Annotated in this window: 53 protein-coding genes, 1 tRNA gene and 3 rRNA genes (1 of these 57 running past the window's edge); 32 read left to right on the top strand and 25 right to left on the bottom strand. The window is 49.2% G+C overall.

Annotated features, from left to right (window positions below):
• Positions 1-287 precede the first annotated feature (287 nt).
• On the top strand, positions 288-542 hold the full coding sequence (locus B9T62_RS32135; protein WP_042123095.1) for an AbrB/MazE/SpoVT family DNA-binding domain-containing protein: 255 nt from the start codon (positions 288-290) through the stop codon (positions 540-542).
• 207 nt (positions 543-749) lie between these two features.
• Here the strand turns inward: B9T62_RS32135 and rsmI are convergent, their stop codons facing one another.
• From rsmI to B9T62_RS32085, 10 genes are all read right to left on the bottom strand, one after another.
• Entirely contained in the window at positions 750-1,661 is a 912-nt protein-coding gene (gene rsmI / locus B9T62_RS32130; protein ID WP_087918984.1) for a 16S rRNA (cytidine(1402)-2'-O)-methyltransferase, read from the bottom strand.
• Positions 1,658-2,425, bottom strand: a complete 768-nt coding sequence (locus tag B9T62_RS32125; protein ID WP_087918983.1) for a tRNA1(Val) (adenine(37)-N6)-methyltransferase — start codon at positions 2,423-2,425, stop codon at positions 1,658-1,660. Before B9T62_RS32125 ends, rsmI begins: the two co-directional genes overlap by 4 nt.
• A 93-nt stretch (positions 2,426-2,518) precedes the next feature.
• A complete protein-coding gene (gene yabA, locus B9T62_RS32120; RefSeq protein WP_087918982.1) occupies positions 2,519-2,884 on the bottom strand; it encodes a DNA replication initiation control protein YabA in 366 nt (121 codons plus the stop codon).
• 30 nt (positions 2,885-2,914) lie between these two features.
• The gene (locus tag B9T62_RS32115; RefSeq protein ID WP_087918981.1) at positions 2,915-3,715 is read right to left on the bottom strand and encodes a PSP1 domain-containing protein; all 801 of its coding nucleotides are present in this window, start codon (positions 3,713-3,715) and stop codon (positions 2,915-2,917) included.
• Positions 3,716-3,850: 135 nt separating this feature from the next.
• Complete coding sequence (gene holB / locus B9T62_RS32110) at positions 3,851-4,825, bottom strand: DNA polymerase III subunit delta' (RefSeq protein ID WP_087918980.1); 975 nt, start codon at positions 4,823-4,825, stop codon at positions 3,851-3,853.
• A gap of 17 nt (positions 4,826-4,842) precedes the next feature.
• A complete protein-coding gene (locus B9T62_RS32105) occupies positions 4,843-5,286 on the bottom strand; it encodes a YaaR family protein (protein ID WP_087918979.1) in 444 nt (147 codons plus the stop codon).
• 54 nt (positions 5,287-5,340) lie between these two features.
• Positions 5,341-5,670, bottom strand: coding sequence for a cyclic-di-AMP receptor (locus B9T62_RS32100; protein ID WP_087918978.1), 330 nt, complete (start codon positions 5,668-5,670; stop codon positions 5,341-5,343).
• A 119-nt stretch (positions 5,671-5,789) separates the two neighbouring features.
• Positions 5,790-6,431, bottom strand: coding sequence for a dTMP kinase (gene tmk / locus B9T62_RS32095; RefSeq protein WP_087918977.1), 642 nt, complete (start codon positions 6,429-6,431; stop codon positions 5,790-5,792).
• An 18-nt stretch (positions 6,432-6,449) separates the two neighbouring features.
• Positions 6,450-8,126: an aminotransferase class I/II-fold pyridoxal phosphate-dependent enzyme gene (locus tag B9T62_RS32090; RefSeq protein WP_087918976.1), complete on the bottom strand. Its 1,677-nt coding sequence runs from the start codon at positions 8,124-8,126 to the stop codon at positions 6,450-6,452.
• A 223-nt stretch (positions 8,127-8,349) separates the two neighbouring features.
• The gene (locus B9T62_RS32085) at positions 8,350-8,535 is read right to left on the bottom strand and encodes a sigma factor G inhibitor Gin (protein WP_087918975.1); all 186 of its coding nucleotides are present in this window, start codon (positions 8,533-8,535) and stop codon (positions 8,350-8,352) included.
• 209 nt (positions 8,536-8,744) lie between these two features.
• On the opposite strand from B9T62_RS32085, the gene B9T62_RS32080 reads away from it, so the two are divergent.
• Positions 8,745-9,269, top strand: coding sequence for a hypothetical protein (locus B9T62_RS32080; protein ID WP_087918974.1), 525 nt, complete (start codon positions 8,745-8,747; stop codon positions 9,267-9,269).
• Positions 9,270-9,339: 70 nt separating this feature from the next.
• Here B9T62_RS32080 and B9T62_RS32075 read toward each other — a convergent pair whose 3' ends face one another.
• From B9T62_RS32075 to gyrA, 6 genes are all read right to left on the bottom strand, one after another.
• Positions 9,340-9,759 carry a hypothetical protein gene (locus B9T62_RS32075; protein ID WP_087918973.1) on the bottom strand — a complete coding sequence of 140 codons (420 nt, stop codon included), beginning with the start codon at positions 9,757-9,759 and terminating at the stop codon, positions 9,340-9,342.
• 303 nt (positions 9,760-10,062) lie between these two features.
• Positions 10,063-10,179, bottom strand: a 5S ribosomal RNA gene (rrf, locus tag B9T62_RS32070).
• Between the two features lie 135 nt (positions 10,180-10,314).
• A 23S ribosomal RNA gene (locus tag B9T62_RS32065) occupies positions 10,315-13,362 on the bottom strand.
• A gap of 378 nt (positions 13,363-13,740) precedes the next feature.
• Positions 13,741-15,298: ribosomal RNA gene (locus tag B9T62_RS32060) — 16S ribosomal RNA — on the bottom strand.
• The 16S, 23S and 5S rRNA genes sit together here, the layout of an rRNA operon.
• Before the next feature lie 481 nt (positions 15,299-15,779).
• Positions 15,780-16,877: an HD-GYP domain-containing protein gene (locus tag B9T62_RS32055; RefSeq protein ID WP_087918972.1), complete on the bottom strand. Its 1,098-nt coding sequence runs from the start codon at positions 16,875-16,877 to the stop codon at positions 15,780-15,782.
• Between the two features lie 180 nt (positions 16,878-17,057).
• Complete coding sequence (gene gyrA / locus B9T62_RS32050) at positions 17,058-19,610, bottom strand: DNA gyrase subunit A (protein WP_087918971.1); 2,553 nt, start codon at positions 19,608-19,610, stop codon at positions 17,058-17,060.
• 274 nt (positions 19,611-19,884) lie between these two features.
• Here gyrA and B9T62_RS32045 point away from each other — a divergent pair, with 274 nt between their 5' ends.
• Positions 19,885-20,751, top strand: coding sequence for a YheC/YheD family protein (locus B9T62_RS32045; RefSeq protein ID WP_087918970.1), 867 nt, complete (start codon positions 19,885-19,887; stop codon positions 20,749-20,751).
• Positions 20,752-20,849: 98 nt separating this feature from the next.
• Here the strand turns inward: B9T62_RS32045 and gyrB are convergent, their stop codons facing one another.
• The 6 genes from gyrB to dnaA all read right to left on the bottom strand — a co-directional run bounded on the left by gyrB (position 20,850) and on the right by dnaA (position 27,177).
• Positions 20,850-22,760 (bottom strand): DNA topoisomerase (ATP-hydrolyzing) subunit B, encoded by a 1,911-nt coding sequence (gyrB, locus tag B9T62_RS32040; RefSeq protein ID WP_087918969.1) that lies wholly within the window; start codon positions 22,758-22,760, stop codon positions 20,850-20,852.
• 48 nt (positions 22,761-22,808) lie between these two features.
• Positions 22,809-23,057 carry an extracellular matrix regulator RemB gene (gene remB, locus B9T62_RS32035; protein WP_087918968.1) on the bottom strand — a complete coding sequence of 83 codons (249 nt, stop codon included), beginning with the start codon at positions 23,055-23,057 and terminating at the stop codon, positions 22,809-22,811.
• A gap of 16 nt (positions 23,058-23,073) precedes the next feature.
• Positions 23,074-24,192 carry a DNA replication/repair protein RecF gene (gene recF, locus B9T62_RS32030; RefSeq protein WP_087918967.1) on the bottom strand — a complete coding sequence of 373 codons (1,119 nt, stop codon included), beginning with the start codon at positions 24,190-24,192 and terminating at the stop codon, positions 23,074-23,076.
• Positions 24,193-24,216: 24 nt separating this feature from the next.
• Positions 24,217-24,444 carry a S4 domain-containing protein YaaA gene (yaaA, locus tag B9T62_RS32025; protein ID WP_087918966.1) on the bottom strand — a complete coding sequence of 76 codons (228 nt, stop codon included), beginning with the start codon at positions 24,442-24,444 and terminating at the stop codon, positions 24,217-24,219.
• 46 nt (positions 24,445-24,490) lie between these two features.
• Positions 24,491-25,633 carry a DNA polymerase III subunit beta gene (gene dnaN / locus B9T62_RS32020; protein WP_087918965.1) on the bottom strand — a complete coding sequence of 381 codons (1,143 nt, stop codon included), beginning with the start codon at positions 25,631-25,633 and terminating at the stop codon, positions 24,491-24,493.
• Between the two features lie 197 nt (positions 25,634-25,830).
• Entirely contained in the window at positions 25,831-27,177 is a 1,347-nt protein-coding gene (gene dnaA / locus B9T62_RS32015; RefSeq protein WP_087918964.1) for a chromosomal replication initiator protein DnaA, read from the bottom strand.
• A 675-nt stretch (positions 27,178-27,852) separates the two neighbouring features.
• Between dnaA and rpmH the strand changes: the two genes are divergently transcribed.
• From rpmH to B9T62_RS31955, 12 genes are all read left to right on the top strand, one after another.
• Positions 27,853-27,987, top strand: a complete 135-nt coding sequence (rpmH, locus tag B9T62_RS32010; RefSeq protein WP_087918963.1) for a 50S ribosomal protein L34 — start codon at positions 27,853-27,855, stop codon at positions 27,985-27,987.
• Positions 27,988-28,346: 359 nt separating this feature from the next.
• On the top strand, positions 28,347-28,697 hold the full coding sequence (gene rnpA, locus B9T62_RS32005; protein ID WP_087918962.1) for a ribonuclease P protein component: 351 nt from the start codon (positions 28,347-28,349) through the stop codon (positions 28,695-28,697).
• An 86-nt stretch (positions 28,698-28,783) separates the two neighbouring features.
• Positions 28,784-29,668, top strand: a complete 885-nt coding sequence (yidC, locus tag B9T62_RS32000; RefSeq protein WP_087920502.1) for a membrane protein insertase YidC — start codon at positions 28,784-28,786, stop codon at positions 29,666-29,668.
• Positions 29,669-29,670: 2 nt separating this feature from the next.
• Positions 29,671-30,405: an RNA-binding cell elongation regulator Jag/EloR gene (jag, locus tag B9T62_RS31995; protein ID WP_087918961.1), complete on the top strand. Its 735-nt coding sequence runs from the start codon at positions 29,671-29,673 to the stop codon at positions 30,403-30,405.
• Positions 30,406-30,503: 98 nt separating this feature from the next.
• Positions 30,504-31,880 (top strand): tRNA uridine-5-carboxymethylaminomethyl(34) synthesis GTPase MnmE, encoded by a 1,377-nt coding sequence (gene mnmE / locus B9T62_RS31990; RefSeq protein WP_087918960.1) that lies wholly within the window; start codon positions 30,504-30,506, stop codon positions 31,878-31,880.
• 20 nt (positions 31,881-31,900) lie between these two features.
• Complete coding sequence (mnmG, locus tag B9T62_RS31985) at positions 31,901-33,787, top strand: tRNA uridine-5-carboxymethylaminomethyl(34) synthesis enzyme MnmG (RefSeq protein WP_087918959.1); 1,887 nt, start codon at positions 31,901-31,903, stop codon at positions 33,785-33,787.
• 3 nt (positions 33,788-33,790) lie between these two features.
• Positions 33,791-34,510 carry a 16S rRNA (guanine(527)-N(7))-methyltransferase RsmG gene (rsmG, locus tag B9T62_RS31980; protein WP_087918958.1) on the top strand — a complete coding sequence of 240 codons (720 nt, stop codon included), beginning with the start codon at positions 33,791-33,793 and terminating at the stop codon, positions 34,508-34,510.
• Between the two features lie 358 nt (positions 34,511-34,868).
• Positions 34,869-35,690, top strand: coding sequence for a nucleoid occlusion protein (noc, locus tag B9T62_RS31975; RefSeq protein ID WP_087918957.1), 822 nt, complete (start codon positions 34,869-34,871; stop codon positions 35,688-35,690).
• Positions 35,691-35,866: 176 nt separating this feature from the next.
• Entirely contained in the window at positions 35,867-36,628 is a 762-nt protein-coding gene (locus tag B9T62_RS31970; RefSeq protein WP_087918956.1) for a ParA family protein, read from the top strand.
• On the top strand, positions 36,621-37,466 hold the full coding sequence (locus tag B9T62_RS31965; protein ID WP_087918955.1) for a ParB/RepB/Spo0J family partition protein: 846 nt from the start codon (positions 36,621-36,623) through the stop codon (positions 37,464-37,466). Before B9T62_RS31970 ends, B9T62_RS31965 begins: the two co-directional genes overlap by 8 nt.
• A 124-nt stretch (positions 37,467-37,590) precedes the next feature.
• The gene (locus B9T62_RS31960; RefSeq protein ID WP_087918954.1) at positions 37,591-38,754 is read left to right on the top strand and encodes an aminotransferase class V-fold PLP-dependent enzyme; all 1,164 of its coding nucleotides are present in this window, start codon (positions 37,591-37,593) and stop codon (positions 38,752-38,754) included.
• Positions 38,755-38,774: 20 nt separating this feature from the next.
• On the top strand, positions 38,775-39,275 hold the full coding sequence (locus tag B9T62_RS31955; protein ID WP_087918953.1) for a DUF4446 family protein: 501 nt from the start codon (positions 38,775-38,777) through the stop codon (positions 39,273-39,275).
• Here the strand turns inward: B9T62_RS31955 and yyaC are convergent.
• Positions 39,247-39,855 (bottom strand): spore protease YyaC, encoded by a 609-nt coding sequence (gene yyaC, locus B9T62_RS31950; RefSeq protein ID WP_087918952.1) that lies wholly within the window; start codon positions 39,853-39,855, stop codon positions 39,247-39,249. The genes B9T62_RS31955 and yyaC overlap by 29 nt on opposite strands.
• Positions 39,856-39,973: 118 nt before the next feature.
• Between yyaC and B9T62_RS31945 the strand changes: the two genes are divergently transcribed.
• The 4 genes from B9T62_RS31945 (at position 39,974) to B9T62_RS31930 (ending at position 41,607) form a co-directional block, all read left to right on the top strand.
• Positions 39,974-40,240: a putative Se/S carrier protein gene (locus B9T62_RS31945; protein ID WP_087918951.1), complete on the top strand. Its 267-nt coding sequence runs from the start codon at positions 39,974-39,976 to the stop codon at positions 40,238-40,240.
• A gap of 2 nt (positions 40,241-40,242) precedes the next feature.
• Entirely contained in the window at positions 40,243-41,271 is a 1,029-nt protein-coding gene (locus B9T62_RS31940) for a mechanosensitive ion channel family protein (RefSeq protein WP_087918950.1), read from the top strand.
• Entirely contained in the window at positions 41,271-41,477 is a 207-nt protein-coding gene (locus B9T62_RS31935; protein ID WP_087918949.1) for a DUF951 domain-containing protein, read from the top strand. Before B9T62_RS31940 ends, B9T62_RS31935 begins: the two co-directional genes overlap by 1 nt.
• 42 nt (positions 41,478-41,519) lie before the next feature.
• Positions 41,520-41,607 (top strand) — tRNA-Ser (locus B9T62_RS31930).
• A 640-nt stretch (positions 41,608-42,247) separates the two neighbouring features.
• On the opposite strand, the gene dinD is transcribed toward B9T62_RS31930, so the two are convergent.
• Positions 42,248-42,847, bottom strand: a complete 600-nt coding sequence (dinD, locus tag B9T62_RS31925) for a DNA damage-inducible protein D (protein WP_211296373.1) — start codon at positions 42,845-42,847, stop codon at positions 42,248-42,250.
• A 684-nt stretch (positions 42,848-43,531) separates the two neighbouring features.
• On the bottom strand, positions 43,532-43,729 hold the full coding sequence (locus B9T62_RS31920) for a YjzC family protein (protein WP_087918948.1): 198 nt from the start codon (positions 43,727-43,729) through the stop codon (positions 43,532-43,534).
• Between the two features lie 218 nt (positions 43,730-43,947).
• Between B9T62_RS31920 and rpsF the strand changes: the two genes are divergently transcribed.
• From rpsF to dnaB, 13 genes are all read left to right on the top strand, one after another.
• Entirely contained in the window at positions 43,948-44,232 is a 285-nt protein-coding gene (gene rpsF, locus B9T62_RS31915) for a 30S ribosomal protein S6 (protein ID WP_025706808.1), read from the top strand.
• A 47-nt stretch (positions 44,233-44,279) separates the two neighbouring features.
• The gene (gene ssb / locus B9T62_RS31910; RefSeq protein WP_087918947.1) at positions 44,280-44,780 is read left to right on the top strand and encodes a single-stranded DNA-binding protein; all 501 of its coding nucleotides are present in this window, start codon (positions 44,280-44,282) and stop codon (positions 44,778-44,780) included.
• Between the two features lie 20 nt (positions 44,781-44,800).
• Positions 44,801-45,073, top strand: a complete 273-nt coding sequence (rpsR, locus tag B9T62_RS31905; protein WP_087918946.1) for a 30S ribosomal protein S18 — start codon at positions 44,801-44,803, stop codon at positions 45,071-45,073.
• Positions 45,074-45,569: 496 nt separating this feature from the next.
• Positions 45,570-47,516, top strand: coding sequence for an endonuclease MutS2 (locus tag B9T62_RS31900; protein ID WP_087918945.1), 1,947 nt, complete (start codon positions 45,570-45,572; stop codon positions 47,514-47,516).
• Between the two features lie 255 nt (positions 47,517-47,771).
• The gene (gene opp4A / locus B9T62_RS31895) at positions 47,772-49,496 is read left to right on the top strand and encodes an oligopeptide ABC transporter substrate-binding protein (protein ID WP_245864186.1); all 1,725 of its coding nucleotides are present in this window, start codon (positions 47,772-47,774) and stop codon (positions 49,494-49,496) included.
• A 78-nt stretch (positions 49,497-49,574) separates the two neighbouring features.
• Positions 49,575-50,549 (top strand): D-alanyl-D-alanine carboxypeptidase family protein, encoded by a 975-nt coding sequence (locus B9T62_RS31890; RefSeq protein WP_087918944.1) that lies wholly within the window; start codon positions 49,575-49,577, stop codon positions 50,547-50,549.
• 298 nt (positions 50,550-50,847) lie between these two features.
• Complete coding sequence (locus tag B9T62_RS31885) at positions 50,848-51,876, top strand: LCP family protein (protein WP_087918943.1); 1,029 nt, start codon at positions 50,848-50,850, stop codon at positions 51,874-51,876.
• A gap of 196 nt (positions 51,877-52,072) precedes the next feature.
• Positions 52,073-52,498 carry a CBS domain-containing protein gene (locus B9T62_RS31880; RefSeq protein WP_087918942.1) on the top strand — a complete coding sequence of 142 codons (426 nt, stop codon included), beginning with the start codon at positions 52,073-52,075 and terminating at the stop codon, positions 52,496-52,498.
• Positions 52,499-52,640: 142 nt separating this feature from the next.
• Positions 52,641-52,952, top strand: coding sequence for a MazG-like family protein (locus B9T62_RS31875; protein WP_087918941.1), 312 nt, complete (start codon positions 52,641-52,643; stop codon positions 52,950-52,952).
• 6 nt (positions 52,953-52,958) lie between these two features.
• Positions 52,959-53,876, top strand: coding sequence for a DUF2232 domain-containing protein (locus B9T62_RS31870; RefSeq protein WP_087918940.1), 918 nt, complete (start codon positions 52,959-52,961; stop codon positions 53,874-53,876).
• 11 nt (positions 53,877-53,887) lie between these two features.
• Entirely contained in the window at positions 53,888-55,891 is a 2,004-nt protein-coding gene (locus B9T62_RS31865; RefSeq protein ID WP_087918939.1) for a DHH family phosphoesterase, read from the top strand.
• Complete coding sequence (gene rplI, locus B9T62_RS31860; protein WP_087918938.1) at positions 55,888-56,334, top strand: 50S ribosomal protein L9; 447 nt, start codon at positions 55,888-55,890, stop codon at positions 56,332-56,334. The genes B9T62_RS31865 and rplI overlap by 4 nt, the downstream gene beginning before the upstream one ends.
• A 1-nt stretch (position 56,335) precedes the next feature.
• Positions 56,336-57,671, top strand: the 5' portion of a protein-coding gene (dnaB, locus tag B9T62_RS31855) for a replicative DNA helicase (protein WP_087918937.1). Its footprint extends 26 nt past the window's final position; the window shows 1,336 of its 1,362 coding nt (coding positions 1-1,336); it begins with the start codon at positions 56,336-56,338; its stop codon lies off the right edge, out of view.

Raw genomic sequence — 57,671 nt, 5'->3', positions numbered from 1 at the left:
CTCCTTTTGAATATTTTGTTACACAGCAAACATATTTTGATATATAATAAAAGACGTTGTCGTATAATGTCGAATATTGCTGAATTCATTCTCTGTAAATCGACATTATCCCAGGACAGTCTAATGATTCTTATATTGGCCTTTTATTGCAAGAAATCAAAATTTCTCTTTAATCTGTTACGAAAAAGGTTGACTGTTTTGGGAATCGTTGGTATTATAAAAAACATAAAACAGTGAACAATGTCGAATAATGACGTTTTTGATCATTGAGAGGAGTAACGATAGCTATGATGAAATCAACAGGTATTGTGAGAAAAGTAGACGAGCTGGGACGGGTTGTTATTCCGATTGAATTGCGCCGCACTTTGGGTATCGGTGAAAAAGATGCGCTCGAAATTTACGTGGACGGTGAGCGGATCATGCTGAAAAAGTACGAGCCTGCTTGCATATTCTGCGGCAATGCCGAGAACGTGACCTACTTCAAAGGTAAAATTGTTTGTCATGAATGTATTTCTACTATCCCTACCCCTGTGACAAACTAAAATAAATAGTATATAATAGGAACTAATCAAATTGTTAATTCTAACCTTATTATATCTCCTTGGCCCCCCGCTCCCGCGGGGGGTATTTTTTTTAAATATAAGAATTTATATGTTTCACGCTACCCATTCTCCTTCTATTTCTCGCAGAAACGGATACCGCCTCTTTCAGAGGGCGGCGAAGAGCCGTTTCTACTTGGGTAACCAATATTATGAATTACTTTTATCAAGCAGCGCGTTATAGACATCCCGCTTCGCCAGCCCGCGGTCGGCGGCTGTTTTCTTCATCGCCTCTTTACGGGACAGCGCTGCGTTCTCATAATGGGCCACATGCTCCTCCAGGCTCAGTTTCTGCCACCAGGCTGACTCTGCCTTCGCCGCTTCTTCCTTGCTCTCTCCCTCTACCACAATCACATATTCGCCAAGTGGCGGATGCTCCTCCAGCCAGGCAATGCATTCCTCAATGGTTCCGCGCAGAAATTCCTCATACCGCTTGGTCAGCTCACGGGCCAACACCACCCGCCGGTTGCCAAAAGCCTCCTGCAGATGCTGCAGCGTCTTGCCAACGCGATGGGGAGACTCATAGAACAGCAAGCTTCCCTGAGATGCCCGCAGCGTAGCTAGAACAGCACGGATATCTTTGCGCTCGCGGGGAAGAAATCCGGCAAAGGTGAAGCTGGCCGTAGGCAATCCGGAAGCGATTAGAGCTGACAGGGCTGCGTTAGCTCCCGGTATCGGAATCACAGCAATACCGTGCTCAATAGCCAGAGCGACAAGATCGGCACCAGGATCGGAGATGGCCGGAAGACCGGCGTCGCTAACTAGCGCAAGATTTTTACCTTCTATTATATAACGTATCAACTCAGGTCCGCTGGCAGCCTTATTATGCTCATGATAACTGAACAACAGCGAAGGTGTGATTTCGAAGTGGCTGAGCAGCTTACGGGTCTGTCTGGTATCTTCGGCAGCGATGATGTCGCATTCCTGTAACGTCCTCACGCCGCGGAAGGTCATATCCTCCAGATTGCCGATAGGCGTCGCTACCAGATAGAGAGAACCTGCTCCTTCCTGCTTATGGTTGTCATTATTGCTCTGAAAGCTGCTTTGGCATGTTAATTTCATATTTTACCCTCTTTGGCTCCATAATAAATGTCCATAATCTCCTGGCAATATTGATTGTCCTCATTATATACAATTAGAGGCGGCTGTAGACGCGACTCCGGCTTGCCGTCACGGATCGCCTCGATTAACACCATGTTCGCTTCCAGATGTGCACGCGGATGTACAAAGCGAATAATCTTGGGCTCCAGCCTATATTGTCTCATCAGGCTCATAATATCAACCAGACGCTGCGGCTTATGCACCATACTTACTTTGCCTCCTGTACGTACCAGCCTTACACAGGCCTGGATGACCTCCTCCAGTGTACAGCCCAGTTCATGACGGGCCATAGCCTGATGTGTGTTCAGCTTCAGATCGCTGCCGTTCAGCGGCATATACGGCGGGTTAACCGTAATGGCATCATATACACCATGACCGGCTGTTCTATATAGCTCACGCAGATCCCCTTCATGAATAGTGATTCTATCCTCTAATTCGTTCAGCGCTACACTACGGCGTGCCATATCTGCCAGACGCGGCTGTATTTCAATGCCTTCTATAGAAGCTTTGGTGCGTGTAGTCAGCAGTATAGGGATAACCCCATTGCCGGTGCACAGATCAAGTACCCTGCCTCTCGGCGGAATACTGGCAAAGCGGGCCAGCAGCACCGCATCCATCGAGAAGCTGAACACCTCGTCACTCTGAATAATTCTTAAATCATGCGTCAGCAGATCATCCACCCGCTCCGTAGGCAGCAGGGGCTGTGAATTTATTGAATTTGTCATGGTACTCTCCTATAGTCAATTCTTGGGCCAGACTGCAAAGGTCGAAGAAATTTAAAAAAACCGTAGGCACAAATCTCCTACGGCTGGATATCCTTATTTATTGAGGAAAGAGAGGCAGAACAGACAATCACCTTCGGTCCGCAAATGTCCGAAATAGACATTGCAGATGTGAAAGCCTTCATGGTACAAGCGGGCCAGATTATCATATCCTTCACCGACCACTTCCTCCGCACCCTCGCGGGCGGCCAATAGTGCTTCTGCTTCTGCAGAATCAACCTTGGGGTCCAGGGGCGCTTCCCTCTTTAATATTTTGCGCAGTTGTTCGTTCTCTAAATTGAGCCTTTGATTGGCTTCCATCAGTTCTTTTACCGTCTGTTTCCAATCGCCAAGAGTGGCACGCATATGTTCCAATTGCGCTTCCATATCCTGCATCTGTGCAAATATATTTTTTTTCTCCAAGTTTCCACCCCGAAAGTAACCTTATATGGTTTACTTGACGACAACATCATCCATTGGAAGTTCTTTAACCTTGCCTACCTCGAACAACTGCACATGAACCGTCCGGGTACCGGCATTAATCCCTACTACCTTGCCGTCCCCCAGTGAGGTAACGACGACCTTGCCGACTGCCGGCATTTCTTCTTTGACACTTTCGTAATTGTCATGCTCAAACTTCAGACAGCACATCAGACGCCCGCATAGTCCGGATATCTTAGTTGGATTCAGCGAAAGATTCTGATCCTTGGCCATCTTGATCGATACCGGCTCGAAATCTCCAAGCCAGGAGGAGCAGCATAACACCCGTCCGCAGGGGCCCAGGCCACCCAGCATTTTGGCTTCATCACGTACGCCAATCTGGCGCAGTTCAATCCGGGTACGGAAGATGCTGGCCAGATCCTTGACCAATTCGCGGAAATCAACACGGCCTTCGGCTGTAAAATAGAAGATAATCTTGTTGCGGTCAAAAGTAAACTCTACATCAACGAGCTTCATTTTAAGACCATGATCGCGAATTTTATTTAAACAGGTGGTAAAAGCTTCTTTCGCCGCCCCTTTGTTCTCCTCAACCACACGTGCGTCTGTATCGCCGGCAATCCGCATAACTTTTTTCAGAGGCAATACAACATCGGATTCCTGAACCACTTTTTTGCCTACAACAACCTTGCCATATTCGACCCCTCGTGCTGTCTCTACAATAACACTTTGATCCCGTTCAATGGGGAAATCAAGCGGATCGAAATAATATATTTTACCCGCTTTCTTAAAGCGGACACCCACAACGCTGTACAAATATTAACCCCCTTGTTTGCCGGTGAAAGGAACCCCTAAGCAAGCCCGCTCCCTGATGATTCATGCTTGTCCTTCCTCAACACTTAAACCATACTTCCACCTTAAAGCGGAATCCGGAGGATATATATAAAATTCTTAACTTTCCAGTCGGATTAAGAACTGCTCCAGACACAGCTGAGTATTGGCATTGGACCGCAGCTTCATGCTGCTCTCCGCGGCATACCCCATATAAGCCACCCATTGCTCCGTACTCCGCTCGCGGGCATGTCTGGAAATAAAGTCTAACTGATCTATGAAAACAATACTTTCGTGCTTTTGGTACAGGAAGTGGAGCATATCTTTGAACCACAGGTGGAACATGCTGAATAGGACATCCAAATGTTCACCAAGCCCGGTCTTGAACAGCTTTTGCCCAACAGTTGCTACTGATGAGCTGCTTTTGCTCAAAGACTCCTTTGCTAATTGTAACACTAGATTTCTCATTTCTGCAAACCAATTCTGTTCCAAAAGTTCCCTGCATCCATCCAGACCCGAAGTAAGGGAGACTGCGCAGCGGGCTAGGGGCACCGGAATGCCTTCGCTGGACAAAGCCTGCAGCATGAAGTCGGGATGCAGCGGGCTGAACGGGATTCTTTGGGTTCTGGACTGAATAGTTGGCAGCAGGGAGCGGCTGTTATCCGAGATCAGAATTCCCACCGCCGGAGAAGGCGGTTCTTCCAGAAACTTCAGCAGACTATTGGCTGCCTGCACCGTCATTCGGTCCGCTCCGTCTATGATATAGACCTTCGGGTTAATCCCTTCCGAACGGTACGAGAACACACGCTGGAGATCACGAATCTGGTCAATCTTGATGCTTGCTCCATCCGGCTTCAGCAGCGTCAGATCGGGATGGTTGCCATGCTCTACCTTGCGGCATTCCAGACAGTGTCCGCAGGCATCATCCTGCAGCTCAGTACAGAATATGGCTTGGGCGAACAAGGTTGCCGTCTTGAGCTGACCGCTGCCTGAGGGTCCGGTGAACAGGTAAGCATGGCTTACGGTATCTTTGCGCAGGGCATTCTGGAGTAGCCGTTTGGCATCCTCCTGGCCCGCTATATCATGAAAAGGCATATTTTCCTCCCGTACATTTAAAAAGAAAGGTTGATCAAGAGGCCGCGGATTTCTCCCACTCTGCCCAGAAGATCAATGCGGCCTTCTTCACTGCCCAGTAAATCATCTGCCATGGACAGCAGGGCCGTGTCAATCTCCTCCAGCAGCTTATAACGCTTGCCCCGGCCACGCCGGTCCCAGCCCTTCGTCTCCTTGAGGATAACACCGCGCCGCGCCGTCTCCTCCAGAAACCGTTTGATCATCATCCGGTAGATGGTAAGCTCGCGGATGGTCATGGACTTGGAAAGGCGGTCACCCTGAGCCTGAATTTCCTTCATCTGGCGGTTCAGCTCATCCAGCGTCTTCTGCTCGCTCTGCTGCTGAAATACATCAGAGAAGGATTTCTGCTGAACGGGCTTGTTCAGGCCTTCCGAAACCGGCAATTCACTCTTTAAGGGCCTGTAGCCCGGATTAATCTTCAAAGGTTATCTACCGCCCTTTTTGGAAATAGCCTGTCACAGATGGCTATAGTATACTCAATAATGCTCAAAACGATCAACTGGAAGAACAAATACGGTAGCGCCGCCTACCTGTACTTCGACTGGAAGCGGCAAGTAGGAATCCGTAGTTCCACTCATCGGAGTTACAGGAGTTACAAGCTGCTCGCGTACCTTACAGCTGTTGCGGATCACCGTCAAGACAGCTTCAATCTGGCTATCCTCTACCCCGATCATGAAGGTGGTATTTCCTGCACGCAGAAATCCGCCTGTACTTGCCAGCTTCGTGGCACGGAAATTAGCCTTGACCAGTTCACTCGATAACCGGTTACTGTCTTTATCCTGGATAATTGCAATGATCAACTTCATCTTTGTATCCCTCCCGATTTTTTGATAGCATAAACTTCCTGGTTCAACTTCGCAAAATTAACTTCGAAAGCCTACACCTAAGTTTGTTGGAACTATTGTAGTATATTTGACAAAGTACCTCAAAAACCCTTTAATACTCTCTCTTCAAGCGTGCGTATCAGCTCCTGCTCCACTATATGAAGCGGTCGGGCCGCATCCAGCACTACCATCCGCTGCGGATTGGCATCCACAACCATACGGTATCCTTCTCTTACCTTACGGTGAAAAGCGAGGCTCTCCATATCCAGCCGGTTCACCTCACGGTTCTGATTGGCTGCAATCCGCGCCAGCCCCACCTCGGGATCAATGTCGAGATAGAATGTAAGATCAGGCATACGGTTGCCAATGGCAAACTGGTTGATGCTCCATACCTCTTCCATGCCAAGCCCTCTGGCATATCCCTGGTATACCAGGCTGCTGTCTACGAAGCGGTCACATAGTACTGTCATGCCCCTCTCCAGAGCGGGTTCAACCACCTCAGCCAGATGCTGGCTTCGCGAAGCTGCGTAGAGCAAGGCTTCGGTCCGGGCATCCATCGCCGTATGAGCCGGGTCCAGAATGATGGAGCGAATCTTCTCGGCAATCTCAATCCCGCCAGGTTCGCGGGTAATCACATAGGGTATCGACCGGTTCTGCAGATAAGCAGCTACCCGGCCCAGCACGGTTGTTTTGCCTGAGCCATCGCCCCCCTCCAAAGTAATGAAGAATCCTTGTTGTTCCACTGCTGCTTCTCCGCCCTTCTAAATGTTGTAGACCTTTATACGCTGTAGGCCCGGATCGGAACAGGCCTGGAATTTCGCGCCGCCTTGAGACAGGTCCAATAACCTTGCGCCTGTCTGTGCGGTTATAACTTCGCCGGGATATAATAACGGAATTCCCGGAGGATAAGGAATCACCATCTCAGCTGCCATCCTGCCTATGCTGTCTGCAAGCGGGATACTCTCCGTAGAAGCTGAATCAACCGGCTTCATGGTGAAGGGCACCGGCCGGGGAATCTTGGCCTGCAAATTGTTCCACGTGGAATTATTGCTGTACGTGGACTGTGGAGAGCCTGAAGATTGCACAGAACTCAGTGCCTGCGGAGAACTATGAAATTTCAGTGAGTTCGGAGAGTGCTGAGTGCTCAATGAGTCCAGAGATTGCAGCGTGCTCAGAGAGTGCGAAGAGTGCTGAGTGCCCGGAGACTCCGCCCGGGTCTCCGCATCGATCTCCCGCAGCGCTTCCACCAGCGCTGCAGCCTCTTCAGCCCGCGAGCCGAGGCTGAATAGCAGAACTACGTGCCGGTCATCGCTCATTTCCGGCACACAGCCCTTCTCTTCGAGCCTGCTGTGCAGCTCGAAGCCGCTCAGGACCCCGGCGGCGTCATAAATGACGGCCTTGAAGGGGTCCTGGGTCAGGTACGCCGCCCCGCGCTGCGGCGGCGCGCCCTTCCCGGCGGGGGCTGCGCCACCCCCGCTGGAGCGCTGCAGCGGCACAGCCGGCTGCAGCAGCCCGTAGCGCGGCAGCCTGGCGAGGCCGCGCTTCAGGACGTCCACGGCGGCAAGGCCCGCCGTGAAGGCACCGGCACCGCGGCTGTGCACCAGCCGCCGGGCTAGATCGAGCGACGCCATCACCGGGTACGATGGGCTGGAGCTCTGCACCATGGCGAGCCGCTGCCGCAGCAGGGCCCTGTCAAGCCGTGGGCCCTGCACATGCAGCATCGCGCCCATGGTGAGCGCGGGCAACATCTTGTGCGTGGACTGCACTACGCCGTCCGCGCCCTGAGCCAGTGCCCCGGCGGGCAGCGCCGGGTGCTGGCTGTAATGCGCCCCGTGCGCCTCATCCACCAGCAGCGGTACACCGCTGGCGTGGCAGGCCTGCGCGAGGGGCGCAAGCTCACTTCCCATGCCGTAGTAATTGGGCATGGTCACCAGCACCCCTGCGGCGTCCGGGTAGGCTGCCAAGGCAGCCTGCACATCTTCTGCCGCGGGAGCAACCGCCAGGCCGCTGGCGGGATCGATCAGCGGCTCCAGGAATACAGCGTGCACTCCTGCAAGCATCAGTCCATGAATAACTGACTTGTGCACATTGCGCTGAACAATCAGGATCATTCCCGGTTCCGGACAGACCGTCAGAATCAGTGCCAGATTGCCTGCTGTACTGCCGGATACAAGCAGGAAGCTCTCCTCTGCTCCAAAACAATCCGCCGCCAGCTCCTGCGCCTCCCGAATCACCCCTTCCGGATGATGCAGATCATCTGTATCCGTAATTTCCGTAACATCAACTTTCATAATCTCATCCAGGAAGCCTGCACCCCCGAATATATCATACGCAACCCCGTTTTTGTGACCGGGTACATGATATGAGATATTACCCTTTACTCTATAGTGTTCCAACATTTCATAAATAGGTGCTTGGTTCCGCTGTTCGTTATCCATAATAGTTCCTTCCCCTAGGGCTAGCTTCTATTTTAACGCAAATAGACCCAAACGCCTACATATCACTGAAGAAGCATCCTACCCGGATAACAAAACGGCTCCCTCCATCCAATTAGAGAACGGGAAAGCCGTCAAAATAAAAATACGTTATGCAGCCAACGTGACACAGATCCACCGCCCGCTTTTTTTTGTTCTTTCGATCGATTGCTGCACAGCTGTTTGCCTATGCATTTTTCTGCAGATCAATTTTCTTCATCCGGCCGATAAAAAAACGATACTTCGCATCCTCAGCCTCCGTACGCACCATCTCCGCCTCGCAATCCTCACATATAAAATGCGAGACAATCACGATGCCTTCCTCTTTCACTTGTCCGCAGATAATACAAGCCTGATCGGTTTGCTGTTCCATTTTCATCCCACCTTGACTCTTTTAAGAACAGTATGATACACCTTCTATCATTTTAAACCCTTTCATAGTTTTTTCATATCCTGCGGCTCGTATAATGTATAATATTCCGCAGTTGCCCGGCAGGTGATAATAAATCACAAAGTTTAACAAAAAGCCCATGTTAGCCGATATTAGTATCATGACATATAACGAGGAGGCCGTCCTTTTTTATGGAAGACGACATTAAAGGAGCCGCTACATTCTATCAATATAAATTAATCAGAAAAATCAATATTTCCACCTTTTTGCTGCGAGCCTATATGATATTGCCCATTATCTTTATAATATTGGAATCCGTGTTCTTGTCCCGGTGGAGCATCTTCTTCATGATCCTGGCTGCGCCTGTAGTGTTCTGGACACAATATGTGATCTCGCGTTCCGTTCTCTTGATCTCAGGCCATCCAATCGCCAAAAGGTGGCGTAATACCATCCAGCTGCCTTGGATCGGGTATATGCCGGATCAGTACATTAGCTACCGTGTCTTCCGCAAGGTGCAGCTGCATAATTTCTGGATCGGCCTTTGCATCGCCATACTTTTTGTGGTCTGGTCACCTCCAGCATTTACAGCTTCGCTGATTATCTGTCATCTGTGGCTGTTGCTGCCCCGTCTGTATACCTTGCTGCTGCTGAGAAATAAAGACAAGGGAGGTATGCTGAAATTCAACACTTCCGATGCGTCCTATTATTCACAGTGACAGCAGATCGTGCATACATAAGAATTCGCTTAAATAAATAAATCGCCGTCCTTTATGGACGGCGATTTATTTATTTGGTTTCCAGCCCCTTAATGGAGGCCTTTTTCTCCTTCGGGACCATTACTATAAAATAGTCATTATGCACGGTTAAATGCACAATCTGTTTTTCCTTCTGAAAAATGCGGGAAGCTCCTTTGTCGTCTTCCTTCTGTTCCTGCTCTTTCCAGCCCCAAGCCTGGATAGCCTCCAAATAAGGCTCCGGTATCCCTTTGGTTTCTTTCAAGCCAGGAAGAGTGTACCTTACGTAGTCCATAGCAACATTTGTAGTTGTCCGGTCCGGAGAGTCCGCTTCCTGCGGAACAGGGAAGCTTTTTTCATTAAGCGCCCCTTCAAATGTATCCCAGGTCGGTTCCTTTGCTCCGCAGCCAGCCAGCAGAAAAACAGCCATACAGAGCCATATTGTTACCCAAACCAAGCGAGTTGGTTTCATACCTTAAATCCTCCTTACCTCTACCATGCATCTAAAGACACAAGAAAATTCAAAGTTAGAATTTATCAGTAGTTCATTCGTATTAAGGATATGCTTAATATTTGCACTTTTCTATTATACTTGTATCGCCTCTAGCGTCGGTAACAAATCTGTTACACTATTGTAAACGCTTTATTCATCATATATGACTTTGCTTATCTTTTTAATCATTCAGTTACTACTATAAGATCCCAGCGAGGATCTAGCATTTACAACAAATATAACAAAAAACCACTGTTGAGTGATCAACAGTGGTCTTCATGTGCTTGGCGGCGTCCTACTCTCCCAGGACCCTTCGGTCCAAGTACCATCGGCGCTGGAGGGCTTAACGGTCGTGTTCGGGATGGGTACGCGTGGAACCCCTCCGCTATCGCCACCAAACGGGTTTTTTCCGCTCGTGCTACTCCCCCGAATTCCTTCAGGAAAATAACCGACTACAGAAAAGACATGCAGCTTAAAATCTTTCAGGCTTAATCGCCTGAAAACTGAATCCGAAACAAATCTGCGTTTTAAGATGTGGATAAGCCCTCGACCGATTAGTATTGGTCAGCTCCATGCATTGCTGCACTTCCACCTCCAACCTATCTACCTCGTCGTCTTCAAGGGGTCTTACTAGTTGGGAAATCTCATCTTGAGGGGGGCTTCACGCTTAGATGCTTTCAGCGCTTATCCCGTCCGTACGTAGCTACCCAGCCATGCTCCTGGCGGAACAACTGGTGCACCAGCGGTACGTCCATCCCGGTCCTCTCGTACTAAGGACAGCTCCTCTCAAATTTCCTGCGCCCACGACAGATAGGGACCGAACTGTCTCACGACGTTCTGAACCCAGCTCGCGTACCGCTTTAATGGGCGAACAGCCCAACCCTTGGGACCTACTTCAGCCCCAGGATGCGATGAGCCGACATCGAGGTGCCAAACCTCCCCGTCGATGTGGACTCTTGGGGGAGATAAGCCTGTTATCCCCAGGGTAGCTTTTATCCGTTGAGCGATGGCCCTTCCATGCGGTACCACCGGATCACTAAGTCCGACTTTCGTCCCTGCTCGACTTGTAGGTCTCGCAGTCAAGCTCCCTTATGCCTTTGCACTCTGCGAATGATTTCCAACCATTCTGAGGGAACCTTGGAACGCCTCCGTTACTCTTTAGGAGGCGACCGCCCCAGTCAAACTGCCCGCCTGACACGGTCCCCGTACCCGATAAGGGCACTAGGTTAGAACCTAGATACGATCAGGGTGGTATCCCAACGGCGCCTCTGCAGAAGCTTGCGCTCCTGCTTCTCAGGCTCCCACCTATCCTGTACAGATCGTACCCAAATTCAATATCAAGCTGCAGTAAAGCTCCATGGGGTCTTTCCGTCTTGTCGCGGGTAACCTGCATCTTCACAGGTATTAAAATTTCACCGGATCTCTCGTTGAGACAGCGCCCAAGTCGTTACGCCATTCGTGCGGGTCAGAATTTACCTGACAAGGAATTTCGCTACCTTAGGACCGTTATAGTTACGGCCGCCGTTTACTGGGGCTTCGGTTCACAGCTTCGGGTTACCCCTAACCGCTCCCCTTAACCTTCCAGCACCGGGCAGGCGTCAGCCCGTATACTTCGCCTTACGGCTTCGCACAGACCTGTGTTTTTGCTAAACAGTCGCTTGGGCCTTTTCACTGCGGCCCCCTCGGGCTATTCACCCTACCGAGGCACCTCTTCTCCCGAAGTTACGAGGTCATTTTGCCGAGTTCCTTAACGAGAGTTCTTCCGCGCGCCTTAGAATTCTCTTCTCGCCTACCTGTGTCGGTTTGCGGTACGGGCACCTTCTCCTGGCTAGAGGCTTTTCTTGGCAGTGTGAGATCATGACCTTCGCTACTAACATTTTCGCTCCCCATTACAGCCCAGCCTTCACGATGTGCGGATTTGCCTACACATCAGCCTCACTGCTTAGACGGACACATCCATCAGTCCGCGTCACTACCCTCCTGCGTCACCCCATCGCTCATAGCGGATTACGGTGGTACAGTAATTTCAAACTGTTGTCCTTCGACTACGCCTTTCGGCCTCGCCTTAGGTCCCGACTTACCCTGAGCGGACGAGCCTTCCTCAGGAAACCTTGGGCTTTCGGCGGATCAGATTCTCACTGATCTTTTCGTTACTCATACCGGCATTCTCACTTGTATACGCTCCAGCACTCCTCACGGTATACCTTCAACGTATATACAACGCTCCCCTACCCCAGGATCGACTTCACTCCAGCTTCGAAATGTGTTTATCCCCTGTAGAACATATAGCCTTCATCCCTTCCAGGATGATTTCAGGCATAAATGTCTATCCGATAAACACCGCTCAAAGAAGCAGTGAAGTCGATCCTAGCCATAGCTTCGGTGGTGTGTTTAGCCCCGTTACATTTTCGGCGCAGAGTCACTCGACCAGTGAGCTATTACGCACTCTTTCAATGGTGGCTGCTTCTAAGCCAACATCCTGGTTGTCTGTGCAACTCCACATCCTTTCCCACTTAACACACACTTGGGGACCTTAGCTGATGGTCTGGGCTGTTTCCCTTTCGACAATGGATCTTAGCACTCACTGTCTGACTCCCGGCAATAAATATGTGGCATTCGGAGTTTGACTGAGCTTGGTAACCCTTGCGGGCCCCGCACCCAATCAGTGCTCTACCTCCACTATTCTTATACCGAGGCTAGCCCTAAAGCTATTTCGGGGAGAACCAGCTATCTCCGAGTTCGATTGGAATTTCTCCGCTACCCCCACCTCATCCCCGCATTTTTCAACATGCGTGGGTTCGGGCCTCCAGTGCGTGTTACCGCACCTTCACCCTGGACAGGGGTAGATCACACGGTTTCGGGTCTACGCCCCCATACTCAAATCGCCCTATTCAGACTCGCTTTCGCTGCGGCTCCGGCTTCTCACCTTAACCTTGCATGGTAAACGTAACTCGCCGGTTCATTCTACAAAAGGCACGCCATCACCCCTAAAACGGGCTCTGACTTTTTGTAAGCACACGGTTTCAGGTTCTATTTCACTCCCCTTCCGGGGTGCTTTTCACCTTTCCCTCACGGTACTGTTTCACTATCGGTCGCCAGGTAGTATTTAGCCTTAGCAGATGGTCCTGCTGGATTCATACGGGGTTTCACGTGCCCCGCACTACTCGGGATCCGTCTCGGAGAGAATACAGTTTAGGCTACAGGGCTTTTACCTCTATCGCGGGCCTTTCCAGACCTCTTCGCCTACCATATTCCTTTGTAACTCCATGTGAGACGTCCCACAACCCCTAAGAGCAAGCTCTTAGGTTTAGGCTGTTCCGCGTTCGCTCGCCGCTACTGACGGAATCACTATTGTTTTCTCTTCCTCAGGGTACTTAGATGTTTCAGTTCCCCTGGTCTGCCTCTACCTCTCCTATGTATTCAGAGAGTAGTAACTGCGAATTACCACAGCTGGGTTTCCCCATTCGGACACCCCCGGATCAAAGCTTGCTTACAGCTCCCCGAGGCAGTTTCGTTGTTCGCCACGTCCTTCGTCGGCTCCTGGCGCCTAGGCATCCTCCGTGTGCTCTTATTAGCTTAACCATCGCTCCGGTGTTTGGCTTGTTTGCTCATCTTGTTTTAAACAGCGCTTCCGGAAGAATCCGTTCGCTACTCTGTTTAAAGCCAAAGGTCGCTTCACAATCCAAAACCTTCGCTTCCAGCTAATAACTAATTCACTTGTTTGCACAAGTTATAGCTAAAAGATGTTCTAAACGCAAATTCGTTTCGGTATCCAGTTTTCAAGGATCAAGTTGTAGTCTGAAACGTTTAACGACACTTTCGTGATCGTCCAAGCCTTTCAGAAACAGAGAGCTTAAACTCTCAAAACTGAGCAACGAGTGAGTGTGTTGAACCCGAAGGTTCTATAGAAGCTTACGCTTCTGTTCGAATGTTTCCGTTTCAGGAAACGATTCTCCATAGAAAGGAGGTGATCCAGCCGCACCTTCCGATACGGCTACCTTGTTACGACTTCACCCCAATTATCTACCCCACCTTCGGCGGCTGGCTCCCTTGCGGGTTACCCCACCGACTTCGGGTGTTGTAAACTCTCGTGGTGTGACGGGCGGTGTGTACAAGACCCGGGAACGTATTCACCGCGGCATGCTGATCCGCGATTACTAGCAATTCCGACTTCATGCAGGCGAGTTGCAGCCTGCAATCCGAACTGAGACCGGCTTTGTTGGGATTCGCTCCACCTCGCGGTTTCGCAGCCCTTTGTACCGGCCATTGTAGTACGTGTGTAGCCCAGGTCATAAGGGGCATGATGATTTGACGTCATCCCCACCTTCCTCCGGTTTGTCACCGGCAGTCTGCTTAGAGTGCCCACCATGATGTGCTGGCAACTAAGCATAAGGGTTGCGCTCGTTGCGGGACTTAACCCAACATCTCACGACACGAGCTGACGACAACCATGCACCACCTGTCTCCTCTGTCCCGAAGGCCGCTGCTATCTCTAGCAGATTCAGAGGGATGTCAAGACCTGGTAAGGTTCTTCGCGTTGCTTCGAATTAAACCACATACTCCACTGCTTGTGCGGGTCCCCGTCAATTCCTTTGAGTTTCAGTCTTGCGACCGTACTCCCCAGGCGGAGTGCTTACTGTGTTAACTTCGGCACCAAGGGTATCGAAACCCCTAACACCTAGCACTCATCGTTTACGGCGTGGACTACCAGGGTATCTAATCCTGTTTGCTCCCCACGCTTTCGCGCCTCAGCGTCAGTTACAGCCCAGAAAGTCGCCTTCGCCACTGGTGTTCCTCCACATATCTACGCATTTCACCGCTACACGTGGAATTCCACTTTCCTCTTCTGTACTCAAGCCACCCAGTTTCCAGTGCGACCTTAGGTTGAGCCCAAGGTTTAAACACCAGACTTAAATAGCCGCCTGCGCGCGCTTTACGCCCAATAATTCCGGACAACGCTTGCCCCCTACGTATTACCGCGGCTGCTGGCACGTAGTTAGCCGGGGCTTTCTTCTCAGGTACCGTCACTCCGGTAGCAGTTACTCTACCGGACGTTCTTCCCTGGCAACAGAGCTTTACGATCCGAAAACCTTCATCACTCACGCGGCATTGCTCCGTCAGGCTTTCGCCCATTGCGGAAGATTCCCTACTGCTGCCTCCCGTAGGAGTCTGGGCCGTGTCTCAGTCCCAGTGTGGCCGTTCACCCTCTCAGGTCGGCTACGCATCGTCGCCTTGGTGAGCCATTACCTCACCAACTAGCTAATGCGCCGCAGGCCCATCCCTTAAGGGCAGATTGCTCCGCCTTTCATCCTCGGTTCAGGAGAACCAAGGAATTATCCGGTATTAGCTACCGTTTCCGGTAGTTATCCCAGGCTAAGGGGCAGGTTGCCTACGTGTTACTCACCCGTCCGCCGCTGAATCCTGTTGAAAGCAAGCTTTCAACAGAACTCCGCTCGACTTGCATGTATTAGGCATGCCGCCAGCGTTCGTCCTGAGCCAGGATCAAACTCTCCAAATTGGTTTTATCGAGCAATCACTTCCCCGAATCACTCCGAGAAAATAACCATCCGATAAAGTATTGAAAAGAGCGATATGCTCATTTTGAAACATCTGACGAGAATTTGCATTCTCTACCGACAAGCTCCACTTGCGTGAAACTCATCTTCTTTTGGATTTTACTTTCGCAAAATCCCACTCCTCGTTGTTCAGTTTTCAAAGATCAAGTTCTCGTTGTCAGTGATGTTTGCGTCACCAGCAACTCTTATAATATATCATATCCAACCGTGTAATGCAAGCTCTTTTTTTCAAGTTCTTTTCGAGCGAAGCATTTAGCTTTCTTGGCCGGAATAAGAATATACCATGTGCAGAATTGGATTGCAAGCTTTTTTTTAATCTATTACTATTAAAGATGAACTAAAGACTATAACCACTGATTCTGCACCTCTGGATACTCTATGCAGGGGCAGAATCAGCAGTTAGCGACAATAAACAATCGTGTTCTATATGATCTCTTGTATATAGAGCTCCCGCTCAATAGCCAGATTCACGATCTTGCCCTCAACCTGGACCATGGGTCTTGTAGGATTGCTGCGGTCAGTGAATATTATCTCTCCGCGACGGCCATCGCTAAGTCGAATCCTTGTTCCGTTATACAGATCCGTCGTCTTCTGGATAAACGTCTGTACGATCACAGGATCAAGCATCCCGAAGCTTTCTTTAAGCAGCTGCTCCAACACAAGGAAAGGCGACTGTGGCTTTCGATAAGCCCTTTCCAGCGTCATGGCATGGAAAATATCCGCGACGGCTACAAGCTTGGCATAGAAATGAATCTGTGAGCCCTCCAGCCTTAACGGATATCCGGAGCCATCCACCTTCTCATGATGCTGCAATGCGGCAAGTCTAACCCCCTCATTAATAGCGGTAACGTTGCGCAGCAGCTGATAGCCGTAGGTAGTATGTCTGCGGACTTCTTCTTTCTCACTGCTGCTGAGCGAATCAGGCTTAAGCAGCAGTGCCGGATCTACTTTGGTATTGCCAATGTCATGAAGCAGTCCAGCAAAAGCAGCCTGCATCCAATCCTTTTGCGGGTATCCGCACCATCCGGCCAGCTTGTAGCAGGTTAATGCCGACAATACAGCATTATGATAGTTGTAATCCTCTTCACTGAGTACATGGGGGGTAAATTTCAGAACATGATAATCATTTAAGTGGCTGATTAACAGCTCCAGCTGGCTGCGCAGCTCATATATAGGCAACGAAGCCGCGGCAACGGAACGATAGCTGCTTTTGATCAGGACCAGCATCTTATCATACTCATCGTGCAGCGGTGAATTGCTTTTGGATAGCAGTGTCTCATTTACAATAGAGCCTGTCTTAACCGCTGCCTGCTTGGATGCCACTTTTGTCGGCTCGGCAGTTTTGTTTTCATTCTCACTGCCTTCAATCTCTACATGCTGAATCAAAAAAGCCTGCAGAATCTCTAGATCGCGTGGCAATAGTATTTTACCTTTGGCGAATAACGTGCTTCCCAGAGGTGTGATTACATCCTGGATGATTTTTGAACCTGCTTGTACTTCTGCAGCTGGTAGGCTTGGCACTAACTCAACCCCTTAAATTCTCTGGCATTACTTTCTCTGATTATAATATGGATACCCGCAAGCGACTAGTGGCAAGTAGAAACTGCTTCGGCGTCCTCTGAAAGAGAGGGCAACTTATACTTACTTATATATAAAAAAACAGGAGTCTCTATAGAAGAAACTCCTGCTCTGCATTACAACCTATTCCATATCTTCGTCTTCTGCTTCGATTTCAGATCCAGTCTCATTAAGGTCAGTCTCTGTTCCTTCCGAATCCTGTTCTGTCATCAGAGCGTCCAAGCCTTCTTCCAGCTCGGAAAGCTCATCCTCTTCATTCTTGTCCGCCCGGCACAGCGTAGCTACAGCATCATCCTCACGGATGTTGATTAGCTTAACCCCTTGTGCATAGCGACCCATTGTCGATATGCCGTCCATGCTGGTACGGATCAAGGTACCGCTGGTCGTAATAATCATCAGGTCCTCGTCTTTCTTAACGACCTTAAGACCTACTACCGGTCCATTCTTATCGGTAAGATTGATTGTCTTGATACCTTTACCGCCACGGGTCTGTGAACGATAGTCAACGGCCGGTGTACGTTTGCCGTAACCCTTAGTTGTAACAATCAATACTTCAAGCTCCTTGTCGACACAATCCATGCCAATGACATGGTCATTGCCGTCCAGCGTGATGCCTTTGACACCGGTCGCGCTGCGGCCCATAGACCGTACATCGTTCTCGGAGAACGTGATCGACATTCCGCGTGCTGTACCCATAATCAGATTCTGCTGGCCGTCGGTCAGCTTCACCTCAATGAGAGAGTCCTCTTCACGAAGATTGATGGCGATCAGTCCGCCCTTACGGATATTATTGTAATCCTCCAGCGGCGTCTTCTTCACAATCCCCTCGCGGGTAGCAAAGAACAGATATTTGTCGCTGTCGCCATCCTCTACCTGAATAACCGCACTGATCTTCTCACCCTGCTCAATCTGAATCAGATTGATTATAGGTGTTCCACGTGCCGTGCGTCCCAGCTCCGGAATCTCATAGGCTTTGATCCGGTAGACCTTGCCTTTGTCGGTGAAGAACATCAGATAGTTATGGGAGTTGCTCACGAAGAGATGCTCCACGAAATCCGTATCCTTCGTATCCATCCCGATCACACCTCGTCCGCCGCGCTTCTGGCTGCGGTAGGTGCTGACAGGCAGACGTTTGATATAACCGGTGTGAGTAATGGTAATGACAACCTCTTCTCGCGGAATGAGGTCTTCATCAAGGATACTTTCTTCACCTACGGTAATTTCGGTCCGGCGGTCGTCGGAATATTTATCACGAATTTCCTGCAGCTCGTTACTGATGATCTCAAGCACCAGATGTTCATTGGCCAGAATCTCGCGATATTCCCCAATCTTGGCCAGCAGCTCATTATATTCGTTCTCAATCTTCTCGCGTTCCAGACCTGTCAGGCGCTGCATCCGCATATCAAGGATCGCCTGGGCCTGCTCTACGCTAAGACTGAATGTGCTCATCAACCCATCACGGGCAATGTCCGTAGTTCGGGAAGCCCGAATCAAGGAAATCACTTCATCCAGATGATCGAGTGCAATCCGCAGACCTTCCAGAATATGTGCTCTGGCTTCTGCCTTCTTTAGATCAAAGATGGTACGGCGGCGAATGACTTCGATCTGATGCTGCAGATAATGATGCAGCACATCACGCAGATTCAGGATCTGCGGCTCTTTGTTTACAATAGCCAGCATATTAATCCCGAAGGTTGACTGCATGGAGGTATGCTTGTACAGGTTGTTAAGCACAACGCTAGGGTTAACGTCCCGTCTCATCTCAACCACTACACGCATACCGTTGCGGTCAGACTCATCGCGCAGATCGGTAATTCCGTCAATCCGCTTCTCGCGTACCAATTCGGCAATTTTTTCTACCAATCTTGCTTTGTTGACCTGGTATGGCAATTCGTGTACGATGATACGCGCTTTGCCGTTATTCTCCTCGATAGTCGCCTTGGCGCGCATCGTAACTGAACCCCGGCCGGTACGATAAGCCTGGCGGATGCCCTCGCGGCCAAGAATATATCCCGCTGTGGGGAAATCGGGGCCTTGAATATATTCCATTAACTCCATTGGAGTAATGTCAGGATTGCGGATCATGGCTTGTACGCCATCAATGACTTCCCCCAGATTATGCGGCGGAATATTGGTAGCCATCCCTACAGCAATACCGGATACCCCATTTACAAGCAGATTGGGATAACGGGAAGGCAGCACGACGGGCTCACTCTCTTCGCCATCATAGTTGGGTTCGAAGTCAACGGTTTCCTTGTTCAGATCGCGCAGCATTTCACCGGCGATTTTGGAAAGGCGGGCTTCGGTATAACGCATCGCTGCAGCCATGTCTCCGTCTACGGAACCAAAGTTCCCGTGACCGTCCACAAGCATGTACCGCATAGAGAAATCCTGCGCCATCCGTACCATCGTCTCGTACACGGCTGAGTCGCCGTGCGGGTGGTACTTACCAATGACCTCACCCACGATTCTTGCCGATTTCTTATGAGGCTTATCAGACGACATGCCAAGTTCCGACATCGCAAACAAAATGCGTCGGTGAACCGGCTTGAGTCCGTCCCGCACATCCGGCAAAGCCCGGCTAACAATAATGCTCATTGCGTAATCCATGAAGGATTCGCGCATTTCTTCACCAATGTCCCGATCTTTGACTTGCGGGTTATTTTGTTCAGCCATGAGTTGGTGGACCTCCTTCAGTTAAAAACCGCTACCCTTTATTATATTACTTTCACAAAAGTAGCACAATTAAACATAATAGCCTTTGATATTCTATGATTAATTTCTTTTGCCGCCATAAGGGTATATGCCCTTTCCGCAAATGCCTTTGGTACATAGACTGTAAAGACAAGAATGATGGATTTAAGCACCATTACGTCCCAGAAAGTAGAACCCCATATCCTGATATTATACCATTGTTTAGGTAGCTTGAGAACTTTTAAGGAGGAAGATAATGAGGATACAACGGGTCTCCAGCAAATGGGCCAAGACGATGGTCCTTTTACAAAACCCCTCACTTGCAATCCATATTCCCGATACCCGCAAGTATAGTCACGAGGCTCTCGAGCAACTGCTCGATTTATATGCAACCGTATATATAAAGCCTGACCGCGGAACCTATGGCAGCGGGGTAATGAGAGCCGAGAAGCGGATGGTCACCCTTATCCCTGGCGGGAAACCCGAGAAGAAGGATCCGTTGGAAGCTGCCGCTGATACTCAAATCATGTATATTTTGCGCTATGAAAAAATGGCCCGTATCTTCTCTTCCCTGCAGGAGCTGCACGAAGTGCTTCTGGAACGGCTCAAAGGCCGTACCTATCTGGCTCAGCAGGGGATCGATCTGCTCACCCGCCAGAACCGCCCCTTTGACCTGCGCGTGCTTACCCAGAAGACTCCTGCAGGTGGTTGGAAAACCACCGGAATGCTCGGCAGAGTTGCCGCTCCCCAGAAGATTGTGACGAACTATCACAGCGGAGGGGCGGTGACGGCGGTTGATGTTCTGCTGAAGGAGCACATGGACGTGGCAGAAGCTCAAAGTACCATCAGCCAGTTAAAAGTTATGGGGGTGCAGATGGCAAGGCAGCTGGAAACGGCATATCCATCCATTAAGGAGATTGGACTCGATGTAGCAGTCGACCAGCACCACGAGCTGTGGCTGCTGGAGGTAAACACCTTGCCGTCCATTATCGCCTTTAAGCAATTTCATAAGGATAAGCGGATCTACCGTAAAATACAGCGCTATGCGACTGCCTATGGCCGCTTGAAGGCTGCCAAGCCGCTGCCCACCTCGAAGCGCAAGAAAAGAAAATCCGGAAAATAATAATCAAAAGCCTCCAGCACCCTAAGCTGTTAAACCCAGGGGCTGGAGGCTCTTGATCAGATTCAGTAAGGATAAGCTCTTAGCTGGCTCTGGTTGAATTATACGTCCAGATTCTTGACATACTTGGCATGCTCTTGAATAAACTCGCGTCTTGGCTCAACATTGTCGCCCATCAGCGTATCAAACATGCCGTCAGCCAGAATTGCGTCCTCAATCGTTACCTGCAGCATCATGCGGTATTCAGGGTCCATCGTTGTATCCCACAGCTGGGTTGCGTTCATTTCTCCCAAACCTTTGTAGCGCTGGACATTCACTTTGACGTTTTCTCCGAAAGTAGCAATAATCTCATCGCGTTCCTTCTCGCTCTGCGCATACTTGATTACCTTGTTGCGCTCGATCTTGAAGAGAGGCGGCTGGGCAATATAGATATACCCCGCATCCACTAGCTTGCGCATGTAACGGTAGAAGAAGGTCAGCAGCAAAGTTCTGATATGCGCTCCATCAACGTCGGCATCGGTCATGATGACCACTTTATGGTAACGAGCTTTGGAGAGATCGAAGTCCTCACTGATGCCTGTACCCAGAGCAGTAATGATGTTGCGGATTTCGGCATTGGACAGAATACGGTCCAGACGCGCCTTCTCCACATTAAGAATCTTGCCGCGCAGCGGAAGAATCGCCTGGAAATGGCGGTCACGGCCTTGCTTGGCCGATCCGCCGGCAGAGTCACCTTCGACGATGTACAGCTCGCTGATCGAAGCATCCTTGGACGAACAGTCGGCCAGCTTGCCGGGCAACGCACTTACTTCCAGTGCACTCTTGCGGCGGGTTAGCTCACGTGCCTTGCGTGCAGCTTCGCGGGCGCGGGAAGCGGACAACGATTTGTCCAGGACACGCCGGGAAACGGCAGGATTCTCTTCCAGGAATTGCTGCAGCTTCTCCCCGAACAGGGATTCTACAATTCCGCGCACTTCGCTGTTGCCGAGTTTAGTTTTGGTCTGCCCTTCAAATTGCGGCTCAGGAATCTTAACTGAAATGATCGCTGTCAGGCCTTCACGGACATCATCCCCGGTAAGATTGGAGTTGCTGTCTTTGATGACACCTGTCTTACGGGCATAATCGTTAATGATACGCGTCAAGGCACTCTTGAAGCCGGACTCATGCGTTCCGCCTTCATGGGTGTTGATGTTATTTGCAAAAGAGTAGATGTTCTCGGTATACGAATCGTTATATTGGAGAGCGACCTCCACCTGGATCATATCGCGTGAGCCTTCCACGTAGATCGGATCCTCGTGCAGCGCTTCTTTTTTCTCATTCAGATATTTCACATACTCAACAATACCGCCTTCGTACTTAAAGTTGTTGGACACCTCCGTACGTTCATCCTCCAGCGAAATCTCAATGCCCTTGTTAAGAAAGGCCAATTCGCGGATACGGGTAAGCAGTGTTGAGTATTCAAAGGTGGTCGTTTCGGTAAAAATCTCCGGATCAGGATAAAACGTTGTTGTTGTACCCGTCTCTTCTGTATCTCCGATGATTCTGATGTCATACTGTGGTGCGCCCCGTCTATATTCCTGCTGATAGACATGTCCGTCACGTTTAACCGTAACAACGACTTTCTCGGACAAGGCATTCACTACGGAAATACCCACACCATGCAGGCCGCCTGAAACTTTATATCCACCACCGCCGAATTTACCGCCTGCATGCAGGACAGTCATAACTACTTCAAGCGTTGATTTCTTAAGTTTAACATTCTCGCCTACAGGAATTCCGCGTCCATTATCGATAACGGTCACGGCGTTGTCTGCCTGTATGATCACTTGAATCCGGTCGCAATAACCTGCCAGTGCCTCATCGATACTATTATCGACTACCTCCCATACCAAGTGATGCAGACCCTTAGCGCTAGTGGAGCCAATATACATGCCCGGACGTTTCCGGACTGCTTCCAGCCCTTCCAGTACCTGAATCTGGCTCTCATCATATGTCGGTTGATTCATTGACATGCCTTCACCTACTTCTTTCTGATTATCTCTTTGTTTCAAGTAATGCTGTTATATTTCCAATAACACTTTTGCTCTTTTTTTGAGGGTGGAGGAGGAGATGGGGGAATAATACACAGTATTCTTAGTTACCACAATAGACTTGGCTTCCTCTTCACCAATCTGCTCCAATTTCTTGCCCTGCTGGGAATGGGTAACGAACTGCTTGGATACCTTCGAAGATTTCTCAATCGAAATATCAAATATAGCGATTAATTCTGAGGATCGAATGATCTTATCTCCGCCCAAATGGATGTACATATTCTTCCTCCGCTCTTTATAACTCCACTGTTCCGTCATGAACATGATGTAGAACTGCACCCTTTAATTTATCGGCGCTTAGCCCTTCAATTCCGGTAGCGGTGATGAAGGTCTGCACCTTGCTCTGAAAGGTTTCGATAAGCTGAGTCTGGCGGTATGGATCAAGTTCGGACAGAACATCATCAAGAAGCAGCACAGGGTACTCACCGATTTCTTCATGGATCAGCTCAATTTCCGCCAGCTTCAGCGATAAGGCGGTGGTACGCTGCTGTCCTTGAGAACCGTAGACCTGAGCTTCTCTTCCGTTGATAAAAAAGGACAGGTCATCCCGATGGGGACCCGTCAGCGTCATGCCGCGCCTGATTTCCTGTTCTCTCGTTTGTGATAACTTTAACATAAAATTGTTCAATAAGACAGCTTCATCTTCCTCATCGCGCTCTCCGAAAGAAGGGACATACAGCAGTTTCAGCTCTTCTCCGCCGTTCGTAATGCCCCGGTGGATGCTTTCCGCCCATACTTGCAGCTTCTTTATGAATTGTTTCCTTTTTTTGACGATTTTAACACCATGGTCCACAAGTTGTGCATCCCAGATGTCCAGCAGCTCCTTCGCAGCTGCCTCTTTGCCCCATAATTGCTTCAGCAGATTGCCCCGTTGCAGGAGCACTTTCTGATACTGCTGCAGATGAAAAAGATAACTTGGCTGTACCTGGCCAATCTCCATATCCAGAAACCGGCGCCGGATACCCGGGGTGCCTTTGACAATCTCCAGATCCTCTGGCGCGAACATGACCACATTCAGCGATCCGACGAATTCGCTGAGCCGGCGCTGTTCCAGCCCGTTGATCTTGGCTTTTTTGCCTTGCGGTGATAACGTCAGCTCCAGCTTCAGATCACCATACTTGCGCTGTATTTCCGCGTAAATCTGTGCAGAACCTCCTGGAGCATCAAACGAGATCAGCTCGCGGTCCTTGGAGGTACGGTGACTCTTGGTCATCGCCAGCACGAACAGCGCCTCCATCAGGTTGGTTTTGCCTTGAGCGTTCTGTCCGAGAATCAGATTCACGTCGCCCAGGTTCTCCAGACGCAGCAGCCCGTAGTTCCGATAATGCTGCAGACCGATATTTTTGACAAACACGGAAAGGGTTCCTCCTCTGGCGCCTTACTCTTTAGTGCCGCCGCCTTCAACCTCAAAGGTGCCGTTGTCCACTACCTCAATTTTATCACCGGGATACAGCTTTCGGCCACGCCGTTCTTCCTTCTCCCCGTTCACAAGCACATGCCCTTCCTGCAATAAGGCCTTGGCCATCCCGCCTGTGGATACACAATCTGACAATTTCAAAAACTGGTCCAGCTTAATATATCCACTGTGGATAACTATTTTTTTCATGATTTTTGTCCTTTCAACCACTTATCCACAGCTGTGAACAGCGGTTTTAATTTGTTGTGCGGTACGGCAAAATCACATACATGCTGTTGCTTTCGTCCAGCGGTCTTAGAATAATCGGGCTCATCATCCCGGTGAAGGCAATCATCAGCTGCTCGCTTTCCACGACCTTCAGCACATCAAGCATGTATTTGGAGTTGAAAGAGATCTTCAGCGGCTCGCCTTTGAAGTCGGTTACCTCCAGCTCCTCACGAACCTTTCCCAGCTCCGACGAGCTGGAGGAGATTTCAATGCCCCCTTGCTCAAGTGTCTGCATGCGGACAATATTCGTTTTCTCTTCGCGGGACAGCAAATAAGCACGGTCGATCGATTCGCTGAGTTTTTTTGTGTCCAGAGTTAGTTCTGTTTTGTAGGCTGTCGGAATAATTCTAGAAGTATCCGGATAAATTCCGTCCAGAATCCGGGAGTAGAACAGCACTTTGTCGATTTTGAACAGAACCTGGTTGTCTGCTACGACAATATCCACCAGCATATTCTGGTCGGGGATGATTTTGCTTAATTCATTCAGCGTTTTGCCGGCAATGACAATATTCCCGAATTGCACATTATCGGTGCCTTCGAGGTGTGCTGCTCTGGTAGCCAGGCGGTGGCGGTCAGTCGCTGTAAATTTAAATTCGTTATCGGTCAGATTCCACAGTATACCTGTCAGAATCGGTGTTGTCTCTTGTGTGGAGATGGAGAAAGCCGTCTGTTTAATCATATTCTTCAGCAAATCGCCGGGAATAGAGATCGTTTCATTCTCTTCAATGCTTGGAAGCACAGGGAATTCCTCGGGATCAAGGCCTACGATCTGAATCTCGGTGGAACCGGAGGAGATATAGGTCTGGAATCCTTCCTTTACCTCCATGTGGATCTCTTTGGAGGGCAGCTTCTTAATAATCTCGACGAAGAACTTCGCAGGCAGCACTACACTGCCGGGTTGCTCCACCTTCACGATGGTATGGCTGTCATTCTCTGCAGGAATAAACGATTGAATCGAAATATCGGTATCGCTGGCGGTTAATGTAACACCCTGGTGACTGACTTCCAGCTTAATACCGGTAAGAATGGGAATCGTTGTTCTGCTTGAGATGGCCTTGGATACATGACCGATGGATTCGTTGAGTTCATTTTTAAGAATGCTAATCTTCATAATTTCACTCCTAGCTGAAAATTGGGAAATTGCAGTGAATATTTCATCTTTCGAAACCGCTGTGTATAAGATGAATTATTATAGTTATTTAATAGTATTAGTAGTAGGGGCGCCGTTTATGTGGATAACCCCCTCAAACCGCATAAAATTAAGCCTATTCACATGTGTATAGATTGTGCATAGGCTCTTTGTTCCTGTTAGGTAGGATTTTTGATTTTTTCCGAAAGATTGTTAACCACTTTGTACAACTCCTGGTCTATCTTCAATTGCTGTGTAATCTTCTCATGGGCATGAATTACCGTGGTATGGTCACGTCCGCCAAATGCTTCCCCGATCTTCGGCAGGGAATAATCCGTCAGCTCACGGGATAGATACATGGCAATCTGGCGCGGAAAAGCTACAGCTTTGGTGCGTTTACGTGCTTTGAAATCCTCAAGCCGTAAATTGTAGTATTCGCCTACCTTTTGCTGAATATCAGCCATTGTGATCATCTTCGGCCGGCTGGACGGGATGATATCCTTCAGTGCTTCGGCTGCCAGATGGGTGGTTACATCCTGATTGGTGAGTGAGGAGTAAGCCACAACCCTGATCAGCGCGCCTTCCAGCTCGCGAATATTGGTATCAATCTGGTTGGCGATGTACATCATGGCCTCATTGGGAATATCCAGGTTCTCTGCTTTGGCTTTCTTGCGCAGAATGGCAATCCGGGTCTCCAGATCCGGAGGCTGAATATCGGTGATAAGTCCCCATTCAAACCGCGAGCGCAGCCGCTCTTCCAGGGTTGGAATTTCCTTCGGCGGTCGGTCGCTGGAGATAATAATCTGCTTGCGTTCTTCGTGCAGCGCATTAAACGTATGGAAGAATTCCTCCTGAGTCGACTCTTTGCCGGCGAGGAATTGAATGTCATCAATAAGCAGAATATCAACGTTGCGGTATTTGTTGCGGAAGCTTTCTCCCCGGTTGTCACGGATGGAGTTAATAAATTCGTTCGTGAATTTCTCGGACGAGATATAGATAACCTTGTTGTTAGGGTTATGTTCCAGCACATAATGCCCGATGGCATGCATTAGATGGGTTTTGCCCAGACCTACTCCTCCATATAGAAACAAGGGGTTATATGCCTTGGCCGGCGCTTCGGCGACGGCCAGCGAGGCCGCATGTGCGAAACGGTTGCCTGAACCGATCACAAAGGTGTCGAAGGTGTATTTGGGGTTAAGCAGATGTGTTTGCGCTTCTTCACGCGACACAACAGGAGAGGGGGCGGTTTGCTGGACCACAAGCTCTGGAGGCTTGCTTTCCTCAATCACAAACTTTACATCCACCTGCTTCTCGGTGACCTCATAAACGGTTGCTCCAACCAGCTTGGTGTAACGGCTCTCCAGCCACTCTACGGCAAAAGTTGTTGGCGCCGAGATAATGAGTACCTGCGAGTTAAAGGTTACAGCCTTAGTAGCCTTAAACCAGGTATCAAAGCTCGGTTTGCTTAATTTGGTCTGAATAATCGATAAAATTTGCTGCCATAATTCGGAAGTATGGCTGTCCACAGACTGTCACTCCTTTAAATCTTCCAAATGTGGCATCAGCCATGAAGTGGAAATATCGAAGAAAATAGGTTCATGCTGAGAGTTATCCCCAGTATGCATTATTAAGAGACAAAAAAATATGGATAAATTTGAATTGTTCACAACTTTATCCACAGCTTGTTGATAATTTGGGTAACAAACAAATCTATTCACATTCAAAAGTAATACCATCATAGCAAAAGACCCCTTGTTTTTCAATGCGCTGGCCCATTTTATCCACAAATTCAAGCACTTGTGTACAAATTCTAAGCACAACACTACATATTGTTGATAATTTGTTCACCGTTCGACAACTTACGTCAATGCGTCATTTTTGTTATCCACAGGTTGTGCTCATTCGAGGGCGCGCGACATTTTATTTGGTCACAGGTGGATAAGTGCAGAAGTCTGTGGATTACTTTTCGTGCCGATTCGAGGGTGTGGATAAATACAATTTGAATTAGAGGGAAGAAGCAGGGGGACACAGGTTGACTTTTTGGCCTAAAATGTGTTTAAATATATAAAGGTGTTTTCTGTGAGGATATGTCTCCAAATTTAATTGATAATACTTGTAGATACTGTCCCTACTAAAAGAACGGCCTAGACCGTTTCTGCTTATATGGCAGTAAATAAGTTCCTGTAAGGGAGGTGCAACAGATGAGACCGACGTTCAGACCGAATGTGAGCAAACGCAAGAAGGTTCATGGTTTCCGTACAAGAATGAGCACGAAAAACGGCCGTAAAGTGCTGGCAGCTCGCCGCTTGAAAGGCCGCAAAAAGTTGAGTGCCTAGACTAAGGCCACTAAAGGACCACTGCGGTGGTCTTTTTTTAACTATAAGATAGTATAAATTTCACTTAATACTTTATCCTTCTAGTTCTCGCAGAAACGGTTGCCGTCCCTTACAGGACGACAAGGCCGTTTCTTCTTGAATTATAGGAAGAACATTACCACTGCCTCGGCATAGGGTATGGATTACGCTGCAAATAGCGTTGCTATTCCTTGCGGGGGTTTTTTAACGTTGAATTTGAACCTATATATAGAAGCTTAATTTCAGCTGCGGCCGTTTATGGGAGCTGCAGGATGACTATACTAAGTAGAAGAAAAATTCCGGAGCGATGGATTTCGGTCTTTTATGAAGGAGATTGTCCCGTGCATAAAAGCTTACGACTACGAAACCGTGCCGACTTCAGCCGCGTATACCGCCATGGGAAGTCCTTTGCCAATCACCAGTTTGTGGTGTACTGGTTCAATAAAAAAGAGGTAGAGCGCTTCAGGCTTGGGGTATCTGTGAGCAAGAAGGTTGGAAATGCGGTGGTCCGAAACCGGATGAGAAGAGTGGTCAAGGAGATTGTCCGCCTTCATCAGGAGGAAATTGTCGATGGATTGGACATGGTGTTCATTGTGAGAAAAGGGGCGCTGTCGAAGGAATATGCCGAGCTGAACAAAAGCGTGCTTCATGTGCTGCGCAAAGCCAAGCTGCTAAAGGCTTCCCGTAAATAAGTAAGCCTTAAGGGGCTTGTTTATTTGTCTTGATAATTATGGTATCATTTACGATGGAATGGAATGTTTATGAGAGGGGTTTTGAAGTGTCTGTAATGAAGACTAGACGAGGAAAATGGTTGCTCCTCATCGCTTTAATGATGTTGTCTTTAGTTGTTTTGTCAGGATGCTCTTCTTCGACTGCAGTGACTCACACGACGGAGGATTTGAAAAATGGGGGCTTCTGGCAAAGTAATGTGGTTTATTATTTTGCTATAGCTTTAGACACATTTGCCAAATGGTTCAATGGACAATATGGGTTCGCCGTTCTCGTGATGGTTATTATTGTTCGTACCTTAATTCTGCCGCTTACTATGAAGCAGGTCAAAAGCTCGCGCGCCATGCAGGCGATCCAGCCAGAGCTTAAGAAGATTCAAACCAAATACAAAGATACCCCTGAGAAAGTACAGCAGGAAACGATGCGGCTGTTCCAGGAGAACAAGGTTAACCCGATTGCCGGCTGTCTGCCGCTGATCGTCCAAATGCCGGTATTCATCGCCCTGTACAACTCGATCTATTATAACCCGGCATTGCGCGAGCATTCCTTCCTCTGGCTGCAGCTTGGCGAGCCGGACAAGTTGTTCATCCTGCCAGTCTTGGCTGCTATTACAACATTTGTCCAGACTCGGATGATGACAAAGATGAATCCGGTGCAGCAGCAAGGGCCCATGCAGTTTATGATGATGGTCTATCCTGTATTGATCTTCATTATGTCCTATAATTTCCCGGCAGCCCTGCCGCTGTACTGGGTATACAGTAATATCTACACGATTATTCAGAACTATTTCCTATACCGCAACAACGACATAGCTAAATTGGCAGTCGCAGGTGCAGGTAGCAGCAGTACAGTTTCCACCACTTCCAGGGCTAAAAATGCGCCGAATCTTAAGAAGAAGAACAACGGCAAAGCATCGAAGGGGGCAAAAAAGTAAAAATGAGCAAAATCGTCGCAACAGGGAAAACCATTGAAGAAGCTGTAGACCGGGGACTTACCGAGCTTGGAGTGCATAGGGACCGGGTTACGGTCGTTGTGCTTGAACAGCCATCAAGAGGATTCCTGGGATTGATCGGTGCGAAAGGTGCCAAGGTTGAGCTGACCTTGATTCCCGAAGCCGCACCGGCATCAGCGGCGAGTGCTCCGTCACTGCCTCAGCAGTCAGCCAGAGAGAGCAAGCAGGAGGCCGCCGGCGGTGTGCCGCGCCAAGATTCCGGACAACCGGTAGAGGAAGCTTACCAAGAGGCCGTTCGTTTCATTGTGGATGTCGCCAAGAGCATGGGGCTAGAGGTAGAAGCAGAAATCATCCATACTAAGGAATCAACCATACTGCAAATTTCCGGTCCGGACCTGGGCCTGCTGATCGGCAGAAGAGGCCAGACACTGGATGCGCTGCAGTATCTGGCTAACATCGTAGCCAACCGCTACTCGGACAGCTTCATCCGGCTGGTGCTCGATGCAGAGAATTTCCGCGAGCGCCGCAAGAAGACATTGGAGGAACTGGCTGACCGGCTGGCTGGACGGGTGATCCGTACCCGTAAAGAGGTTGTGCTGGAACCCATGTCACCGCAGGAGCGCAAGATTATTCATTCCAGACTGCAGGATCATCGGCAAGTGAATACCCTCAGCAAGGGTGAAGAACCGAACCGCCGGGTCGTTATAACATTGAAGTAATGACATAAACGCCGCAATGACTCCTTGACCACGAAAGGGGTCATTGCTTTTTTTACAATATGATAAACTTAAGACTAGTAGACAAGGAGAGCAACAGCATGTACAGTGACACCATTGCCGCCGTATCCACAGCATTAGGCGAAGGAGGCATCGCCATCATCCGGGTAAGCGGTCCGCAGGCCGTGTCCCAGGTAGCGCTGCTGTTCCGCAGCCGGATTCCCTTGACAGAAGCCGAGACCCATACGGTCCATTATGGACATATTATTGATCCCCGTGATGGGGAGAAGAAGGAAGAAGTACTGGTTACCGTAATGAAAGGTCCACGTTCATTCACAACGGAGGATGTAGTAGAGATCAGCGCCCATGGCGGTGTGATTTCGGTAAGACGGGTCATGGACCTGCTGCTTCAACAGGAGATCCGCCTGGCCGAGCCGGGGGAATTTACGAAACGCGCTTTTCTCGGGGGACGTATTGATCTGTCCCAGGCGGAAGCGGTGATTGATCTGATCCGCTCCAAATCGGACCGCGCTTTCTCCGTAGCCTTGAAGCAGGTCAGCGGCTCCTTATCGCAGAAGATTCATCTTATGCGTCACAGGCTGATTGAGATGCTGGCCCATATTGAAGTCAACATCGATTACCCAGAGCATGATGTGGAATCGGTGACGGCTGATTTCATCAAGGACAAGAGTAACGAAATTATGCAAGGCATTAATCAGCTGCTTAAGACAGCCAATGAAGGCAAGATTCTCCGTGAAGGCATTACAACGGCCATTATCGGGCGACCGAATGTCGGGAAGTCTTCTTTGCTTAATGCGCTTGCGCGCGACAATAAAGCCATTGTAACGGATATTCCGGGGACCACTCGTGATGTAATAGAAGAATATGTAACGATCAACAACATTCCGCTTAGACTGCTGGATACGGCGGGCATCCGTGAAACGATGGACGTCGTGGAGAAGATCGGAGTGGAACGCTCGAAGGCGGCTGTACTGGATGCAGACCTGATCCTGCTGGTGCTGAACAATAACGATGAGCTGCATGAAGATGAATTGGCACTAATGGAACAAATCCACGGTAGACAATGCCTGGTGATCATGAATAAAATGGACTTACCGTCCAAGCTGGACAAGCAGCAGCTGTTTTCTTTTTTTGATGAAGCGGCCGTAGTTCCGATGTCCGTTCTTGAAGAGCAAGGCCTGGATAAACTTGAGGATGCGATTTCAACACTCTTTTTCGGCGGCAAGCTGGAATCGGGCGATTTAACATATGTAAGCAATGCCAGACATATTGCACTGCTGCACAAAGCCTATAAATCACTGCAGGATGCCCATGAAGCGGCCGAACAGCTGATTCCGATTGATATGATCCAAATTGACGTTCGTCTGGCCTGGGAGCAGCTTGGTGAGATTATTGGCGATACGGCTGCCGACTCTCTGCTGGACCAGATATTTTCACAATTCTGTTTAGGCAAATGAAGGATAGGGGGAAATACAACATGAATTATAATGGAGGCAGCTATGATGTAGTTGTCATTGGAGCCGGTCATGCCGGCTGTGAAGCAGCACTAGCATCCGCACGCATGGGCTGTAGAACGCTTATGATTACAATTAACTTGGATATGGTAGCCTTTATGCCCTGCAATCCTTCAATTGGAGGGCCTGCCAAAGGCCATGTCGTCCGCGAAATAGATGCTCTGGGCGGTGAAATGGCCCGCAATATTGACAAGACCTTTATTCAGCTGCGGATGCTTAATACCGGCAAAGGACCTGCTGTCCATGCCTTGCGTGCACAAGCAGATAAATACCTGTACCAGCATGCGATGAAGGAAACGATGGAGAAGACGCCTAACCTGACAATGCGCCAGGGAATGGTGGAACGCCTGATCGTGGAGGATGGCCACTGTGTTGGGGTTGTCACTAAGACAGGGACGGAATATTTCAGCAAAGCAGTAATCCTGACCACAGGCACATATCTACGCGGCAAGGTGATTATGGGTGAGCTGGCTTATGAGAGCGGTCCTAATAATCAGCAACCATCGATTAAACTGTCAGAGCATCTTCGCGAGCTGGGCTTTGATCTGGTGCGCTTTAAGACAGGTACACCGCCTCGTGTGCACAAGGACAGCATTGATTTCTCCAAGACGGAGATTCAGCCCGGAGACAGCAAACTGAAATTTTTCTCTTTTGAAACCAAAGAATCAACGAATGAGCAGCTGCCTTGCTGGCTGACCTATACCTCGGAGGTTACCCACCAGATCATTAATGACAACCTTCATCGTGCCCCCATGTTCACGGGTATTATTGAAGGAACAGGTCCACGCTACTGCCCTTCCATAGAAGATAAGGTGGTACGGTTTAGCGATAAATCACAGCATCAGATCTTCCTGGAGCCAGAAGGTAAAAACACATCGGAATACTATGTTCAAGGCTTGTCCACCAGTCTTCCCGAGGATGTGCAATTAGCCGTTCTACGCTCGATTCCTGGGATGGAGAAGGTAGAGATGATGCGCAACGGGTATGCGATTGAATATGACGCCATGGTTCCAACCCAGCTGTGGCCATCCCTGGAAACCAAACGTCTGCCAGGACTGTTCACGGCCGGACAGATTAATGGTACCTCCGGATATGAAGAAGCGGCTGGACAAGGAGTAATGGCCGGCATTAATGCAGCACGCAAGGTACAGGACAAAGAGCCTATAGTGTTGGATCGCTCACAAGGCTATATCGGTGTTCTGATTGATGATCTGGTAACCAAGGGCACCAACGAACCCTACCGTCTGCTTACCTCGCGTGCAGAATATCGGTTGCTGTTGCGTCACGACAATGCCGATCTGCGCTTAACGCCAATTGGATATGATATTGGACTGATTCCGCAGCAGCGGTATGAGACATTCCTTGATAAGAAACAGCGGGTAGATCAAGAGATCAAACGGCTGAAAGAAACTAAGGTAAAACCTGTAGAGGTAAATGCAGTGCTTGAACAATATGAATCTGCACCTATCGTCGACGGCAGCAATCTGTTGACCCTGATGCGTCGTCCTGAGCTTGGCTACAGCCTAGTTGATCAGATTTCACCTTCTCCCGAAATGCTGGATGAGGATATGAAGGAGCAGGTTGAGATTCAGATTAAATACGCCGGGTATATTGAGAAACAGCTGCAGCATGTAGAGCGGCTGCTGAAGATGGAGCAGAAGAAGATTCCGCTTGATATTGATTACAGCACCATTCATGGTCTGGCGATGGAAGCGCGGCAGAAGCTGACCAAGATCGCTCCCATCTCCATTGGACAGGCTTCACGGATATCCGGTGTAACACCGGCGGATATTTCCATCCTGCTTGTTCATCTTGAGCATTATAACCGGGTAACGGCCGCGAAAGGATAAATTATGGATCAAGTATCGGAACAATTCCTTCAATTGCTGCAGCGCAAGGGAATCGAGCTTACTGCGGAGCAGCTGAGCCAGTTCGAGCAATATTATCAGGAGTTGGTAGCCTGGAATGAGAAGATGAATCTAACCGGGATCACGGAACGTGATCAGGTATATATGAAGCATTTTTATGATTCCATCTCACTTGCCTTCTATGTGAATATGAATAACATTACGAATATAGCTGATATTGGTTCAGGGGCGGGGTTCCCGGGAATTCCGCTGAAGATTTGTTTCCCCCACCTGAAGCTGACGATTGTAGACTCGCTGAACAAAAGAATTTCTTTTCTGCAGCACGTAAGTGATTCAATAGGATTAAAGGATGTACAGCTGATTCATGGCAGGGCAGAGGACATAGCACGTAAGTCAGAGCATCGTGACTCCTATGATCTGGTTACTGCACGTGCGGTAGCACGGCTGTCTCTGCTTAACGAATTCTGTTTGCCCTTTGCCCGCAAGGATGGAGTGTTCGCCGCAATGAAAGGCAATGATCCTGCAGAAGAGCTGGCTGAAGCGAAATTCAGTCTGAAGGAGTTGCGTGGCAAGGTAAGTAAGGTGGAGGCTTTTCAACTCCCGGTTGAAGAATCTACCCGTCATATTGTGCTTATCGCCAAAACAGCTCCAACACCTGTCAAATACCCGCGCAAGGCGGGGATTCCAGCTAAAACCCCATTATAGAAGGTGGACAGTAAGAGTTCGTCTTATTTAATTTAATTGTTTCACGTGAAACAACAGATCATTTATGTTAGATCAATCTCCTGTAACGGTGGGGGATTGATCTTTTTTTCTGAAATAATGCTCTAATGCTTGAAAAGCTCAGCCAGGCAGGAAAATTAGGTCTGTTTGTAGAATATGATTATGTGCTGAAAAGTGATAGAATAATAGAGTGGATTTCCTGCATGGCAAGCAGCGATAGCCGGATGAGGAAACCGCGGACCTGATTGCTAGCAGGCCATTTCATTTGCTGTACGATATGCTTATCAAGTATAAGGTCATGAAGATCGTACTATAACGAAATTAGGTGGTTATGAACGGAATGAAAGAACAATTCACCAAGCTTTTTGGATTCACTGAGCGGAGCAGCGGAGAAGAAATTAAACAAATCCCGGTTCATGAGGTCATTAGCAGCCCTTATCAGCCAAGGACCATTTTTGATGATGAGAAGATCGATGAGCTGTGCCAGACCATCAAAACTCATGGAGTCATCCAACCCATTGTTGTACGCATGCGCGATTCCCAATATGAGATTATCGCAGGCGAACGGCGTTGGAGAGCGGTAAAAAAGCTTGGAATGGAAACTATTCCGGCCATTGTTCGTGAGTTTAATGATTCGCAGGCCGCGTCTATCGCGCTCATTGAGAATTTACAACGTGAGGGACTAACCTCTATTGAAGAAGCGGTTGCTTATCAGAAGCTGATCGATCTGCATCAGTTAACACAAGAGAGTCTGGCACAACGTCTTGGTAAAAGTCAGTCGACGATTGCCAACAAGATACGTCTCTTGCATCTTCCAGAGCAGGTAAAGACCGCATTAATGGAACGCCAGATCACTGAGAGACATGCCAGATCGTTGCTATCCCTGGATGGCGTGGACATGCAATTGAAGGTGTTGGCCGAGATCATTGCCAAGGGACTTAATGTTAAACAGACAGAAGCACGCATTGCTTTCTATAAAGCACTTACAGACACACAATCCAAAAAGTCCAAGAGGGTTTCCTATACAAAAGATGTTCGTCTAGCGCTAAATACAATTCGTCAATCCATTGATATGGTGTCAGGTTCCGGTATGGAAATCAAAACGTCAGAAAATGACCGTGGTGACCATTACGAAATTGTGATCCAAATCCCCAAAAGATAAATTGTTAATAAAGCTGAAGGCGGCCCTGAGGTGATTGGCCGCCTTTTCTGTGACTTGGTGCAGGCTGGCTGTGGTTGATCTGAATATCCCGCAAAAGGATCACACAATCTCTGAATGTGGGCGTAAACACTATATTGTGATCATGAAGATTCTTCCAACTATTCGAGGTGAAATAAGTGTCCAAGATTATTGCCATAGCGAATCAAAAAGGCGGTGTCGGTAAAACAACAACCTCTGTGAACCTAGGCGCCGGTATGGCTGCGCTGGGAAAGAGAGTGCTTCTTGTCGATATCGACCCTCAAGGCAACACAACCAGCGGCGTTGGCATCAACAAAGCGGATGTAGCAAACTGTATCTACGATATTCTTATTAATGAAGTTGAACCCCATGAAACTATATTAGAGACCAGAAATGAAGGCCTGCATATTATACCGGCAACTATTCAGTTGGCAGGGGCAGAGATAGAACTTGTATCTACGATCTCCAGAGAATTGAAGCTGAAGAAAGCTCTAAATGCAGTCAAAGCCAATTATGATTACATCATTATTGACTGTCCGCCATCTTTGGGGATTCTAACCATTAATTCCTTAACGGCAGCCGACTCAGTAATCATACCCATTCAATGTGAATATTACGCCCTGGAAGGGTTAAGCCAGTTGTTGAATACCGTTCGGCTGGTACAAAAAAATCTCAATCCTCATTTGAAGATTGAAGGAGTATTGCTAACCATGCTGGATGCCCGCACCAATCTGGGGATTCAAGTTATAGAAGAGGTTAAGAAATATTTCCAGGAAAAAGTGTACAGAACGATCATCCCGCGCAATGTCCGATTAAGTGAAGCACCATCCCACGGGCAATCCATAATCACCTATGACCCCCGCTCCAAAGGGGCAGAAGTATATTTAGAGCTGGCAAAGGAAGTGATTTCTTATGAGTAAACGTTTAGGTAAAGGACTGGATGCTTTAATCCCATCCTTGTCAATTAACGAGGACGACAAAGTAGTAGAGATCCCCTTGGGTCAGCTGCGTGCCAATCCGTATCAGCCCCGCAAGGATTTCAACGAAGAGGCTATACAGGAACTAGCGGAGTCGATCAGACAACATGGGGTAATTCAACCAATTATTGTTCGTAGTGTGCTAAAAGGCTATGAAATCATTGCTGGTGAACGACGCTTCAGGGCCTCGCAATACTGCGAAAAAGCAACCATTCCCGCTGTTGTGAGAAATCTTAGTGATCAGCAAGTGATGGAAATCGCCCTCATTGAAAACCTTCAGCGCGAGAATCTGAATGCTATGGAAATTGCTGTAGCCTACCAGGGGTTGATGGATCAATTCGCTTTGACTCAGGAAGAGCTTTCATTGAAAGTTGGGAAATCCAGATCGCATATTGCCAACTTTCTGCGCTTATTATCTTTGCCTGAAGAAGTGAAGGAATATGTTTCACGTGGAACAATGTCGATGGGGCATGCGCGTGCAATTGTTGCACTCAAAGATCCGGAGTTAGTGATGCAACTGGCACAGCAATGCGTGGAGCAGCAATGGAGTGTAAGAGAGCTGGAGGAAACGGTAAAGAATCTGGACCGAAAGCCTGCAAGCGGAGCAATTAAAGCTAAGGTTGTTAAACGTGATCCATACATTGACAATGTAGAGGAAGGTCTGCGGGAACGCTTCAAGACGACGGTGAGAATCAAACAAGGCAAGGAAAAAGGTAAAATCGAAATTAATTATTACAGTGCTCAGGATCTAGAGAGATTGCTGGAACTGCTCGGCAACTAAACGGATATTGGATTCTATAAAATATATCCTGAGATATCCTTAGCGGGATAAGGAAGGATATTTTTTTGTAGAATATAGTTTTGATACAGGAAATGTGAAAATAGAATGTGTAGGGGGCAGGCGAATGAAACAGCTGATATATCTTGATTATGCGGCTACTTCTTGGCCGAAACCGCCGGAAGTGTTGGCCGCGGTGCTGAATACATTGGAGCACTCCGGGGCAAACGCGGGACGCGGTAATCATTCGTTGGCTATGGGGACAGGCAGGGTGCTGGTGAGAGCACGGGCAGCGCTTGCTGAACTATTCGGAGTGGCCAATGCTCAGGACATTGCTTTTACGCATAATACGACTATGGGACTTAATATGGCTATTCGGGGAGTTCTAAAACCTGGAGACCATGTGATCTCCACAATGACTGAACATAACTCCGTGCGTCGACCTCTGGAATATCTAAAGCGCACTCTGGGGATTGAAGTTGATTATTTAAAGGTTAATAATGAGGGGCAATTGGATCTGCAGGAACTCAGCGACAGCTTCTGTTATAATACGAAAATGGCAATCTGCAATCATGGCTCCAATCTGCTTGGTAGTATTCTTCCTATAGAAGAAATTGGCAGTATAGCTAAAAAACATGGTGCTATATTTCTGGTCGATGCTGCCCAAACGGCAGGTAGTGTGGAAATAGACGTTGGACGGATGGGGATTGATCTGTTAGCTTTTCCCGGCCACAAGGGGCTGCTTGGTCCCCAAGGCACCGGTGGACTATACATCTCGCCGCAGATTGAACTGGAACCCTTGATCCTTGGGGGGACAGGCAGCCAATCGGAGAGCAGTGAACAACCCTCTGTGCGTCCCGACCGATATGAGGCCGGCACTCAGAATGCACCGGGGATCGCCGGACTGCTGGCAGGTGTGCTAAAAATTAAATCTGTAGGACTTCATTCGATTCATCAGCAGGAGTGGCAACTTACTCAGCTGTTAATGGGGGGCTTAGCGTCCATGAAAGGAATTCGAATCTTGGGGCCGCAACAAGGGGAGAAGCGGACGGGTATTGTATCCTTTGTGATGGAAGGGCTGGACTCGGCTGATATTGCCCACCGGCTTGACCGTGAATATAACATTGCAGTGCGTGCCGGGATGCATTGTACACCCCTGGCACATCAGGCAGCAGACACACTGAAATCGGGTGCTGTGCGGGCTAGTGTAGGTTTGGATTCGACAGAGCATGATATAGACAGAGTGCTGGCAGCTGTCAGGGAAATTCAGAAGAGCAGCCGTAGCAGATAAACACAAAGGATGGTCCATTTATGTCAGAGATGAATCAATTATTTAACGATCAATTAGCTTGGTTTGTATTAGGTGTGTCAGCAATGCTGCTCGTGCTGTTGGTGATTCTAATCATGCAAGGTGCCAAGCTGCGTACGATGCGGCGCAAATATGAATCGATGATGGGCGGGAACGGTGTGGAGGATCTGGAAGGCCTCCTGATTGACCTGAAGAATCAGGCGGATATGCTTGAGGAGGAGCAGCACAAGCATAAGGCTGCATTGGAAGCAACTGGAGTTAGAATCCGTAGCATGAAGTCTAATATAGCTCTTAAACGTTATAATGCTTTTGGGGAACGGGGCAACAACCTGAGCTTCTCGCTGGCTTTAGTCGATGATGACCAATCCGGCGTTGTAATCACCAGCTTGCACAATAGAGAGAACTCATATATCTATTCCAAGCCCATGGACAAAGGGGAGTCGCAAATTCCGCTTTCTCCTGAAGAGAAGGAAGTTATTGCTCTAGCGTTGCAGCGGACTTAGCATGTGCATTCCACTGCTTCAGGGCGGAATATAGACTTGTAGCAATGATGTCCGACAGTCTCATGACCAGGCTTAATCGCGTATTCTGCAGAACGAAATACTCCATGAAGCCACCAACGTTGACGATTCCCGTTAAGTGGATATCACCAACGGGCGGCAAGTGTTTATTGACACCTGCGCCGGGGCGGAGCGGTCCGTCCACGACCTGGATGCTGCCTACACTTGTGGAATGGCCCAAGCAGGCATCAATGCCCACTATAAAGGGGTTGTGATGTTTGCGGTAAATGGTCGCTAGGGTATCTTCAAGATTGACGGCATGGACCGGTTCCTCAAGTGTCCCATACAGATGAAACAGTGGACTGTGAAAACGGGACAATGATGTGCCGACAAGCGGACCGAGCGAATCGCCGGTAGACCGGTCGGTGCCAATGCAGATAATTACAATCGGCGTGTCCGGGCGTGTGCGTGAGAGGTGGAACAATAATCGATGAGTGATGGCAGAATAAATATTGGGATCGGCATGCGATATTTTGAGACAGGTAATCTCTTGCGGCGGTGAGGCCTTAGGTGAGAAATTCATGCTATCTTCCTTTCCGTAGCTGATTCTATTGGTTCACATCTAGTATATGGATGAAAGAAGGATTTTATACTAAGGGGTCAAGAGATAGGACGTTAAGCCTAGGAGGGAGGCGCCCGTTATGGAGGATGAATTGCTGATAGCTTTTGATTCTACCCAGCAGGCCTTGCGTGCGGAAATGCTGCTGGAGTATGCCGATATAGAAATTGATATATTCCCTACACCCAAAGAAATTACGGCGGGGTGTGCGATGTCGATCCAATTCTTCCGTAACGCGCTGGCGGAGGTAAGGGTGATCATCGCTGAACAGCATATTGAAATACGCGGCATCTATGGCAGAACTAACAACGAAGAGTATGTGCTGGTTGAGGGAGAAGGGGGAGGATAAGCATGTGGTTGACAGCAGCTGAGAACAGTGGAACAGATAAGGCCGTTGCAGAGGTTGTGCGTTTTAAAGATAAAATATGGAACTGGTTCACTGATGCTGATATGTGGGCTAACATTCTGTTTGCGGGAATTCGGATCTTAGTTATATTTATCTTGAGCCGAATTCTCATCAAAGTGGTCTCCAATCTGATCGACCGGTCCATGAATCAGAACCGCAAAGGCAGGCTGCTGCCGAGCAGCCGCAGGTTCACCACGGTTGGCGAGCTGCTCAAAAATGTGGTTACCGTCGTCTGCAATTTTGTGATGATCATCCTTATACTGTCTGAGTTTAATTTCGAGCTGGGTCCGTTGCTGGCTGGTGCAAGTGTGCTTGGTCTAGCTATAGGTTTCGGGGCGCAAAGTCTGGTCAAGGATGTAATTACCGGCTTCTTCATCATCTTCGAGGATCAGTTCGCCGTAGGCGATGTGATTCAGACCGGAACTTATAAAGGCACTGTGGAATTGATCGGTCTTCGAACCACCAGGCTGCTCAGCAGCACGGGAGAGGTGTTCATTATCCCCAACGGCACAATTATCAACGTGACCAACTACTCACTGGCCAATGCGCTTGCAGTAGTAGATGTGCCGGTGAAGATGGAGCGCAGCCTGGAATCGACCTTGACGTTGATTGCAGCGGCGCTGAAAGGGATCGAGGAGCGTAATCCCAATGTGCTGGCTTACCCCAATGTACTGGGCATCCAGTCGATGAGCACAGCGGAATATGTAATCCGTGTGGCGGCAACCTGCCAGCCAAATGCTAAAGAGGATGCGGAGCGGCAGATTCAGCGGGATATCAAGCAGGCGCTGGAGCAACAGATGGCACTCGAAGCGGCGGAGACCGAGGAGAAAGCACGCAGGGAGGCCGAGGAGGCTGCGAGAGCGGCTGTGGAGGAAGAGCTAAGGGAAGAGGAGCGTCGGCTACGAGAAGCGTCCGGAAGGCGTCTGAGAGGCCAGATGGCTGCTGCTCAAGAGGGAGAAGAGGAGGAAGACTAGTGGAGCGTAAAGTTTTTGAGCTTGGAGATGTGGTGCAGATGAAGAAGTCGCATCCCTGCGGTACAAATGAGATGGAGATTATCCGTATGGGGATGGATATCCGGATTAAATGTACCGGCTGCCAGCATAGCGTTCTGATCCCCCGTGTCAAGTTCGAGAAGAACCTGAAGAAGGTACTGCGGGCTGCAGGAGAAAGCAATAATTAGCTTGCAAATGAGAATGGTACATGATACAATAACTCTTGCTGCGGAGAGGTACCCAAGAGGCCCAAGGGGGCTGACTCGAAATCAGTTAGGCGTGTCACAGCGTGCGTGGGTTCGAATCCCACCCTCTCCGTTTTCCTAAAAACACGCTAGTATCAATGGTTTCAGTACGATATGTGTACGGAAACTACACGATAACGACGCTAGATGATTGCGAGATACCTTACTGATTACACAATGCTCTCTACGTTAATATGACGTAGGGGCTTTTTTGTATGGATAAACGCTCGGGCAAACGGACATTAACGGAGCGGACGCCGATGGCTGACGTCGCTCCTGCCGGCGTACTCGCTAGAGGATGCGATCGACTTCGTAGTGAAGATTAAGCGCGCTAAGAATCTAAAGGAAAGACGATCGACGGGTATGTTCAGAACATGCGGTATTTTACGGAATGGTTAGCGGGAAACATCGGGATGATGAAGCATGGAATTGTAGTAAGAAAGGGACCGCTAAGGTCCCTTCAATAACTATTTAAGTTCTTTAGGAGTAGGTTTGGCTTGCAATCTCTTTTCGACTTTTTTAATACTGTCATAGACAGGTAATTCCTCCGGCATCGTTCCACCAAGTTCGGCAATTGTTTCACGTACTTTTTGCCTACTTCATAATGAGTCCTATTAGCTGATACTTGTCCTGAAATAGCGTCCCGTCGCAACTTCTCCTCAGTTTGAGTCGCTCTAAAAAGATTAGCAGCCAACTCAGTGGGACCCATATGGTCAAGAATTTTTTGTGATTTTTAAAGCCCCTTTGTGCGAATGGATATCTTTGTTTTCTAGACCCCCATAAAGCCCTCTATATCCGTGGTTCTGAAAGATGGCGAATTCGAAGGAAGTAATAACTCCCGAGTCGTATGCTGCGGCAGCAAGAGCAGTATTATGGTTTTTTAGTTCCTCACGTAGCATAAAGCGTTTTTCATCCTCAGACGATTGTTCAAATAGTTCATGTTTTCTTGTTTGAACAGCAAAATATGTTTGACCGAAAGCGACAACTTCCTTAGCAGGGTCTGCGTTTTGAATGACTAAATAACAAGCATATCGAGAAAGACGAATGGATTCAAATTCTCGTGAAGCGCCAGAACCGATCTTAACCATCTCGAGGAAGTCCTCGAAATGGTTAAGAATTTCTTGACCACTATTGTCACAGGCAAGTTTAGCTTTATCTATAACAGGTATGAAGTGACGATACTCAGAGTACTCTAGAATTTTTGATAACTCGCGAGAAGACCAATATTCATTCTCATTTTCATCGTATCTCTTAGCATTTTCAAAAAGGGAATGATTATGCTCAGAACCCGAATGTTCAGTTAATTTTGTCATAAATGACCTCCCGAAAACATAAATAAGTTAATTAACTTATTATACCATATCGATAACGCTAAAATTAGCGTTGATTATTTACCTTTAGCTTGGAAACCTCCGTGAATATTAATCAGCTAAGCCATAGGCTCTTGCGCATTCCGCAGGAACAGCCCGCCCTTATACTTAGGATCTAGCGCATTCCGAAGGAACAGCTGCTCTTGATCTTAGCCCACGGCGTGCATCCCGTCAGGGATAGCACGCCGGCCCATGCGGCGTTTAAGCGGTCCCACAGGGATAAGCGATCCACCCTCCCAAGCCGCCTAATCACAGTACCGCCAGGCTCATTCGCCAAACTTGCGGGAGTCCAGAGGGCAGAGCCCTTTGGGGCCCTCCCTTGGAAGGGAGGGCTCGATAGACGACACAAAAAGAAGGTCCACAAAGGACCCTCTTTAAGAGGCAGCACAGCAATGATGTTCGGAATATCTCTGTCTAAAGCCACTAAAGTGTAATAGGTGTTGCTCAGGAATGCAGCCTTTTTAGAGTGGCATTCCTGTACTACTCCCAGCCTACAATAGATGCTGAATCAGAATTCCTGTGATTGTGTTCGTCTACGACGCCCAACGGAACCACACCTCTCTTTTGTACTGCCTGAGAATAGTATGGGGCAATATGAACTCTTTTATACATGGACAGCGAAATTATTTAATGAACCCTTGCTTTCTCGGCTTTCTTCCACTTGCGGTTCTTGTTGGTGGTTTCGGGAAAGGTGTCACCTTTCTCCATGGTAATACGCTGCGGGTGCTGAATTTCGGTGTGGAAGCTGCGAGCTTCGCCTACCTCGGTATAGGTGCCCGGATTGGGGGCCTTGTCGCCTTTTTCATATTCGGTCTTCTCACCCATGGGGTATTCCTCCTTTCTAAAGCTAATGAATGCAGGGTTATTGTGCGCATGACGGTGTGGCTTCATGTATCCAAAAGCATCCATCGATTCTGCTCGTATGAATAATACTTGCACTTTGATGATCAATTTGGTATATTAATTTGGTGCGAGTCTATGTTTGTGCTCGTTCCTTGCTCCTGGCGTGATCAGGGGCCTCAGACCATAAGGAGGTGAAAATTATGCGCAAATATGAAGTGATGTATATTATTCGTCCGGACATTGAACAGGAAGCCGTTCAAGCAGCAGTCGAAAAATTCCAAGGCATCATCTCCAATGGCGGGGAAATTACAAAGCACGATGTGCAAGGTAAACGCCGTCTTGCGTATGAGATCAAGAAATTCCGTGATGGCGTCTATGTATTGGTTAACTTTACTGCAGAACCTGCAGTAGTTACTGAATTAGAACGTATCATGAAGATTTCTGACGAAGTTATTCGTTATCTCATTACGAACGACGTTGCCTAAGATATTGACAAGCTTTGTAATAAATCGCTCCAAAGGAGGGGAATGAATTGTTGAACCGTATCATTCTGATCGGTCGCTTGACCCGTGACCCGGAACTTCGTTATACTCCCGCTGGTGTAGCCGTAACGCAGTTTACGCTTGCCGTAGACCGCAACTTTACGGGCCAGAATGGTGAACGCGAGGCGGACTTTATCCCGGTTGTAACCTGGAGACAGCTTGCAGAAACCTGTGCCAATTACTTGCGCAAAGGCCGTCTGACAGCTGTGGAAGGACGCATCCAAGTACGGAATTATGAGAATAATGAAGGCAAACGTGTATACGTAACCGAAGTTATTGCTGATAATGTCCGTTTCCTGGAATCTACGCAGAACCGCGAAGGCGGAACTCCATCAAGTGGCGCAAGTGTGCCTGAAGAACCAGCCTATGGTGGCGGCAATAACAGTGGACGTGGAAACAATAACAATGTTCCGCGTAACAACAATAATCAAGATCCTTTTTCGGGCGATGGTAAGCCGATTGATATATCGGATGATGATTTGCCATTTTAATAAGGAAGGACTGAACTGACATGGCTTTTAAACCAAGAGAAGGCGCCGATAACGACAAGAGACCAGCTCGTCGTGGCGGACGCAACAAGCGTAAGAAAGTATGCTTCTTCACTGTGAACAAGATTACTCACATTGATTATAAAGATACGGAGCTGTTGAAGAAATTCGTCAGCGAACGCGGAAAGATTCTGCCGCGCCGTGTAACAGGCACCAGTGCCAAATACCAACGTGCTCTTACCATTGCTATCAAGCGCTCGCGTCAAATCGCGCTGCTGCCTTATACAACGGAATAGGACGAATACGTGAAGCAGCCGGGAAACCGGCTGCTTTTAGTTTGCCCTCTCCTCTCCTCTAAATTGACGAAAACGGCAAACTGTAGTAAATTACAGGTATCCTATAACTAAAGGGGAAATTTTGATGTCGGTGAGCGTTCTTAACTAGCAACTTCATATCATCTATACCGGAAATGCCGGCAGGGCCGCTTTACAGCGAAGCCATGCTTTATTTGAGTGTATATGCACTTGGCGTCTACGTTCTGGAGGATGAATGATTTAGTTAAGAACACGCGAAGCGTCAAATAGCCTCTTTACGGCTGTTTCTCTTTGTATTGAACCGTGCTCTAGCAGCACGGTTTTTTGTGTTTGTATGGACTGCTGAAATCAAGGATTCTGTGCAATCCACACACATATACAAGGAGAAACACAGCCTAATTAAGAAGGGCGAAGACTGCCGCAGTGGCATGCTTCGTCCTTTTTGACGTCATGGAAGAAATTAGGAGGAGGATGAACAATGAACGCAGAAAGTCTAAGCTCACTAGAATATGGAACGGTCAGACAGCAGTTGGAGAGCCATGCAATATCCTACGCGGGTAAGAAATATGTTCAGGAGCTTATGCCGATGACCGGACTCCAGGCCATTCGCAGGGCGATGGAAGAGACGGAAGAAGCCAAGCTGCTGCTCGAAAAAGGATCAAGTGTACCTATTGCTTCAATGGAAGGGATGGAATGGACCCTCTCCTTGTTGGGAACGGGCTACCTGTTCAATGAGCAGGATCTCGCAGCGGTAGCGTTATTCCTTGGCAGCTGCGGGCAGCTGCGCAAATACATGCTCTCCAAGCAGCAGCAGGCTCCAAGGATCAGCTCTTATGCGTCCTCGATGCTAGAGCTGGCTCATGTGAAGGAGGAGATTGAGCGCTGCATCCGCTTCGGCAGGGTGGAAGATCAGGCAAGCAAGGGACTGGAGAAGGTGCGCAAGCGTCTGTCAACAGCCAAGGAACGCCTGCAGCGCAAGCTTGAGGCGCTGATGAGCCGCCATCAATCCATTCTTCAGGAGAATATGTTCAGCCAGCGTGGGGGAAGGTACGTGATTCCTGTCAAACGGGAGTATCATAAGCAGATCAAAGGTGCAGTTGTTGACCAGTCAGCCAGCGGGCAGACTCTGTTTATGGAGCCGTATGAGATATCTCTACTACAGGGAGAACTGGATCTGCTTAAAGCAGAAGAAGTGCGGGAGGAGACTATTGTGCTAAGCGATTTAGCCAGCCTGGTGGAGCGGGAACAAGCTGCGATTCGTCTGAATATTGAGGTCACGGCCATCTATGATTTCATATTTGCCAAAGCTAAATACGCCCGTACGATGGATGCAAGAGCTGTAAAATGGAATGAACACGGAAAGATGCAGATGATTGGCGCCCGCCACCCGATGCTGCCGGGGATGGTTCCCATCAGCCTTACAATTGGAAGCGGCGGCCGCTCGCTGATTATAACCGGACCGAATACAGGCGGTAAAACGGTGGTGCTCAAAACGCTGGGGCTAATGGTGGCTATGGCCCAATCCGGTCTGCTTGTCCCTGTGGAGGAAGTCAGTGAATTCACTGTATTCAACAATATGATCAGTGTAATCGGCGACGGACAGAGTCTTAGCCAGTCGCTCAGCACCTTCTCGGCGCAGATGAAACGGATCGAGATCATGCTGGAGCAGGCCTCCAAGGGAGTGCTGCTGCTGATTGATGAGCTGGCGGCTGGCACCGACCCGGGGGAGGGCATTGCGCTCTCTATCGCCATTCTGGAGGCCCTCAGCGCTAAAGGCGCCAACCTGCTGGTTACGACCCATTTCAATGAATTAAAAGCGTTTGCCGCTGTCACAGAGGGTTTTCAGAACGCAAGAATGGAATTTGACCAGGAGACCCTTCAGCCGTTGTACCGGCTTACCGTAGGGGAAGCTGGCGATAGCTATGCACTGCAGATTGCCGAGAAGCTCGGTATCGCCGGCGGCGTGATCGAGCGCTCCCGGCAGATCGTGGAACAGCAGCAGCGCAGGCTGCAGCAAGGGGGGAGAAGCTGGTCCGAGCTGATTCTGGAAGAAGGGCAGCCAAAGCAGACCGGCGCTCTGGCTGCTCAGCCACACGCTCAGCCAGACGCTGCTCCGAAGACCGCGGCGCCTGCTGTCCATTATGAGATTGGCGATGCGGTAAGAGTTACTTCTCTTGGACAGACAGGAATCGTCTATGAGAAAGCGGATAAGTTCGGCCGGGTCGGTGTGATGATTCAGAAACAGAAGCTGACGATTAACCATAAACGGCTGAAGCCGTATCTTTCGAAGGAGGAGCTGTACCCGGAGAATTATGATTTCGATATTATTTTTGAGAGCAAGGATACACGCAAGAAACGCAAGCTGATGCAACGCAAACATGTGGAGGGATTGACGATTATTCACAAGGCGGACGATAACAATTAAGTCCAGCTCTGGAAGGTCTGCTCGTTAGAGCGGGCCTTTTGGCTGCAGGGATAAATATCACGATATATAAGATGAACTTAAGAATGGAGTAGTGGAGTTGCCAGAAATCCTGAACCATGGGGCTTCCTGGCAGCTCCGTATGTAACATTCTTAAGTTCACGTTCTATAACGTAAAATTTTACATTGTCGAGTGCTTGAAACTTTGTTAAAGTAAATATTTATTCAGTAAAGGTTGTACAAGAAGGGAATGAACTGATGAATCGCAACCCAATCGGCAGGATGATGGTGATGCTGCTCACAGTGGCGGGAATGTTGTCAGCTTGCAGCGGATCAGATTCGGGCAGCAACACATATACTATGCACAATACGGAGACCAAGCTGGACGCAAGAGCCGGAGGCGTGGTGACTTATGGATATACAGCGCCGTTCCAGGGGCTGTTTGAGCCTGCTTTTTCTGAAGGAGAAGATGATACGCAGGTGCTTGAATTTATCACGGAACCCATGTTTAAGGGCGGCGATGATCTAACCACGGTTCCCCATATTGCTACATGGCAGGAGAGTGAGGACCACACCGTCTTTACCTTCAAGATCAAACCGGGCATACGCTGGCATAACGGCGAAGAGCTGACGGTAGAGGACTGGAAGTTCGCGATCGAAACGATTGCCCATCCCGATTATACGGGGTCACGTTATTATAGTGTGGAGATGATTAAGGGGGTAGAGGCCTATCATCAGGGTGAGGCGAGCGATATAACCGGCATTCGGGTGCTGGACCCGTACACCTTGCGGATCACAGTAACAGGCGCGCGTGTGAACACTATTGATACGTTATGGTCTTATCCGATGAATAAAGAATATTATGCAGGTGTTGACGTCAAGGATATGCAGGACAGTGAGCAGGTGAGGACCCGCCCGATCGGGATCGGACCCTTCCAGGTGACTGATATTCAGCCCGGCCAGCGGGTGGAGATGAAGCGGTTCGACCAATACCATCAAGGCAAGGCACTGCTGGACGGGATTAACTATACCGTTGTTGATGAAAAAACGATCACGGCTCAATTCCAGAACCAATTGCTGGATATCGCGTCTGCTCCAAGAGATGCTTATCAGGGTCTGAGGAAGCTGGATAATATCCGTATTCTGGAGTCGCCGGAGCTGTCTTATGAATATATTGGCTTCAAATTCGGGCATTGGGATGAGGAGAAGCAGGAAATTGTGATGGACAATCCCAAGTTCAGTGACAAGAGGCTGCGCAAGGCTATGTATTATGCACTGGACCGGCAGGGGATTATTAATGAATTCTCCTATGGGCTGGGTACTGCGATTGAAACGCCGGTTCCAAGCACGAGCTGGGCGAAGATTCCCGATGCCGCCATTGACCCGTATGAATACAATCCTCTAAAAGCACGAACCCTGCTGGACGAGGCAGGCTACAGCGATATAGACGGTGACGGTCTGCGGGAGGACCCGCAAGGTCAGAAGCTGGTCATCCACTACGATTCCATGAGCGGGGGGCAGTCGGCGGAAGCGCGGACAGCGGCGATCCTGCAGGACTGGAGAGAAGTGGGGCTGGACGTGAGGCTCAACGGCGGAGCGCTGAAGGACATGAATACGTTCTATGAAGCGGTGGAGCAGGATGACCCTTCCATTGAGCTGTTTAATGGGGTATGGGGCTTATCGAATGATCCTGACCCATCCGGGCTGTGGCGCAAGCAGGATCTGTGGAACTATCCCCGCTGGTCTTCGGACCGTAATGAAGCTCTGATTAAAGACGGTATAAGCATGAGGGCATATGACAGCGAATACCGCAAACAGGTGTATTATGAATGGCAGCAACTGCTGAATGAAGAGGTTCCGATGTTGTTTTTTGCCGAGCGGCAGTCGATTACACCGGTCCAAAAGCGGGTGCAGGGTGTGCGCGTAAATGCGTTCGGGAACATTATTGAGCCGCAAAACTGGTGGATTGAGGAACAATCCTAAAAAAAATAAATTTTTTCTCCAAAAAGTGAAATCAAAACGTCGTTTCGTTCGTCATATATAGTATGGAGGACGACAACGATGAACAGAAGAATTATAATATGGGCTTCGGCGGCCCTGATAGTCGTTGCCTTACTTGCGTTCATGAACCCGGGACTGCTTGGACTTAGGCCGCAGATTACTGCGGGTGCGGCAGTTCTGCTGGACATGGAGAGCGGCGAAATATGGATGGAGAATCATGCGGATAAGCCTATGCCCCCAGCCAGTGTGTCCAAGCTGATGATAGAGCTACTTGTGCTTGAGCAGATATCTTCAGGCGAACTAAGCTGGAACGAACAGATACCGGTAAGTAAATATGCCAGTGGCATGGGCGGAATTACGTTGTCCTTGAAGCCGGGGGATAGCTGCAGCGTGAGAGAACTCTTCGAAGGGATCTCTGTGTATTCTGCCAATGATGCGGCGGTAGCCTTGGCAGAATACATGGCGGGTACCGAGCAGGCCTTTGTCCAGCTCATGAATGAGAAGGCATATAACCTCGGCTTGTCCTCTGACACGGTATTTATGAACGCTACCGGTCTGTCTGCCAAGGATCTGGGGCTTGGCCTTGACGAAGAGTCGGCAGAGCCGGCCGCAGAGACAAGGATGACTGCGAGGGATATGGCGAAATTGGCCGCAGTTCTGATTACTGAATATCCCGAGGTGCTGCAGACCTCCAGCCGGACGCAGATGCATCTGAAAGGCAAAGGTCTCTATGTCAGCAACACCAACCTGATGCTGCCAGCCATGGGAGGCGCTTATGCCTATGATGGAGCAGACGGGCTGAAGACGGGGTACGACAGTCTTACAGGGTATAATATCGTGGGCACGGCCGAACGGGACGGCAGACGGCTTATAGCTGTAGTACTGGGTGCGGATTCCTACAAAAACCGGTTCGAAGCGACGGCGAAGCTGTTTGATTACGGGTTTAACCGGGGTCTGCGCTCCGGAGAACGGGTGAAATCGATTGTGCAAGCCCTCAGCTCATTTATGGTCTCTGACGAAGCATCATATCGGTAATAATAACCGGTTATGGTGCTTTATCTCTGTTTATGTCGTTATTTGTTGTTTCTTTTTATCCCCATAGTGATTACAATAGAAATGTTGTTTTATTTGTGTCAAAGCAGATTTCCGGGTTTATTCTACAGATATAATGATCCAAGATGCAGGAAGGGGGTACACTAAGGTACTTGGATATCACAGACCACTTGCAGCTTAAGAGAAGTAAAGACATGACTGCCTATTAGCGAACGGGCAAGCATTAACCATATAAAGCATTTTCTAATATGTACATTCCACAATAAAGAAGGAATCAAAGATGAAAAAAATCAAGAAACGATATATTGCGCTTATTGTTATTGCTCTGATTGCAGTCGGTGGATTTCTGTTTCGCAACCCGCTGAAGGTGCTGGCTTTTGACCTGTTTCTATCCGATCAGATTGAGAAGAAGCTGGAGCAGGAGTCTTATGTCCCGCTGGTGAAGGAAGACAACACGATTAAGCCTGAACCAGTCGTTAAGAAAAATGATCCATTCTCTCTGATGCTTCTGGGTACGGACCAGCGCGACAATGAGGTCGCCCGCTCCGATACGATGATGTATGCGGTTGTCCGTCCGGAGGATTACAAAATTCTGCTGATCTCGATTCCGCGAGATACCTACACTGAAATTATCGGCTATAAGGATGACAAGAAGGATAAGATTACGCACGCTTTCGCTTTTGGCGGCCAGCAGATGGCCAAGGATACGCTGGAGGCGCTGCTGGAGCATGACATTCAATATTATGCCACCATTAACTTCCAGGGTCTTAAGGACGCTGTAGACGCTATCGGCGGCGTTCCATTACCGATCAAGAAGACAATTGTGAACAAGCAGAAGGATCATGAGAAATTCACAATTGAAGGCGGCAAGTCCAACTATAACGGGCAGGAAGCCTTGAATTATACCCGTTACCGTGAGGACAGCGACTTCAACCGCACCAAACGCCAGCAGGTCTTCATCGATGTGGTGGCCAACAAAATGCTGTCTATCAGTCAGATTAGCAACATTCCCGATCTGCTTGATATTATGGGCGAAAACTTCAAAACGGATATCCAGCCTTCAATGATTATTGATCTGGCCAAGAAATTCATGAGTGGCAAGGATATGGACATTTCCAGCTTCACAGTAATGGGCGAAGGCAAGCGTATTGATGGCCTCTACTATGATCTGGTTGATGAAGAGGATCTAAGCGAAGCCAAGCTGATGATCGATAACTGGATGAACTCAAGAACACCTGTAGACCAGCTGATCGAGCCGGGCAAAGCGGAGAATGCGCTGGAGCCTAAGGCTACAGCTGCTGCAGAGTAACCCTGCCCCTGAGATAACGGAATAGAATGAATCCTGTGCAGCAGCCATGAGAATGTTAATGGCTGCTGCTTCCTGTCTTCGTGTTATAATGTTCTGGAACGGTTCGCTTTCTGTTGCGTATAACTACAGGTGTCCCTATGAAACGGGAAGAGTAAGAACCGTAATTCCTTCGGAACTCTTTGAGGAGGATCAAGAGATGAATATTGCATTTTTTCTGCTGCCCAAGCAGGAGGTGGCCTGCGTAACGCTGGATTCTACGCTGCGCCAGACTTTGGAACGGATGGAGTACCACCGCTATACAGCTGTGCCGATTCTGAACCGAAATGGAGAATATGCCGGCACGGTAACCGAAGGCGATTTGCTCTGGTACATGAAGGACTCTGACGGTAAGGTCACTTTTGAGAATGCTTCCAAATATCTTCTAAAGGATGTCCCGCTGCGCATGAACAACCTGCCCGTTTCGATTGATGCGGACATGGAAGACCTGATTAATTTAGCCAAGGTTCAGAACTTTGTCCCCGTGGTCGATGATATGAACCGGTTTATCGGTATTGTACGCCGCAGCCAAGTGATCGAATATTGTGAGAAATTTGTATCACGGCAATCACAGGAAACGTTATAAGCGGTGAAATGAAGGCCTGTATCTCCGGCGAAACGGAAGTACAGGCTTTTTCAAAAGCTTATTGGGGGCCGGGGCGTTTGTGTGAGACCGAAATTTTTATGCTATAATGGAGAATAAAGCTTTTTGCCGGAGGTAGAGCGACGTGTCCAAGGTACCGAAGGATTTGGATGTAGCCAAACGAGCGAAGGTTATTGAGTGGCTCAAAACCGAAGTAATTGATCAAGTCTCAAGGTTGTTCAAGGCATTATGGGAAGGCAGTACAGCCCGGGTGGGCGACAGTCTTGCCAGTCTGATCATGAGCTCTTATATTCTGGGGCGCAGGTTGGGCATTCCTTACCGGGAACTGGATGACTTACTTCTGGAGAAGCTTAGGAAGCATAAGCAGGAAGGCCACCAGCTGGAAGAATGGTACCAGGATATATCTGCACTAGAAGAACATATGCGTAAGAGGTGAATACTGTTGAAATTTCGCTGGACATCTGTGGCCTGGAGCATCGTGTATCTGCTCTTGCTGCTATCTTTATCAACCCCGCTGCTTATCATTACTACCCTATTTATGATTATTCCGGCAGTAGTGCTGTTTACTACGCTGAACACCAGGCAGTTCATACTGCATATCTTGCCGGTCCTGCTGATAGTGGGCTTGATTACGCCGGTCTATATTTTGATAGCCGCGTATTTCCTGATCCCTGGGCTGGTAATGGGCCGCTTCTACAAAAAACGGGCCTCAGCCCTTTCTACGCTGCTTGCCGGAACCGTAACCATTCTTGGTGAATTTCTACTGCTCCTGCTGCTGGGCACGGCATTGTTTAATTTCGATCTCTCCAACTATGTGAATGATGTGCTTCAGATGGTGAATTCGCCGCTGTCCGAATTCGGTACCACCAGCCAAATCTTCACTGATATGGGCTTCTCCTCGGAGCAGGTGCGACAGATCAGTGTACTGACGGTACAGATGATTCCAATGACGATGATTGTTACCTCTTTTATGATCGCTGTGATCACGCATTCGATTGTCCGTCCGATTCTGAACAGCATGGATTATGCAGTTCCTAAGCTCAAGCCAGCTCGTGAATGGAGACTTCCGAGATCGGTTATCTGGTATTACCTGGCCGGTGTGCTTCTTCAGCTGTTGTTCTCCAAGCCGGAGGGCAATTTCTTGCTGGTGATCTCCGCCAACCTGCTGCCGCTGCTGCGTATTGGATTTATGATCCAGGCGATCGGGTTTTTCTTCTTCTTGGCTCATGAACGCAAATGGAACAAGAGTGTTGCCTTCCTGCTGGCTGTACCGGTAATTCTGCTGCCATCGCTGCGCATTATCGGTATTATTGATCTGGTATTCCCGCTGCGGGAGCTTGTGACGAAATCGAAACGATAGGGTGAGAGCTCATGCCTAAATTCTTGCAAAGACGCTGGCACGGCTATCATACCGTCTGGGCGTTCATGCTGCTGCTGGTTCTTATTATAGTAGTCAGTATTTATAACTGGGTACTTGGTGTTGCCAGTCTGTTTCTGGCAGGCACCCTATCCTTCACCATGCTGAAGACGGAGATTGCGTTCCGGCGCAACCTGGTGGAATATATCAATGGCCTGTCCTTCCGGATCAAGCGGGTGGAGGGGGAAGCGGTCAGCATGCTGCCGCTTGGCATTATCCTCTACAGTGAAGACCGGACTGTGGAATGGAACAACCGCTGCGCTGGAGACATCTTCTCCCGCAAAACACTGGTAGGCGAGACCATTCAGGATTTGCTGCCTGATATGATGGCTTCGGTTAACGGCAGCGGTTCCAAACGGGAGGTACTCAAAGAAGGCCAACTAAAGGATACCCGGGTCGAAATTACTGTGGATGACAGGTATTATCAGGCTGTCATTATTCCGGGGGAACGCCTGCTTTACTTATATGATATTACTGAGCTTGTGGTGCTGCGCGAGCGCTACGAGGATGAGAAGCTGGCGATTGGAATCGTGATGATGGATAATCTCGATGAATCGGCCCAAGGCATGGATGATCAGCAACGTACCTCGCTGATTGCTAAGGTGGCCAGTGAGATTACGGAATGGAGCAAGCAATATGAGGTCTATCTGCGACGCTTATCCTCCGAACGTTATCTGATGCTGCTGAATCACCGCAGCTTGCAGGCGCTGGAGGAGAGTCGGTTCGTGATTCTCGATGAAGTGCGGGAAATGACCGCTGATCTGAAGGTGCCGATGACACTAAGCATTGGCCTGGCCTTCGGAGCCGACTCGGCAAGTGAGCTGGGGGCGCTGGCGCAATCCAGTCTGGATATGGCGCTGGGCCGGGGCGGAGACCAGGCCGCAGTCAAAGCGGGCCAGCGGCTATCCTTCTATGGCGGCAAGAGCAACGCCGCAGAGAAGCGCACACGCGTGCGTGCCCGCGTCATTGCCCATGCGCTGCGCGACCTGATGCAGGAGAGCGACCGGGTGCTGATTATGGGGCACCGCATACCGGACATTGATGCGGTCGGTGCAGCCATCGGGCTGCTGAAGGCGGCCAAAATGTACAATGTGGAAGCCTATATCGTAATGGAGACGCCAAATCCATCCATTACACGGATGATGGAGCAGATCCGCAAGGATGAAGAGCTGTATAAGTCATTTATTACCACGGAGCAATCGCTGCAGATAATGTCTGAACATACGCTGCTGATTGTAGTCGATACCCATAAGGCCTCGATGACCATGGAACCGCGTCTGGTGCAGTATGCCAGCCGGATCGTGGTCGTTGACCATCACCGCCGGGGTGAGGAGTTCATCAATGATGCGGTACTGGTCTACCTGGAGCCGTATGCCTCCTCCACCTGTGAGCTGGTGACGGAGCTCTTGCAGTACATTCATGACAAGATCAAGCTGAGTCCGCTTGAAGCCACGATGCTCCTGGCGGGGATTACGGTGGATACGAAGCATTTTGCACTGCATACGGGATCACGCACCTTCGAGGCGGCAGGCTTCCTGCGCCGGATCGGCGCGGATACGATTCTGATTCAGCGGATGCTGAAAGAGGATCTGCAGGAGTATATTTCGAAGGCGGAAATTATCAAACACGCGCGGATGGTGTATGATCATATAGCACTGGTTGTAACGGCACCGGGGATGAAGATTCCCCAGCTGCTGATCGCACAGACCGCCGATACGCTGCTCGGGATGACGAATGTGATTGCTTCCTTCGTGGTCAGCGAGCGTCCTGACGGACTGATTGGCATCAGCGCACGTTCTCTGGGAAGAATGAACGTGCAGGTGGTTATGGAGAAGCTGGGCGGGGGAGGACATCTCTCCAACGCCGCTGTACAGCTGGAAGGCACATGTAAAGAAGCAGAGGCCAGACTGCTGCAGGTGCTGGCTGAAATTGAATCGAAAGAGGGGCTGTTCGAATGAAGGTCATTTTCTTACAGGATGTTAAGGGACAAGGCAAAAAAGGCCAGGTCAAGGAAGTATCGGAGGGCTACGCAGCTAATTTCCTGCTGCCGCGCGGTTTGGTCCGTCCGGCAACAGACGGCAACGTGAAGACTCTGGAGAATCAGACGGCTGCTGAGCAGCGCCGCAAGGATAATGAGAAGAAGGAAGCGCAGGAGCTGGGCAAGAAGCTGGATGAGCTGACTTTAACACTGAAAGCCAAAGCCGGAGAAGGCGGCAGACTGTTCGGTGCCATTACAAGCAAGCAGATTGCTGAAACACTGGCTGCGACTCACAGTATCGTGATCGACAAGCGCAAGATTGAGCTAAGCGACCCGATTCGCCACCTGGGACTAATTGAAGTGAACGTTAAACTGCATACGGAAGTAAAGGCTGCGCTTAAGGTTCAGGTAACGGAGGAGTAGCATGGGTGGAGATCTCTTTTTCGATCGGGTTCCCCCGCAGAATCTGGAGGCAGAGCAGGCGGTAATCGGAGCGGTTCTGCTGCAGGATGAAGCGCTGATCACAGCGATGGAACGGGTGAATACCGAAGACTTCTACGATAAACCGCATCAAATGATATTTGAGGCGATGGTGCAGCTCGGAGAAGAGAGCCAGCCGATCGATCTGGTTACACTGACGTCCAGACTGCAGGACAAGGGACAGCTTGAGGATATCGGCGGTGTCAGCTATTTGGCCAAGCTGGCACATGCGGTGCCGACTGCGGCTAACGTGGAATATTACGCACAGATTATTGAAGAGAAGGCGATGCTGCGGCGGTTGATCCGCACGGCTACGCAGATTGTAAGCGAAGGGTATACCGGCGGCGAAGATGTTGCCGACATGCTGAGCGACGCTGAGCGGCGGATTCTCGAGATCTCCAACCGGCGCAGCGGCAGCGGCTTCATCGCCATCCGCGATGTGTTAATGCAGGTGTTCGACCGGGTGGAGCTGCTGCATCAGAATAAAGGCGGCACTTCGGGAATTCCATCAGGATTCGCGGATTTGGACCACATGACCAATGGCTTTCAGCGCAACGATCTGATCATCGTGGCGGCACGCCCATCAGTGGGGAAGACGGCATTTGCCCTGAATATAGCCCAGAATGTAGCGGTTCGCGCCAAAGAGACGGTAGCTATTTTCAGTCTGGAAATGTCCGCGCCGCAGCTTGTACAACGTATGATCTGCGCGGAAGCCAATCTGGATGCCAATACGATGCGGACCGGCGATTTCAAAAGTGACGATGACTGGTCCAAGCTGACGATGGGGATTCAGTCCCTATCCGAAGCCGAGATATATATTGATGACACTCCCGGGATCACTGTAACGGATATTCGTGCGAAATGCCGCAGACTGAAGAAGGAAAAAGGCCTCGGCATGATCGTCATCGACTATTTGCAGCTGATTCAAGGCCGGGGCAAAGGTGGAGAGAACCGTCAGCAGGAAGTGTCGGAAATCTCCCGTACCCTGAAGCAGATTGCCCGTGAGCTTGATGTTCCGGTCATTGCGCTGTCGCAGCTTAGCCGGGGTGTGGAGCAGCGTCAGGACAAGCGTCCGATGATGAGTGACCTTCGCGAATCCGGTTCGATTGAGCAGGATGCCGATATCGTAGCGTTCCTGTACCGTGATGATTATTACAATCAGGACACGGAGAAGAAGAATATTATCGAGATTATCATCGCCAAACAACGTAACGGCCCGGTGGGAACGGTGGAGCTTGTGTTTCTCAAAAACTTCAACAAGTTCGTCAACTACGAGCGAG

This window comes from Paenibacillus donghaensis, from assembly GCF_002192415.1.
Taxonomy (GTDB): Bacteria; Bacillota; Bacilli; order Paenibacillales; family Paenibacillaceae; genus Paenibacillus_AQ; species Paenibacillus_AQ donghaensis.
This window is presented reverse-complemented; position numbering and strand designations above follow the sequence as displayed.

Coding starts and splice junctions, on each gene's coding strand:
- B9T62_RS32135 (WP_042123095.1), top strand. CDS start 288: ATGATGAAATCAACAGGTATTGTGAGAAAAGTAGACGAGCTGGGACGG.
- rsmI (WP_087918984.1), bottom strand. CDS start 1,661: ATGAAATTAACATGCCAAAGCAGCTTTCAGAGCAATAATGACAACCAT.
- B9T62_RS32125 (WP_087918983.1), bottom strand. CDS start 2,425: ATGACAAATTCAATAAATTCACAGCCCCTGCTGCCTACGGAGCGGGTG.
- holB (WP_087918980.1), bottom strand. CDS start 4,825: ATGCCTTTTCATGATATAGCGGGCCAGGAGGATGCCAAACGGCTACTC.
- B9T62_RS32100 (WP_087918978.1), bottom strand. CDS start 5,670: ATGAAGTTGATCATTGCAATTATCCAGGATAAAGACAGTAACCGGTTA.
- B9T62_RS32090 (WP_087918976.1), bottom strand. CDS start 8,126: ATGGATAACGAACAGCGGAACCAAGCACCTATTTATGAAATGTTGGAA.
- B9T62_RS32085 (WP_087918975.1), bottom strand. CDS start 8,535: ATGGAACAGCAAACCGATCAGGCTTGTATTATCTGCGGACAAGTGAAA.
- B9T62_RS32080 (WP_087918974.1), top strand. CDS start 8,745: ATGGAAGACGACATTAAAGGAGCCGCTACATTCTATCAATATAAATTA.
- B9T62_RS32075 (WP_087918973.1), bottom strand. CDS start 9,759: ATGAAACCAACTCGCTTGGTTTGGGTAACAATATGGCTCTGTATGGCT.
- gyrA (WP_087918971.1), bottom strand. CDS start 19,610: ATGGCTGAACAAAATAACCCGCAAGTCAAAGATCGGGACATTGGTGAA.
- B9T62_RS32045 (WP_087918970.1), top strand. CDS start 19,885: ATGAGGATACAACGGGTCTCCAGCAAATGGGCCAAGACGATGGTCCTT.
- gyrB (WP_087918969.1), bottom strand. CDS start 22,760: ATGTCAATGAATCAACCGACATATGATGAGAGCCAGATTCAGGTACTG.
- remB (WP_087918968.1), bottom strand. CDS start 23,057: ATGTACATCCATTTGGGCGGAGATAAGATCATTCGATCCTCAGAATTA.
- yaaA (WP_087918966.1), bottom strand. CDS start 24,444: ATGAAAAAAATAGTTATCCACAGTGGATATATTAAGCTGGACCAGTTT.
- dnaN (WP_087918965.1), bottom strand. CDS start 25,633: ATGAAGATTAGCATTCTTAAAAATGAACTCAACGAATCCATCGGTCAT.
- rpmH (WP_087918963.1), top strand. CDS start 27,853: ATGAGACCGACGTTCAGACCGAATGTGAGCAAACGCAAGAAGGTTCAT.
- jag (WP_087918961.1), top strand. CDS start 29,671: ATGAGCAAAATCGTCGCAACAGGGAAAACCATTGAAGAAGCTGTAGAC.
- mnmE (WP_087918960.1), top strand. CDS start 30,504: ATGTACAGTGACACCATTGCCGCCGTATCCACAGCATTAGGCGAAGGA.
- mnmG (WP_087918959.1), top strand. CDS start 31,901: ATGAATTATAATGGAGGCAGCTATGATGTAGTTGTCATTGGAGCCGGT.
- rsmG (WP_087918958.1), top strand. CDS start 33,791: ATGGATCAAGTATCGGAACAATTCCTTCAATTGCTGCAGCGCAAGGGA.
- noc (WP_087918957.1), top strand. CDS start 34,869: ATGAAAGAACAATTCACCAAGCTTTTTGGATTCACTGAGCGGAGCAGC.
- B9T62_RS31965 (WP_087918955.1), top strand. CDS start 36,621: ATGAGTAAACGTTTAGGTAAAGGACTGGATGCTTTAATCCCATCCTTG.
- B9T62_RS31960 (WP_087918954.1), top strand. CDS start 37,591: ATGAAACAGCTGATATATCTTGATTATGCGGCTACTTCTTGGCCGAAA.
- B9T62_RS31955 (WP_087918953.1), top strand. CDS start 38,775: ATGTCAGAGATGAATCAATTATTTAACGATCAATTAGCTTGGTTTGTA.
- yyaC (WP_087918952.1), bottom strand. CDS start 39,855: ATGAATTTCTCACCTAAGGCCTCACCGCCGCAAGAGATTACCTGTCTC.
- B9T62_RS31945 (WP_087918951.1), top strand. CDS start 39,974: ATGGAGGATGAATTGCTGATAGCTTTTGATTCTACCCAGCAGGCCTTG.
- B9T62_RS31940 (WP_087918950.1), top strand. CDS start 40,243: ATGTGGTTGACAGCAGCTGAGAACAGTGGAACAGATAAGGCCGTTGCA.
- dinD (WP_211296373.1), bottom strand. CDS start 42,847: ATGACAAAATTAACTGAACATTCGGGTTCTGAGCATAATCATTCCCTT.
- B9T62_RS31920 (WP_087918948.1), bottom strand. CDS start 43,729: ATGGGTGAGAAGACCGAATATGAAAAAGGCGACAAGGCCCCCAATCCG.
- rpsF (WP_025706808.1), top strand. CDS start 43,948: ATGCGCAAATATGAAGTGATGTATATTATTCGTCCGGACATTGAACAG.
- rpsR (WP_087918946.1), top strand. CDS start 44,801: ATGGCTTTTAAACCAAGAGAAGGCGCCGATAACGACAAGAGACCAGCT.
- B9T62_RS31900 (WP_087918945.1), top strand. CDS start 45,570: ATGAACGCAGAAAGTCTAAGCTCACTAGAATATGGAACGGTCAGACAG.
- opp4A (WP_245864186.1), top strand. CDS start 47,772: ATGAATCGCAACCCAATCGGCAGGATGATGGTGATGCTGCTCACAGTG.
- B9T62_RS31890 (WP_087918944.1), top strand. CDS start 49,575: ATGAACAGAAGAATTATAATATGGGCTTCGGCGGCCCTGATAGTCGTT.
- B9T62_RS31885 (WP_087918943.1), top strand. CDS start 50,848: ATGAAAAAAATCAAGAAACGATATATTGCGCTTATTGTTATTGCTCTG.
- B9T62_RS31880 (WP_087918942.1), top strand. CDS start 52,073: ATGAATATTGCATTTTTTCTGCTGCCCAAGCAGGAGGTGGCCTGCGTA.
- B9T62_RS31865 (WP_087918939.1), top strand. CDS start 53,888: ATGCCTAAATTCTTGCAAAGACGCTGGCACGGCTATCATACCGTCTGG.
- rplI (WP_087918938.1), top strand. CDS start 55,888: ATGAAGGTCATTTTCTTACAGGATGTTAAGGGACAAGGCAAAAAAGGC.